Annotated in this window: 48 protein-coding genes, 2 tRNA genes and 3 pseudogenes (1 of these 53 cut by a window edge); 29 read left to right on the forward strand and 24 right to left on the reverse strand. The window is 63.9% G+C overall.

Going from position 1 to position 57,541, the window contains the following annotated elements; genetic code table 11:
- Together KPG66_RS02395 and KPG66_RS17850 are read left to right on the forward strand one after the other, a co-directional pair.
- The coding region (locus tag KPG66_RS02395; protein WP_237069912.1) for an ABC transporter ATP-binding protein at positions 1-741 on the forward strand (741 nt) is incomplete at its 5' end.
- A complete protein-coding gene (locus tag KPG66_RS17850; protein ID WP_157864324.1) occupies positions 722-862 on the forward strand; it encodes a hypothetical protein in 141 nt (46 codons plus the stop codon). The genes KPG66_RS02395 and KPG66_RS17850, both read left to right, overlap by 20 nt.
- Positions 863-963: 101 nt before the next feature.
- On the opposite strand, the gene KPG66_RS02405 is transcribed toward KPG66_RS17850, so the two are convergent.
- The 3 genes and pseudogenes from KPG66_RS02405 to KPG66_RS02415 all read right to left on the reverse strand — a co-directional run.
- Positions 964-1,977, reverse strand: coding sequence for a cobalamin-binding protein (locus KPG66_RS02405; RefSeq protein ID WP_013434363.1), 1,014 nt, complete (start codon positions 1,975-1,977; stop codon positions 964-966).
- Positions 1,974-2,078: pseudogene (locus tag KPG66_RS02410) on the reverse strand (bifunctional adenosylcobinamide kinase/adenosylcobinamide-phosphate guanylyltransferase); the annotation flags it as partial. The pseudogene KPG66_RS02410 and the gene KPG66_RS02405, both read right to left, overlap by 4 nt.
- 11 nt (positions 2,079-2,089) lie before the next feature.
- Positions 2,090-2,341 (reverse strand): annotated as a pseudogene (locus KPG66_RS02415) (PaaI family thioesterase); the annotation flags it as partial.
- 114 nt (positions 2,342-2,455) lie between these two features.
- Here KPG66_RS02415 and KPG66_RS02420 point away from each other — a divergent pair.
- A complete protein-coding gene (locus tag KPG66_RS02420; protein WP_041754058.1) occupies positions 2,456-3,079 on the forward strand; it encodes a ParA family protein in 624 nt (207 codons plus the stop codon).
- A 36-nt stretch (positions 3,080-3,115) separates the two neighbouring features.
- On the opposite strand, the gene panD is transcribed toward KPG66_RS02420, so the two are convergent.
- From panD to KPG66_RS02440, 4 genes are all read right to left on the reverse strand, one after another.
- Entirely contained in the window at positions 3,116-3,508 is a 393-nt protein-coding gene (panD, locus tag KPG66_RS02425) for an aspartate 1-decarboxylase (RefSeq protein WP_041753098.1), read from the reverse strand.
- 108 nt (positions 3,509-3,616) lie between these two features.
- A complete protein-coding gene (gene panC / locus KPG66_RS02430; protein ID WP_013434367.1) occupies positions 3,617-4,450 on the reverse strand; it encodes a pantoate--beta-alanine ligase in 834 nt (277 codons plus the stop codon).
- Positions 4,451-4,479: 29 nt separating this feature from the next.
- Positions 4,480-5,355 carry a segregation and condensation protein A gene (locus tag KPG66_RS02435; RefSeq protein ID WP_013434368.1) on the reverse strand — a complete coding sequence of 292 codons (876 nt, stop codon included), beginning with the start codon at positions 5,353-5,355 and terminating at the stop codon, positions 4,480-4,482.
- 1 nt (position 5,356) lies between these two features.
- On the reverse strand, positions 5,357-5,542 hold the full coding sequence (locus KPG66_RS02440; protein ID WP_013434369.1) for a DUF3460 family protein: 186 nt from the start codon (positions 5,540-5,542) through the stop codon (positions 5,357-5,359).
- A gap of 331 nt (positions 5,543-5,873) precedes the next feature.
- On the opposite strand from KPG66_RS02440, the gene KPG66_RS02445 reads away from it, so the two are divergent.
- Both KPG66_RS02445 and KPG66_RS02450 read left to right on the forward strand, forming a co-directional pair.
- The gene (locus KPG66_RS02445) at positions 5,874-7,580 is read left to right on the forward strand and encodes an autotransporter assembly complex protein TamA (RefSeq protein WP_237069913.1); all 1,707 of its coding nucleotides are present in this window, start codon (positions 5,874-5,876) and stop codon (positions 7,578-7,580) included.
- A 32-nt stretch (positions 7,581-7,612) separates the two neighbouring features.
- Positions 7,613-11,758: a translocation/assembly module TamB domain-containing protein gene (locus KPG66_RS02450; RefSeq protein WP_237069914.1), complete on the forward strand. Its 4,146-nt coding sequence runs from the start codon at positions 7,613-7,615 to the stop codon at positions 11,756-11,758.
- Positions 11,759-11,782: 24 nt separating this feature from the next.
- Here KPG66_RS02450 and metG read toward each other — a convergent pair whose 3' ends face one another.
- Together metG and KPG66_RS02460 are read right to left on the reverse strand one after the other, a co-directional pair.
- A complete protein-coding gene (metG, locus tag KPG66_RS02455; protein ID WP_237069915.1) occupies positions 11,783-13,897 on the reverse strand; it encodes a methionine--tRNA ligase in 2,115 nt (704 codons plus the stop codon).
- A gap of 295 nt (positions 13,898-14,192) precedes the next feature.
- Positions 14,193-14,855 (reverse strand): OmpA family protein, encoded by a 663-nt coding sequence (locus KPG66_RS02460; protein WP_041753102.1) that lies wholly within the window; start codon positions 14,853-14,855, stop codon positions 14,193-14,195.
- 333 nt (positions 14,856-15,188) lie between these two features.
- On the opposite strand from KPG66_RS02460, the gene apbC reads away from it, so the two are divergent.
- From apbC to KPG66_RS02480, 4 genes are all read left to right on the forward strand, one after another.
- On the forward strand, positions 15,189-16,277 hold the full coding sequence (gene apbC, locus KPG66_RS02465; protein WP_237069916.1) for an iron-sulfur cluster carrier protein ApbC: 1,089 nt from the start codon (positions 15,189-15,191) through the stop codon (positions 16,275-16,277).
- An 89-nt stretch (positions 16,278-16,366) separates the two neighbouring features.
- Positions 16,367-16,894 (forward strand): superoxide dismutase family protein, encoded by a 528-nt coding sequence (locus KPG66_RS02470; protein ID WP_013434377.1) that lies wholly within the window; start codon positions 16,367-16,369, stop codon positions 16,892-16,894.
- A gap of 102 nt (positions 16,895-16,996) precedes the next feature.
- A complete protein-coding gene (gene dcd, locus KPG66_RS02475) occupies positions 16,997-17,566 on the forward strand; it encodes a dCTP deaminase (RefSeq protein WP_013434378.1) in 570 nt (189 codons plus the stop codon).
- A gap of 105 nt (positions 17,567-17,671) precedes the next feature.
- Positions 17,672-19,957: an arginine/lysine/ornithine decarboxylase gene (locus tag KPG66_RS02480; protein WP_237069917.1), complete on the forward strand. Its 2,286-nt coding sequence runs from the start codon at positions 17,672-17,674 to the stop codon at positions 19,955-19,957.
- Between the two features lie 73 nt (positions 19,958-20,030).
- Here the strand turns inward: KPG66_RS02480 and argH are convergent, their stop codons facing one another.
- From argH to ppc, 3 genes are all read right to left on the reverse strand, one after another.
- Entirely contained in the window at positions 20,031-21,440 is a 1,410-nt protein-coding gene (gene argH, locus KPG66_RS02485; protein WP_237069918.1) for an argininosuccinate lyase, read from the reverse strand.
- A 64-nt stretch (positions 21,441-21,504) separates the two neighbouring features.
- Positions 21,505-22,464 (reverse strand): helix-turn-helix transcriptional regulator, encoded by a 960-nt coding sequence (locus tag KPG66_RS02490; protein WP_370645061.1) that lies wholly within the window; start codon positions 22,462-22,464, stop codon positions 21,505-21,507.
- Between the two features lie 154 nt (positions 22,465-22,618).
- The gene (ppc, locus tag KPG66_RS02495) at positions 22,619-25,594 is read right to left on the reverse strand and encodes a phosphoenolpyruvate carboxylase (protein ID WP_237069919.1); all 2,976 of its coding nucleotides are present in this window, start codon (positions 25,592-25,594) and stop codon (positions 22,619-22,621) included.
- A 131-nt stretch (positions 25,595-25,725) separates the two neighbouring features.
- On the opposite strand from ppc, the gene hemC reads away from it, so the two are divergent.
- From hemC to ppa, 4 genes are all read left to right on the forward strand, one after another.
- The gene (gene hemC / locus KPG66_RS02500; RefSeq protein ID WP_237069949.1) at positions 25,726-26,694 is read left to right on the forward strand and encodes a hydroxymethylbilane synthase; all 969 of its coding nucleotides are present in this window, start codon (positions 25,726-25,728) and stop codon (positions 26,692-26,694) included.
- Between the two features lie 16 nt (positions 26,695-26,710).
- A complete protein-coding gene (hemDX, locus tag KPG66_RS02505) occupies positions 26,711-29,053 on the forward strand; it encodes a fused uroporphyrinogen-III synthase HemD/membrane protein HemX (RefSeq protein WP_336886343.1) in 2,343 nt (780 codons plus the stop codon).
- Between the two features lie 3 nt (positions 29,054-29,056).
- Complete coding sequence (locus KPG66_RS02510) at positions 29,057-30,250, forward strand: heme biosynthesis protein HemY (RefSeq protein ID WP_237069920.1); 1,194 nt, start codon at positions 29,057-29,059, stop codon at positions 30,248-30,250.
- 517 nt (positions 30,251-30,767) lie between these two features.
- A complete protein-coding gene (ppa, locus tag KPG66_RS02520) occupies positions 30,768-31,298 on the forward strand; it encodes an inorganic diphosphatase (protein WP_013434386.1) in 531 nt (176 codons plus the stop codon).
- 158 nt (positions 31,299-31,456) lie between these two features.
- On the opposite strand, the gene KPG66_RS02525 is transcribed toward ppa, so the two are convergent.
- From KPG66_RS02525 to KPG66_RS02535, 3 genes are all read right to left on the reverse strand, one after another.
- Positions 31,457-31,912: a DUF3331 domain-containing protein gene (locus tag KPG66_RS02525; RefSeq protein ID WP_041753107.1), complete on the reverse strand. Its 456-nt coding sequence runs from the start codon at positions 31,910-31,912 to the stop codon at positions 31,457-31,459.
- 152 nt (positions 31,913-32,064) lie between these two features.
- On the reverse strand, positions 32,065-32,328 hold the full coding sequence (locus KPG66_RS02530) for a GIY-YIG nuclease family protein (protein ID WP_049786340.1): 264 nt from the start codon (positions 32,326-32,328) through the stop codon (positions 32,065-32,067).
- A gap of 1 nt (position 32,329) precedes the next feature.
- Complete coding sequence (locus tag KPG66_RS02535; RefSeq protein WP_013434389.1) at positions 32,330-33,556, reverse strand: GNAT family N-acetyltransferase; 1,227 nt, start codon at positions 33,554-33,556, stop codon at positions 32,330-32,332.
- A 9-nt stretch (positions 33,557-33,565) separates the two neighbouring features.
- Here KPG66_RS02535 and KPG66_RS02540 point away from each other — a divergent pair, with 9 nt between their 5' ends.
- Both KPG66_RS02540 and KPG66_RS02545 read left to right on the forward strand, forming a co-directional pair.
- Positions 33,566-35,245, forward strand: coding sequence for an NAD+ synthase (locus KPG66_RS02540; RefSeq protein WP_237069921.1), 1,680 nt, complete (start codon positions 33,566-33,568; stop codon positions 35,243-35,245).
- Positions 35,246-35,385: 140 nt separating this feature from the next.
- Positions 35,386-35,724 carry a P-II family nitrogen regulator gene (locus KPG66_RS02545; RefSeq protein ID WP_013434392.1) on the forward strand — a complete coding sequence of 113 codons (339 nt, stop codon included), beginning with the start codon at positions 35,386-35,388 and terminating at the stop codon, positions 35,722-35,724.
- A 45-nt stretch (positions 35,725-35,769) separates the two neighbouring features.
- On the opposite strand, the gene KPG66_RS02550 is transcribed toward KPG66_RS02545, so the two are convergent.
- Together KPG66_RS02550 and trxB are read right to left on the reverse strand one after the other, a co-directional pair.
- Entirely contained in the window at positions 35,770-36,549 is a 780-nt protein-coding gene (locus KPG66_RS02550; RefSeq protein WP_013434393.1) for a Smr/MutS family protein, read from the reverse strand.
- Between the two features lie 49 nt (positions 36,550-36,598).
- A complete protein-coding gene (trxB, locus tag KPG66_RS02555) occupies positions 36,599-37,594 on the reverse strand; it encodes a thioredoxin-disulfide reductase (RefSeq protein WP_237069922.1) in 996 nt (331 codons plus the stop codon).
- A 470-nt stretch (positions 37,595-38,064) separates the two neighbouring features.
- Between trxB and KPG66_RS02560 the strand changes: the two genes are divergently transcribed.
- From KPG66_RS02560 to KPG66_RS02580, 5 genes are all read left to right on the forward strand, one after another.
- Positions 38,065-40,380, forward strand: a complete 2,316-nt coding sequence (locus tag KPG66_RS02560; protein ID WP_237069923.1) for a DNA translocase FtsK — start codon at positions 38,065-38,067, stop codon at positions 40,378-40,380.
- A 107-nt stretch (positions 40,381-40,487) separates the two neighbouring features.
- Entirely contained in the window at positions 40,488-41,162 is a 675-nt protein-coding gene (gene lolA, locus KPG66_RS02565; protein WP_237069924.1) for an outer membrane lipoprotein chaperone LolA, read from the forward strand.
- 106 nt (positions 41,163-41,268) lie between these two features.
- A complete protein-coding gene (locus KPG66_RS02570) occupies positions 41,269-42,585 on the forward strand; it encodes a replication-associated recombination protein A (protein ID WP_237069925.1) in 1,317 nt (438 codons plus the stop codon).
- Between the two features lie 172 nt (positions 42,586-42,757).
- The gene (serS, locus tag KPG66_RS02575) at positions 42,758-44,050 is read left to right on the forward strand and encodes a serine--tRNA ligase (RefSeq protein ID WP_013434399.1); all 1,293 of its coding nucleotides are present in this window, start codon (positions 42,758-42,760) and stop codon (positions 44,048-44,050) included.
- 120 nt (positions 44,051-44,170) lie between these two features.
- Positions 44,171-44,261, forward strand: a tRNA-Ser gene (locus KPG66_RS02580).
- A gap of 329 nt (positions 44,262-44,590) precedes the next feature.
- Here the strand turns inward: KPG66_RS02580 and KPG66_RS02585 are convergent.
- Together KPG66_RS02585 and KPG66_RS02590 are read right to left on the reverse strand one after the other, a co-directional pair.
- Complete coding sequence (locus tag KPG66_RS02585; protein ID WP_237069926.1) at positions 44,591-44,767, reverse strand: CsbD family protein; 177 nt, start codon at positions 44,765-44,767, stop codon at positions 44,591-44,593.
- 89 nt (positions 44,768-44,856) lie between these two features.
- On the reverse strand, positions 44,857-45,486 hold the full coding sequence (locus tag KPG66_RS02590; RefSeq protein ID WP_237069927.1) for a DUF3005 domain-containing protein: 630 nt from the start codon (positions 45,484-45,486) through the stop codon (positions 44,857-44,859).
- 166 nt (positions 45,487-45,652) lie between these two features.
- Here KPG66_RS02590 and minC point away from each other — a divergent pair, with 166 nt between their 5' ends.
- The 3 genes from minC to minE all read left to right on the forward strand — a co-directional run bounded on the left by minC (position 45,653) and on the right by minE (position 47,592).
- The gene (minC, locus tag KPG66_RS02595; protein ID WP_041753109.1) at positions 45,653-46,435 is read left to right on the forward strand and encodes a septum site-determining protein MinC; all 783 of its coding nucleotides are present in this window, start codon (positions 45,653-45,655) and stop codon (positions 46,433-46,435) included.
- Between the two features lie 77 nt (positions 46,436-46,512).
- Positions 46,513-47,328 carry a septum site-determining protein MinD gene (gene minD / locus KPG66_RS02600; RefSeq protein ID WP_237069928.1) on the forward strand — a complete coding sequence of 272 codons (816 nt, stop codon included), beginning with the start codon at positions 46,513-46,515 and terminating at the stop codon, positions 47,326-47,328.
- 9 nt (positions 47,329-47,337) lie between these two features.
- Positions 47,338-47,592, forward strand: coding sequence for a cell division topological specificity factor MinE (gene minE, locus KPG66_RS02605; RefSeq protein WP_013434404.1), 255 nt, complete (start codon positions 47,338-47,340; stop codon positions 47,590-47,592).
- A 63-nt stretch (positions 47,593-47,655) separates the two neighbouring features.
- Here the strand turns inward: minE and KPG66_RS02610 are convergent.
- Positions 47,656-48,081: pseudogene (locus tag KPG66_RS02610) on the reverse strand (chloride channel protein); the annotation flags it as partial.
- Between the two features lie 351 nt (positions 48,082-48,432).
- Between KPG66_RS02610 and KPG66_RS02615 the strand changes: the two are divergent.
- Both KPG66_RS02615 and KPG66_RS02620 read left to right on the forward strand, forming a co-directional pair.
- Positions 48,433-49,650: an OpgC domain-containing protein gene (locus KPG66_RS02615; RefSeq protein WP_237069929.1), complete on the forward strand. Its 1,218-nt coding sequence runs from the start codon at positions 48,433-48,435 to the stop codon at positions 49,648-49,650.
- A 535-nt stretch (positions 49,651-50,185) separates the two neighbouring features.
- The gene (locus KPG66_RS02620; RefSeq protein ID WP_173362418.1) at positions 50,186-50,344 is read left to right on the forward strand and encodes a hypothetical protein; all 159 of its coding nucleotides are present in this window, start codon (positions 50,186-50,188) and stop codon (positions 50,342-50,344) included.
- A gap of 216 nt (positions 50,345-50,560) precedes the next feature.
- Here KPG66_RS02620 and KPG66_RS02625 read toward each other — a convergent pair.
- The 4 genes from KPG66_RS02625 to rph all read right to left on the reverse strand — a co-directional run bounded on the left by KPG66_RS02625 (position 50,561) and on the right by rph (position 53,451).
- Positions 50,561-50,648 (reverse strand) — tRNA-Ser (locus KPG66_RS02625).
- A 180-nt stretch (positions 50,649-50,828) separates the two neighbouring features.
- Positions 50,829-52,109 carry a radical SAM family heme chaperone HemW gene (gene hemW / locus KPG66_RS02630; RefSeq protein ID WP_237069930.1) on the reverse strand — a complete coding sequence of 427 codons (1,281 nt, stop codon included), beginning with the start codon at positions 52,107-52,109 and terminating at the stop codon, positions 50,829-50,831.
- Positions 52,103-52,723: an RdgB/HAM1 family non-canonical purine NTP pyrophosphatase gene (gene rdgB, locus KPG66_RS02635; protein WP_013434412.1), complete on the reverse strand. Its 621-nt coding sequence runs from the start codon at positions 52,721-52,723 to the stop codon at positions 52,103-52,105. Before rdgB ends, hemW begins: the two co-directional genes overlap by 7 nt.
- Positions 52,720-53,451 (reverse strand): ribonuclease PH, encoded by a 732-nt coding sequence (rph, locus tag KPG66_RS02640; RefSeq protein WP_237069931.1) that lies wholly within the window; start codon positions 53,449-53,451, stop codon positions 52,720-52,722. Before rph ends, rdgB begins: the two co-directional genes overlap by 4 nt.
- Before the next feature lie 191 nt (positions 53,452-53,642).
- Between rph and KPG66_RS02645 the strand changes: the two genes are divergently transcribed.
- The 4 genes in view from KPG66_RS02645 to KPG66_RS02660 are tightly spaced (at most 50 nt apart) and all read left to right on the forward strand, a layout consistent with a single transcriptional unit that may run on beyond the window.
- Positions 53,643-54,584 carry a YicC/YloC family endoribonuclease gene (locus KPG66_RS02645; protein ID WP_237069932.1) on the forward strand — a complete coding sequence of 314 codons (942 nt, stop codon included), beginning with the start codon at positions 53,643-53,645 and terminating at the stop codon, positions 54,582-54,584.
- A 9-nt stretch (positions 54,585-54,593) separates the two neighbouring features.
- Positions 54,594-55,277 carry a guanylate kinase gene (gene gmk, locus KPG66_RS02650; RefSeq protein WP_237069933.1) on the forward strand — a complete coding sequence of 228 codons (684 nt, stop codon included), beginning with the start codon at positions 54,594-54,596 and terminating at the stop codon, positions 55,275-55,277.
- Between the two features lie 25 nt (positions 55,278-55,302).
- Entirely contained in the window at positions 55,303-55,506 is a 204-nt protein-coding gene (gene rpoZ, locus KPG66_RS02655; RefSeq protein ID WP_013434417.1) for a DNA-directed RNA polymerase subunit omega, read from the forward strand.
- Positions 55,507-55,556: 50 nt separating this feature from the next.
- On the forward strand, positions 55,557-57,541 hold the 5' portion of the coding sequence (locus KPG66_RS02660; protein ID WP_237069934.1) for a RelA/SpoT family protein. 484 nt of this gene lie beyond the right edge of the window; only the first 1,985 of its 2,469 coding nucleotides appear in the window; its start codon is at positions 55,557-55,559; its stop codon lies beyond the right edge, outside the window.

Below are 57,541 nucleotides of genomic sequence, written 5' to 3' on the forward strand. Positions count from 1 at the left end.
GAGCTGTGGTGCATTGCCGGACCGAACGGCGCCGGCAAGTCAACCTTGTTGATGACCCTCGCCGGATTGCGTACCCCCACGCGCGGCAGCGTCGCATTCGATGGCGTGCCGCTCGCTCAGTGGCCGGTCCATCGGCTCGCGCGGCATCGGGCGTGGATGACCCAGCAGCTTCACGATGCGTTCAGCGCAACGGCCCTCGATACGGTACTGCTGGCACGCTATCCCCACCTGTCGGGCTGGGGCTGGGAGCGCGACGTGGATCGCGCCGCGGCCTATGAGGCACTGGCGGCGGTCGGCCTAGCCGGGTTTGCCGCGCGCGACGTGCTGTCGCTGTCCGGCGGCGAGCGGCAACGTGTGGCCCTTGCCGCCGCCCTCTGCCAGGACGTGCCACTGCTGTTGCTGGACGAGCCGCTGGCGCATCTGGATTTGCACCATCAGATCGATGCGGTGACATTGCTGGCGAAATGGGTGGGCGCAGCGCCCCGCACAGTGGTGTTCTCGTGCCACGATCTTACGCTGGCACGGCGGTTTGCAACGCACGCGTTGTTGATCGACGGGCGGGGGCGCGCGTGGGCTGGGCCCGTGCGTGACGTGCTGACACCCGCCCTTGTCAGTCACGCGTTTGGCTATCCGCTGGTGCTGTTGCGCGACGGCGCGCACGAGGCGCTGATACCTGCGCTGGCGCCGGCGCGGGGCGATGCACCTGTTTTGAGTGGGCGAGATGGCAATGATCTCTGGTGAGGCGCCCGCGGCGATCGAGCCGCTCGACCCATCTGGCACTGCGCTGCATACGTCGCTGCAACGCGCATCGGCGGCGATACCGGCGATTGCCTGCGCCTTGCGCGGCAGTTGTTCGAGTTGACGATCTACGTGATGGCTGCCGCATGGACGTCGTCCTGATGCATCATCCCGCGGTCGTGGTGCCGGCCCCGCTTCCGCGTTGGAGCTGGGCTGCTGGAACCGTTAGGGGTGGCGTGAGCCGGCGGGGCTTCGCGACGGGGCGCGCTGGCGGACTTGTTCTAACTGCTGGCATAGCAACGCTGTGGCGTCGGCTAACCGTGGGCCGGGACGGCTGATCAGGTCCGCCTCGACGGTGAACAGGCTGCCGCGCGCGACCGCGCGCATGCCCGGCCAGCGCTGCCATCCGCGCAGCGCTGGGTCGTCGCCGCTTGGATTCGTGGGCTGCGCAACCCGGTGCGCGCGTGCAGGTTCCGGCCGTGTGGCAATGATTGCGTCAGGATCGACTGCAATTACCGCTTCGGTTGACACCGTCGGCACCTGTTCGCTCAGCGAGCCGAACAGATTACGCCCGCCGCAGACGCAGAGCACGTCGCTGATGATATGCGTGCCGTTCAGCGTCATCAGCGGGTCATCCCATATTTGGAAAAAAACCGAGACGGGTGGCCGGCTCGCGTAGCGCTGTCGCAGCGCGGCGATACGCGTGTCAAATGCCCGGGCGGCCTCGCGCGCCTGCGGCTCGGTGCCAAGCAGCGTGCCCAAGCGGATCAGCGTCGAGCTAATGTCGGCCAGCCGATGCGGTTCACTGTAGAACAGCGGTACGTGCAGCGCCTTCAACCGTTCGACCTGGCGCTGTGGATTGCCGTGCCACCAGACGACGATCAAATCCGGGTGCGTCGCCGCAATCCGTTCGAGGTCCAGTGCCGTGTTGCTGCCGATGACCGGCACGTCGCGAGCGGCGCTCGGGTAATCGCTGAAGCTGACCGTGCCGACCAGCCGGCTGCCGCCGCCGGCTGCGTAGATCAGTTCCGTGACGCTGGGCGCCAGGCTCACGACGCGCCGTGCCGGCGCATTCAATGTTACGCGCGCACCGCTGTCGTCTAACACTTGCACTGGTGCGGCCGCGCAAGCCACGGGTGTGCCGGCGCCTAACAGCGCGAGCAGTAGACTCACCAACACGCCGCTTGCGCGCCGTGTGCGGCGCCGGGGCCACACGACAGGGGACCGACGGGCGATCATGCCTTCACCATGACTGGAATGCTGGCGACCATTAGCGTGACCCGCGTGGCCAGTGCGGCGACGCGCGGGTTCAACCGGCTCAGCTCGTCAACATACTGGCGCATGCTGGCCTCGTCGTGAACCCGCGCGCGTTCTCCGGCAGTTGCGCAACGCACGCATAGCCGCATGCGGTGTCCGCCAGCCCAACGACCGTGGCAGCATGCCAGTACCCGTTCGGCGCGAGCAGTTCCGCGCGCACCGCCAACTCGGCGACCAAGCGGTCCTGCTGCAACTCGCGCACGCGCAGGCCGAGCAGTTCGGGAAGCCGGCCTTGCTGGCGCGCCGCCAGCGATTCGATAAAAACGTCCGGGCACAATGAACTCATTAAAGATCCTGAAAGAAGTGCCGAATGGGTCAAGTTCTTTGATAATAGCTGGATTCGGCTGAGTAATTGGATGGGCCTAACGGCTATGTCAAGCCATTGATCCTGGGGGAATTCATGACGGTCATCGTTGTCGCTAATCCCAAAGGCGGTGTGGGTAAGAGCACGCTGTCGACGAATCTAGCAGGCTATTTCGCGTGGCGCGGCGAGTGGGTGGCGCTTGCCGATCTGGACAAGCAGCAATCATCGCGATTATGGCTGGATCTGCGGCCCGACACGCTGCCCAGGATCGAGCCGTGGGACATGAGCGGGGAGCGCAGTACCCGGCCGCCAAAGGGATTCGAGCATGCGGTCGTCGATACGCCGGCCGGCTTGCACGGCCCACGCCTGAACCTGGCGCTGTCCGTCGCCGACAAGGTGTTGGTGCCGCTGCAACCGTCGATGTTTGACATTCTCGCCACACAGCACTTCCTGCAGCGACTGGCGCATGAGAAGGGCGGGCGTAAGGGCGGCATCCAGATCGGCGTGGTCGGCATGCGCGTGGACGCCCGCACCCGTTCGGCGGAGCAGTTGCATCGATTCGTCGACGGGCTCGGCCTGCCGGTGCTTGGCTACCTGCGCGATACGCAAAACTATGTGCAGCTGGCTGCGCATGGCCTGACGTTATGGGATGTGGCGTCGAGCCGGGTCGACAAGGACCTGGAGCAGTGGCAGTCGGTCGTCGCGTGGGCCGAGCAATGAGCCGCAGGGATGGCGCGGGACGCCCGGCCGCATCGCTCAGCGCGCGTCCCAGTTCTGCGTCGGTACGTGGTCCCGGGTGTCCTTGATCGTATTGCGTTCGTCGCAGAACACCAGGTTCGGCTTGAAGCCATGACGCACGTCGGCGTCGTCGACCAGCGCGAAAGCGGCGATGATGATGAGGTCGCCCACCTGCGCGCGGCGCGCGGCGGACCCGTTCAGTGAGATCATGCCGCTGCCCCGTTCGCCGCGGATCGCGTAGGTGGTCAAGCGTTCGCCGTTATTGATGTTCCAGATGTCGATCTGCTCGTTTTCCGCGATGTTGGCGGCCTCGAGCAGATTTTCGTCGATCGCACAGGAACCTTCATAGTGCAATTCACAGTGCGTGACGGTGGCGCGGTGAATCTTCGATTTGAGCATCGTACGTTGCATGAGGGTCTCCGGTAAGGGGGGGCTCCGGTACTGCGGTGTGCCCCGTGCCGTGCGTTTCGGATAGGGCACGGCGCGCGAGCAAAGGGGCCAGCGGATCGGCGTGGGCGGTCAAATCTCCAGGTTATCAATGAGCCGGGTCGCACCAAGCTGTGCCGCGGCGAGCACGACCAGCGGTTCATGCCCTTCGTGCGGTTGCGGCGAGCGCAGATTGGCGCGCTTGCGAATCGCAATGTAGTCGGGCTTCCAGCCGCGCTTGATCAACGTCTCGAACGCGGCTAGCTCGATCTGAGCAAAATCGCGGTGACCCGCGAGCACACTGTCGCGCACGTGCTGCAGTGTGCGATACAGGGTTGGTGCCTCGGCACGCTCCGATGGCGTCAGATACACATTGCGTGACGACAGCGCGAGCCCGTCCGTGTCGCGCACCGTCTCGGCGGCGACCACTTCGACGGGCAGCGCGAATTGCTCACACATCTGCCGCACGATCATCAACTGCTGGTAGTCCTTCTTGCCGAACACCGCGACGCGCGGCTGCACGCACGACATCAGTTTCATTACAACTGTGCAGACGCCGTGAAAAAACCCCGGTCGGAACTCGCCCTCGAGAATGTCGCCCAGATCATGCGGCGGATGCACGCGATATTCCTGCGCACGCGGGTACATGTCCTGCTCGGTCGGCGCGAACAGCACGTAGACGTTTTCCCGCTGCAGCTTGTCGATGTCGGTCTCGAGCGTGCGCGGATACTTGTCGAAATCCTCGTTCAGCCCGAATTGCAGCCGGTTCACGAAGATGCTGGCGACCACGGGGTCGCCGTGCTGGCGCGCCACGCGCATCAGCGACAGGTGCCCTTCGTGCAAGTTGCCCATCGTGGGCACGAACGCGACGCGGTTCTGCCCGCGCAGCTGGTCGCGCAATTCGTTGATCGAGCTAATGACTTTCATGTAGCGAAAAAGGATCGCTGAGCGGATCCTTAGGTCGGTGAGTACGCCAGCCGGACGTAGATCGGTGCGAATGGCTCGGCCTGCGTGATTTCGAGCAACGATTCGCGGGAAAGCTCCAGCATCGCAATGAAGTTGACGACCACCACGGGCACGCCACGCGATACATCGAACAGTTCGGTGAATTCCATGAAACGCGCGTGCTGCAGCTTGCGCAGGATTTGGCTCATGTGCTCGCGCACCGACAGTTCCTCGCGGGTGATCTTGTGATGCTGCACAAGCTTGGCGCGCTTGAGCACGTCGGCCCACGCGCCGCGCAAGTCATCCGCGTTGACGTCCGGCCAGCGTGGCGTCAGATTTTGCTCGATATACACTTGCGCGCGCAGGAAGTCACGCCCATGCTGCGGCAGGCGGTTCAACTGCTGCGCGGCAAGCTTCATTTGCTCATACTCGAGCAGCCGGCGTACCAACTCGGCGCGCGGGTCCTCGGCATCCTCGCCGGTACCGGCCTTTTTCACCGGCAGCAACATCCGTGACTTGATCTCGATCAGCATGGCCGCCATTAGCAAGTATTCGGCCGCCAGCTCCAGGTTCGTCGCGCGGATTTGGTCGATGTAGCCCAAGTACTGCGCGGTAACGTCCGCCATCGGAATGTCGAGCACATTGAAATTTTGCTTGCGAATCAGGTAGAGCAGCAGATCGAGCGGACCCTCAAATGCTTCTAGAAAGACTTCGAGCGCGTCCGGCGGGATGTACAGGTCCTGCGGCACCTTGAACAGCGGCTCGCCGTATAGGCGCGCGAACGCGACGCCGTCGACCGTGCCCGGCGTCGAGTCAGTGGCCGGCGCGCACAGCACGACCTCGGATGCCTGCTGGCCCGCCTCGTCCGGTGCCGGAACGGCGCTCACGTTAGAAATTCTGGTAGTACACGTAGGGCGTCTGCGGCACGCGTGCCTGTTGCTGGCGCGTGCGCTCGTCCAGATCGATCGGCGCCTTATCCCACAGCAGTGCGCGGCCGTTGCGTTGCTGTTCCTCGAGCTCCGGATGTTGCTGTTTGAGCTGGGTCAGGAATTGGGTGATGTCCGACTGATACATGACAATACTCCGCGAACCAAAAAATCCGATCCCAGATTTTACCGCAAGCTTCCAGGCCCGGAACAAAGGGGGCGGGCTGCTGCTCCAATGGCGCAACCTGGCACCGGCCAGCGCAGGGCGTCGGTCATGCCTGAGCTCCTGGCGCGTGTGGTATGTTTCAATATAGGTTTGTCCATTCGCGCCACCACCGCTGCCACGCTGACCGCCATGCTCAACGATGGAGTTCGATTTGCCACGTAGTTCTCCCGGGCTGCCTTGCGGTGTCACGCGGTGCGTGCGAGCAATACGCACGCGAACGCACGCGGCGTGCCGAGCGCTGCAATGTGCTGCAATGGTCGTGCCACTGATGGCGCCTGGCGCCGCCTTGGCCAAGTACGACGTGGATATCGACGCGCCGTCCCATTCGCTGCGCAAGCTGCTGCGCGCTCACCTGGATGTGTCGCGTTTCGCTAAGCGAAATGACATCTCGGATGAGCAATTCGAATTTCTCGTGACGGCGGTGCCGCAGCAAGTGCGCGATCTACTGTCCACTGAAGGGTATTTCGAGCCGGTGGTGCGCACTGATGTGCGCGCTGGCAAGCGTCGCGCGGTGACCGTGTATGTGGAGCCGGGCCCGCGCACGCATGTGTCGGCGATCGAATTGTCGTTCACTGGACCGATGCTGACCGAGGCGCCCGAACAGGAAAAGGCGGTACGCAGCGCATTCGGGTTGACCCGTGGCGAGCCGTTCACGCAGGCGGCGTGGGACGAGGCCAAGAAAGCCTCGCTCAAGACGCTGCAGTCGTACCGTTACCTGGGCGCGACGATCGCACATTCGCAAGCGCGGATCGACCCTCGTACCCACGAGGCGCGATTGAGCATCATGTATGAGAGCGGGCCGACGTTTACCCTCGGGCCGCTTGACGTGTCCGGCACGCGGCGCTATCCGCAATCGATTATCACGAACGTCAACCCGCTGGGTCCCGGCGAAATCTACAGCGCCGAGCGTATCGCCGAGCTGCAGCGGCAAGTGCAGAACACGCCATACTATGCCAGCGTCGGCATCTCGGTCGATGACGACGTCAGCAAGCCGCAGCACACGCCCGTGCACGTCAAGGTCAGCGAATACCAATACAACGCGGTGCGTACCGGCATCGGCTATTCGTCCGATACCGGCGGACACATCCAGGGGGCATACTCGTACCTCGATATGTTCGGTGCTGCCTGGCCTTTCAGCTTCTCGGGCCGGTTGGACCAAACGCAGCAATATGGGCAGGTTCAGTTGTCGATGCCACCGGGACCGCGCGCGTGGACCAACACGCTGCTCGGCTCGTACACGCGCACCGACGTGTCGGACACCGATATCCATAGCGCGCGGGTCGGCGCACAGCGCACGCGCACGTCGCAGAATATCGACTACAACTACCAGGTGCTGTTCTACCTGGATCGCCTGGACCAGAACAGCGCCGGACCCACCGTGAGCCGCGCGCTCGTGCCGTCGTGGTTGTGGACCCGACGGAACGTCGACGATCCGGTGTTCCCGCGAGCGGGTAGCCTGCTGCGCCTGGAGGCCGGTTTAGCGATTAAGGGCGTGATGACGGATCAGACGTTTGGGCGGGCCTACGCGAACGCACGGCAGTACGTGCCGATCGGCCGGCGCGACATCGTGCTGCTGCGGCTGCAAGCCGGTGGCGTATTCACGGCTGGCGGCTCGCGCGGCGTGCCGGCATCGCTGCTATTTCGCGCCGGCGGCGCGGAGACGATACGCGGCTATGGCTATGACAGCATTGGCAACAACGTGGGCGGCTCGGTGTTGCCGACCAAATACCTGCTCAGTGCCGGCACCGAGTACCAGCACTGGATCAACCACGACTGGGGCGCGGCGGCCTTCTGGGATATCGGCACGGCGACCGATAACTGGGCCGAGAAGATTTTTTACCAGGGCGTGGGCGTTGGCGCACGCTGGCGCAGCCCCGTCGGGCCGATCAATCTCGACCTGACGTATGGCCTGCGCAATCATAGCTGGCGCCCCTATTTGACGCTGGGCATCGCGTTCTGATTCACCTTATGGCACTCCCCAATTCTTGACGCATGAGCGACGACGAGCACAAGTCTGCCGACCGTGATCCCTCCCGCCCCGGCGGCGCGCCGCGCGCGGGTGGCGCTGCCGGGCAACACGGCGATTGCGCGCCAGGACGACGTGGCCGCGGCCGGCGCGCGCTGCGCTGGGCCAGCTGCCTGGGGCTCGGTCTCGTGCTGGCGGTGCTCGTGCTGCTGGTGGCCGTGCATACCGAGTTGGGCACGCGCGTGCTGTGGCAGACCGCGAGTCGGGCCACGGCGGGTGCGTTCTCCGGGACACTCGACGGGGGCACGCTTGCGCACGGGCTGCGGGCGCGCGACGTCAGGTGGCAGCGCGCGGGCACGCATATCCGGCTCGATCGAATCGACGGACAGTGGGGGGTGACGCACTTACCGTGGCGCTTGTCCGTCCAATCGCTACGGATCGGCACTGTCGATGCTCGGCTCGCCCCGGCTGCCAAACCCGCCACACGTCCGACGCTGCCGCAGCGGTTGACCGTGCCGCTGCCACTGCAGATCCATTCGCTGGACGTGGCCGCGATCCGCCTCCACGAGCCGGGATCGACGATCGAGCTATCGGCGTTGCACGCGCACGGCAGCAGCGACGGGCGGCGTCATCATCTTGTGCTCGACAGGCTGCGGACACCGTATGGCTCGCTTCATGCGGACGTGGCGCTGGACGGCGTACGGCCGTTCGCCGTGCGTGGCGATGCAGGGCTGTCAGGCCAGTTCGACGGGCAGGAGATGCGGCTTGGCGTGCAGCTGTCCGGTTCGCTGCAGGCGCTTGTCGCCGACATGCAGGCGAGCGGCATGCAATCGAACGGCACGCAGTTGAACGGGGTCGCGCACGTGGAGGCGACCCCATTTGCTGACGTGCCGCTGAAGGTCGTCACGCTCGACGCCGACCATCTCGATCCACGGGTTTTTAATCCGGGCGCGCCGCATGCGGACCTGTCGGTACGCGCCCGCTTGCGCCCGGTTGAGCCCGCGCCGAGCGCGCAGGCGCGCGGCGGCGCTGCTCCCGGCATGCCGCTGGTCGTCGCCGGTGAAGTATCCGTCGTCAATGCGGTGCCCGGGCTGCTTGCACAGCAACGCCTGCCGCTGATCGACGTGCGTACCAACGTGCGCCTGGACGCGAGTCGGCAAGCCCTCTGCGCGCTGAAGGTCCGTCTGCTCGGCGGCGCGACGGTGAGCGGAGCAGGCACGCTGGAGCATGGCCGCGGCCGTGTTGCGCTGCGCACCGCTGACCTGGATCTGAGCGTGTTCAGCGCCACGTTGCGCGCGACCCGGCTTGCCGGACCCATCGGCGTCGAGCTCGATGCCGGTCGCCAGCAGGTGCAAGTTGATTTGGCGGACGCCGACGCCAAGCTGCGCGTGCAGGGGGCCGTTGCGATCGATCCCAGGCAGATCGCGCTAGAGCGCGTGAGGCTGACGGCGGGCGACGGGCACGCGGAGCTTGCCGGTGTGGTGCGTCGAGATGAGCACTCCAGCTATGAATGGAAGGCCACGCTGGCGGCGCTCGATCCGTTCGCGCTGCTGGCGCGTGACAGCATGCAGATAGGCCGCATGGGCCGGTCGGTCCAGCACAACGGCAGCCGTATGGCGCCCAAGACGGCCGGCAGCGGTTCGGGCAAGGGCGTTGGTAAGGATGCCGGCGAAGGTATCGGCAAGGGCGCCGTCCAGCGGCTCGATGCGCGTGTGACCGGCACGCTCAACGCAAAAGGCGCGTTGACGCCGACGCTGACCGTGCGGGCTGACTTTGCATTGCACGATAGCGTCTACAACGGCTTGCCGCTGAGCGGCGGCGGGACGTTGGCGCTGGCCGGTACGCGGATCATGCCCAGTGACGTGCGCGTAAGCGTGGCCGGCAACGACATCCAATTACGCGGTAGCTTCGGCGCGGCCGGCGACCGGTTGTTGTTCCACGTCGATGCGCCCGCGCTGGAGCGGCTTGGCTTTGGCATGGCGGGCGCGGCGCACGCCAATGGCGATGTGACCGGCTCTCTCGCGCATCCGAATGTGGTCGCTAGCTACCAGGCAAATGGCGTGGTCATGGGGGACAAGCGGATTGGCCATGCCGCGGGCCGTGTCGAGTTGCGCGATGGGGCGCAGGGCACGATGATCGCCACCCTTGACGCGCGAGCGGTAACCACGCCGCAGGTGCGATTCAATGCGCTGTCGCTACGGCTGGACGGGGTGCGTGCGCACCACACGCTGGTTGCCAGCGGTAGCGGCAGTGTCGGTGGACAGCCGGTCGATTTCAACGTGGCAGCGAGCGGCAAGTTGACCGACGCGCGGGGCGGCATCGGCTGGAGTGGCACGATCAGCCAACTGGAAAACCGCGGTCTGCCCGAGATCAAGCTGGCCGCGCCGGCGACCGTGAACGCCAGCGCCGGGCATTGGGTGATCGGCGCCACGCGCTTGAGCGTGGAGCGCGCACTGCTGGACTTGAAGTCGTTCCAGTATGCGGGCGGGCGCTTGCAATCGAGCGGCTCGCTGACGCATATCGACGTGGCGCGACTGTTGCAGCTTCGCGAGCAACTCACGCACCAACCGGCGTCGTTCAGGACCGATCTGGTGTTCGATGCGCAGTGGGACGTGTCGTTCGGGCAGCGCGCCGCGGGCTATGCGCAGATCAAGCGGCGCTCAGGGGACGTCACGATCGATGCGGGACGCGGCATTGCGTCGCTGGGCGTCAGCGACGCAATGGTGCGTATCGACTTCGCAGCGCACCGCCGCCTGAATGCGATGGTCCATGCGGAGGCCGAGCGCCTTGGCACGCTGGACGCGACGCTGCGCATGCCGGTTACCGTGCAGGATGGCCTGCCGGCGGTGGCCGGCGACGCACCGTTGGACGGCACGGTTGTGTTCGAGCTGCCGTCGTTGCGTACCACCGGCGGGCTGCTCGGACCAAGCTACCGACTCGATGGGCAGATGTTGCTGAAGCTGGCGATTGCGGGTCAGGCATCGCACCCGAAGCTCTCCGGCACGCTGACCGGCGACGGCTTGTCGGCGACCGTCGTCGACCAAGGCATCACGCTCAAGGACGGTATCGTGCGCGTGGTGCTGACCGAGAACCGGGTCGAATTCCGACAGGTCCAGTTCCATGGCGCTCAAGGCACGCTGCGTGCCACCGGCAACGTGATGCTCGACCAACAAAACCCTGATTTAAGCGCGCATATCGTGGCCGATAAGCTTGAGTTGTTCGCGTCGCCGTATCGCCAACTGTCGTTGTCCGGTGACGCGACGGTGGCCAATGCCGGCGCGCAGGGCGGGATGGCGATCAATGGCCGGTTTTTCGTCAACAAGGCGCTGTTCGATTTGCCGGAGCAATCGGCGCCAAGCTTGTCCGATGACGTCGTGATTGTGCGCTCGGACGGCACGGTCGAGGGCGAGCACGCCGCGTTGTCCGCCGCCGGCGAGCCGGCGGGCCCGTTCGCGCCGCGCGCCAACATCGACGTCGACCTCGGTCGGGACTTTCGCTTTCGCGGCGCGGGCGCCGATTTGGGGCTGCGTGGCGTGATCAACGTCGCCAGCGCGCCGAACCAGCCGTTGCGCGCCGTGGGCAACGTGCGGGTCGTGGAGGGCTCCGCCTATACCGCGTTTGGCCGCAAGCTGGGTATCGAGAACGGCTATTTCACGTTCAATGGGCCAGTCAGTGACCCGGGCATCAATATCCTCGCGATGCGGCGCAACCAGGAGGTCGAAGCCGGTGTACAGGTGACCGGCACTGTGCAGTCGTCTAAGGTCAAGCTGGTGTCGGAGCCCAATGTGAACGATAACGAGAAGCTGTCATGGCTGCTGCTCGGGCATGGTACCGATACCGGTGCGAACCTTGGGCAGCAGAGCACGATGAATGCGGCGATCGCGCTGCTTGGCAGCGCGACTGGCAAGCGGATCGCGCAGACCTTCGGGCTGGACGAAGTCTCGGTCGGCCAAAGCGAGGTCGGCCTGACGGACCCGCAAGTGGTGACGCTCTCGAAGGCCATCACCGAGCGGCTCGTGCTCGGCTACGAGCAAGGCATTGAGACGTCGAACAACGCGTTCAAGGTGACGGTGAACCTGTCTCGGTTCTGGGCCATCATGTCCTACGCCGGCACCTATAACGGCGTGGACCTGCAGTTCACCCGCCGCTTCGACGGCTTTTGGAAAAAGTAGCGGCGCGCCGCGCGCGCCAGCGCACTATTTGACTCGCATGCCGGGCTTTGCACCGCTGTGCGGCTCGAGCACGTAGATGCCGGGCTCCTTTTTCTCATCCGCCGCCGACGCGGCCAATACCATGCCTTCGGACACGCCGAACTTCATCTTGCGCGGTGCGAGGTTCGCAACCATCACGGTCAGCTTGCCGATCAACTCCTCGGGGCGGTAGGCCGCCTTAATTCCGGAGAATACATTGCGCGTGCTCGCCTCGCCCACGTCCAGGGTCAGGTGCAACAGTTTGTCGGACCCTTCCACCGCCTTGCAGTCGACGATGCGCGCAATGCGTAGGTCGATCTTTGCAAAATCGTCGATCGTGATGAAGCCCTCGCCGTTTGCTGACGTGTCGTGGGCGCCGCACGACTTGACCGTGCCCGCCGTGGTGGCGGCCGTGGCCGTGTCCGTGGCCGGCTGCAATGACTGGCGGTTGGCGGCAAGCAGCGCGTCGATCTGCTTGGGGTCCACGCGCCGCATGAGGTGCTGGTACGGTCGGATCGGCCGCGCCGACGATAGCGGCACTGAGACGTCGGCCCATTTGAGCGGCTCGATTGAGAGGAACGTCTCGACCGATTCGGCGAGTTTCGGCAATACGGGCTTAAGTGCCAGCGTGAGCAACCGGAATGCCTCGAGACTGACGCTGCACGTCTCGTGCAACGCCACCGCATTGGCGGGATCCTTGGCCTGTTCCCAAGGCTTGGCGGCATCCACGTACGCGTTGACGGCGTCCGCTAACTCCATCGTCTGGCGCAGTGCGCGGCTGTATTCGCGGCTTTCGTAGTGCGCCGCGATCGTCGGGATTGCGGCGCGCAGCCGGACCAGCAGCGGATGGTTCATCGCGCTGTCCTGCACGCGTGCATCAAACCGCTTAACCAGGAAACCGGCGGCGCGGCTCGCGATGTTTACGTATTTGCCGACCAGGTCGCTGTTCACGCGCGCCTGGAAGTCGTCGAGGTTTAGGTCGATGTCCTCCATCGTGCTGTTAAGCTTCGCGGCGAGGTAGTATCGCAGCCATTGCGGATCCAAACCGGTCGTGATGTAGCTATTCGCGTTGATGAAGGTACCGCGCGACTTGGACATCTTCGTGCCGTCCACGGTCAGGAAGCCATGCGCGAACACGTTGGTCGGCGTGCGGTGGCCGGAGAATTGCAGCATGGCAGGCCAGAACAGCGTGTGGAAATACAGGATGTCCTTGCCGATGAAGTGGTATTGTTCGGTGGTCGAGCCCGGACGGACCCATTCTTCAAAGTTCAAGCCACGCCGCTCGCACAGGTTCTTGAAGCTGGCATAGTAGCCGACCGGTGCATCGAGCCACACGTAGAAGTACTTGCCGGGCGCGCCCGGGATCTCGAAGCCGAAGTACGGTGCATCGCGTGAGATGTCCCAGTCGGCGAGCGTCGCGTCGCCGTCCTCGCCGAGCCACTCGCGCAGCTTGTTGGTCGCCTCCTGCTGCGCGAGCTGGCTGACCCAGCCGCGCAAGAAGGTCTCGCAGCGCGGATCGGACAGCTTGAAGAAATAGTGCGTCGACGTTTTTTTCACCGGCGTCGCGCCGGACAACACTGAATACGGCTTGACCAGTTCGGTTGGCTGGTATGTCGACCCACACACCTCGCAACTGTCGCCATATTGATCCTTCGCACTGCATTTCGGGCATTCGCCCTTGATGAAGCGGTCTGGCAGGAACATCTCCTTGACCGGGTCATACGCTTGTTCGATATCGCGCGCCGCGATCAATCCGACATCGTGAAGTGCGGTGAAAATGGTCTCGGACAACACCCGGTTCTCGTCCGAGTCCGTCGAGTAGTAATTGTCGAACGAGATACCGAAATGGTCGAAATCGCGCTTATGTTCCTGCCAGACGCGCTCGATCAACTGCCGTGGCGTGATGCCCTCGGACTGCGCGCGCAGCATGATCGGCGTGCCATGAGTATCGTCCGCGCCGACGTAGTACACCTCGTGACCGTGCATTCGCATCGCGCGCACCCAGATGTCGGTCTGGATATATTCAACAAGATGGCCGATATGGATTGGGCCGTTCGCGTACGGCAGCGCGGAGGTGACGAGCATGCGGCGCGGCGCGCCGGCGGAGACGGGAGCTGACATGGCGGATAGAGCGTTTGATTCGACGAAAACGGGATGGAGCGCCGATTTTAGCAGGCGTGACTGCGATGACACGGTCGCAAGAGCGGCTGTGCGATGCTAAAAAAAACCGGGGCTTCGAGCCCCGGAGCAACAACGACAAGAGGAGAATGGTGACGTAACGGTATCGCCGCCACGCACCATATGAACAGACATTGAATCGGCTGCGGAGTTCGAAAAAATTTAAAATTAACAACGGCCGGTTTGCCGCCGCGTGTCGCGGCGGCTGACATTGCGGAGACAAAAAATTAGGGTTTTATCACCCGCGCGGTTGTAACGTAGCCCGCAGGTAGATTTCCACGCGCCGGTTCTGCGCGCGGCCAGCCTCCGTGCTGTTGTCCGCAATCGGCTGTGACTGTCCGCGGCCCTCGGCGGCCAGCCGCTGCGCGGCGACGCCGTGCAGCGCCAGGTATTGCGCGACGCTTTGCGCACGTTCCTGCGACAGCATCTGGTTGTAGCGCGGCTGGCCGGTGCTGTCGGTGTGTCCGACCACGTGTGCCACCAACTCGGGATGCTGGGTCAGGGTCTGCGCCACCTGGTCGAGCACGGGTGTAAATGAAGGTTTGATTGCGTAGCTGTTTGTGTCGAAGGAGACCGAGCTTGGGATATTGAGCTTCAGCGAGCCGTCCGGTTGCTCGGACACCTGGGTGCCGGTGCCCGCGGTGGCGCCCGACAGCTTGTTCTTGATCGCTTGCCAGTTGTACCCGGTCATGCCTCCGACCGCGGCGCCGGCCGCAGCGCCGATCGCTGCCCCCTTGCCGCCGCCAAAGATTGCACCGAGTCCGGCGCCAGTGGCCGCGCCGACGCCGGTGCCAACCGCCGCGTTGCCGCCTTGCGGCGTCTGGCAGCCGGCCAGCAGCGCGCCCGCCACCGCGAGGACCGACCATTGCAGCGGAAGGCGGAGGGTGAGTTTCGCGTTCATATGACACCTCATGGGTTAAATGGATGGGACCGATGTGCACAGCACACCGCCGGGAGCGACGCTTGCGTGTGGCATTGAAGCGCGATTTCCCGACGGGCGCGCCCCAAGCCTCGCAGGCAGGCTTCATGCCACTACAATGTCAGAACAGCTGCTGATCCATGTCGGAACAGCCGCTGGTTGCGCAGCGTGCCGCGTGAAGCGCCGTTTGGCAACGCCACGCAACAATTTTTTGCAATTTCCGGCGTAAGGTTCGACGCGACCCCGCGCGCAAGGTTCGATGCACACGGCAGGTGTTGGACGAGCGGATGGAACACTTTAAGTAACGGAGCAACGATGACAATCGACAGGGCCCAGATCGACGCTGTGCTGCACGGCGTGATCGACCCGAACACCGCAGAGCCGATAACGGCGGGCAAAGGCGTGCGCAACGTCGCGATTGACGGCGACACGGTATCACTCGAGGTCGTGCTGGGCTACCCGGCCAAGAGCCAGTATGCGCTGATCCAAGCGCGTGTTGAACAGGCGCTGCGCGCCGTGCAGGGCGTGGCGCATCTGCACGTGGCGGTATCCCATCAGATCGTGGCGCATGCGGTACAACGTGGTGTGCAGTTGCTGCCGAACGTGCGCAATATCGTCGCGGTCGCCTCCGGCAAGGGTGGGGTCGGCAAGAGCACCACGGCCGCGAACCTCGCGCTTGCGCTGGCCGCCGAGGGCGCGTCGGTCGGCGTGCTGGACGCGGACATCTACGGCCCGTCGCAGCCGACGATGCTCGGCATCGACGGCCGTCCGGCATCCGAGGACGGCAAGACAATGATTCCGCTCGAAGGCCATGGTGTACAGGCTAATTCGATCGGCTTCTTGGTCGAGCAGGACAACCCGATGGTGTGGCGCGGGCCCATGGTCACGTCCGCGCTCGAGCAGTTGTTGCGGCAGACGAATTGGCGCGACCTGGACTATCTAATCGTCGACATGCCGCCCGGCACTGGCGATATCCAACTCACGCTCGCGCAGCGGGTGCCGGTGACCGGTGCGGTGATCGTCACGACGCCGCAGGACATTGCGCTGCTGGACGCGCGAAAAGGCCTGAAAATGTTTGAGAAGGTCGGCGTGCCGATTTTAGGCGTCGTCGAGAACATGAGCATCCATATCTGCTCGCACTGCGGCCACGCCGAGCCGATCTTCGGCGCCGGTGGCGGCGAGCGCCTCTGCGCACAGTATGGCGTGCCGTTCCTAGGCAGTTTGCCACTGGATATCGGCATCCGCGAGCAGGCCGATGCGGGGCGTCCGACGGTGGTCGCCGACCCGCACGGACGCATCGCCGGTCTGTATCACGACATGGCCCGCCAGGTCGCAATCCGGATTGCGAAGCTGTCGCGTGACATGAGTTCGAAGTTCCCGACCATCGTCGTCCAGAACACCTGACGCGGTTCTGTGACCTCCTCTAGTGTGGACGCCTCGCCAGATGTGCCAGACGCGGTATCATTGCGGCTTGTTCAGTACCCTGAGGCTTAATGGAACCGCGATTGGGATGGCGTCTTGCCGGCACGATCATCACGCTGCTCGCGACCAGCGTGATGCTGGCCGGGTGTGCGTTGCTCTTCGGCAGTCACGACAAGCGTGCCGACGTCCAGATCGTGCCGGCGGCCGGCCATGCCGCACGCGGCACGGTCACGTTGATCGAGCATGCTGACGGCGTGCAGGTGACCTACAACCTGAGCGGGCTGCCGCCGGACAGCGATCATGCGCTGCAGATCCATGAGCGCGGCGACTGCCATTCGCCGGGCGCCGCAGGTGGGGTGTTCAGCCCCGGGGCTGAGCGCCTGAAGCAGGGGATCCGGCTCGAAGGTGACCTGGTGAACTTGCATGCGGACGCGAATGGCGTGGCGGCCGGGTTCATCGTGTCGCCGGACGTGTCACTGGACGGCGTGCGCTCGGTGGTCGGCCGCGCGCTGATCGTGCACCGCGACGCGCAGGACTATTATGCGTTTCCGCCTCGCGACGCCGGTCCCGCGCTGGGCTGCGGCATCATTCGCAAATAATGGTCACGCTGCGATGAGATGGCCACGCTGCGATGAGGCGGCGGCGCCAACCCCCGTTCGCTCGTTTTCAACCCGCGGCCCTGCCGCTTTTCGATTGCACGTATGACGATCAAATCCGATAAATGGATCCGGCGCATGGCCGAGCAGTACAGCATGATCGAGCCATTCGCGCCGGATCAGGTGCGCGTCGCGCCGGATGGCCATAAGATCGTCAGCTACGGCACGTCGAGCTACGGCTACGACATCCGCTGTGCGGACGAATTCAAAATCTTCACTAACATCAACTCGACGATCGTCGATCCGAAGAACTTCGACGAGAAGTCTTTTGTCGACTTCAAGGGCGACGTGTGCATCATCCCGCCGAACTCGTTCGCGCTGGCACGCACCGTCGAGTACTTCCGCATTCCGCGCAACGTGCTGACCGTGTGCCTGGGCAAATCAACGTATGCGCGCTGCGGGATCATTGTCAACGTCACGCCGTTCGAGCCCGAATGGGAAGGGCACGTGACGCTGGAGTTTTCTAACACGACACCACTGCCGGCGAAGATTTACGCGAACGAGGGCGTGGCGCAGGTGCTGTTCTTCGAGAGCGACGAAGTCTGCGAGACATCCTATGCGGACCGTCGCGGTAAGTACCAGGGCCAGCATGGCGTCACGCTGCCCAAGACCTGAGTTTTCGCGCGCCGCCGCGCTACGCGGCGTGGCGCATTCCGGCATGTTGCGGCCGCTGCTTACTCGAACGATAGAGTGCAGCGGTTTGTTTTTGGAGAGTCACCGATGAAGTTTCGCTACCCTGTCGTCATCATCGACGAGGATTTTCGCTCGGAGAACATCTCCGGCTCGGGTATCCGCGCGCTGGCCGAGGCGATCGAGCGCGAGGGGGTCGAGGTGCTTGGCCTGACGAGCTACGGTGATCTGACCTCGTTCGCGCAGCAATCCAGCCGCGCGTCTTGCTTCATCCTGTCGATCGACGACGACGAGATTGCGCTGGTCGACGAGGTCGCCGCGACGCACGACCAGGTGCCCGAGCTTGCCAACGCGATCCTGGCGCTGCGCTCGTTCGTCGCCGAGGTGCGGCGTCGCAACGCCGACATCCCAATTTTCCTGTACGGCGAGACGCGCACGTCGCGTCACATTCCGAACGACATCCTGCGCGAGTTGCACGGCTTCATTCATATGTTTGAGGATACGCCTGAGTTCGTTGCGCGGCATATTATCCGCGAGGCGAAGGTGTACCTGGATTCGTTAGCGCCGCCCTTCTTTAAGGAGCTGGTCAAGTACGCGGACGAAGGCTCGTATTCGTGGCATTGCCCGGGTCACTCCGGAGGCGTCGCGTTCCTGAAGAGTCCGCTCGGCCAGATGTTTCACCAGTTCTTTGGCGAGAACATGCTGCGCGCGGATGTGTGCAACGCCGTAGACGAGCTTGGGCAACTACTGGACCATACTGGGCCGGTGGCCGCGTCCGAGCGCAATGCGGCGCGCATCTTCAGCGCCGATCACCTGTTTTTTGTGACTAACGGCACGTCCACGTCGAACAAGATCGTTTGGCACGCCACCGTCGCGCCGGGCGACATCGTCGTGGTGGACCGCAACTGCCATAAGTCGATCCTGCACGCGATCACGATGACTGGCGCGATCCCGGTTTTCCTGACGCCCACCCGCAACCATTTTGGCATCATTGGGCCGATCCCGCGCGATGAGTTCCAACCGGAGAACATCCGCCGCAAGATCGACGCGAATCCGTTTGCGCGCGAGGCGCTCGCGAAAAACCCGAAGCTCAAGCCGCGGATTCTGACGATCACGCAAAGCACCTACGATGGCGTCCTCTACAACGTCGAGATGATCAAGGACCTGCTTGGCGACACGATCGACACACTGCACTTTGACGAGGCCTGGCTGCCGCACGCCGAGTTCCACCCGTTCTATCAGGACATGCATGCGATCGGGCAGAGCGCCCGCCGGACCGACGCGCTGGTGTTCGCGACCCATTCGACGCACAAGCTGCTGGCTGGCATCTCGCAGGCGTCGCAGATCCTGGTGCAGGATTCGCAGTTGCCGCGCTTTGATCGGCATCGCTTCAACGAGGCGTACCTGATGCACACCTCGACCAGCCCGCAATACGCGATCATTGCGTCGTGCGATGTGGCTGCGGCGATGATGGAGCCGCCCGGCGGCACCGCGCTTGTCGAGGAGTCGATTGCCGAGGCGCTTGATTTCCGTCGCGCGATGCGCAAGGTCGCTGCCGAATATGGCGACGATTGGTTCTTCAAGGTGTGGGGGCCTGACCAGCTCGTCACCGAGGGCATTGGCTCGCGCGAGGACTGGATATTGCGGCCGAACGACCGCTGGCATGGTTTCGGCAACCTGGCCGAAGGCTTCAACATGCTGGACCCGATCAAGGCGACGATCATCACGCCGGGGCTGGACGTGGACGGCGAGTTCGGCGAAACGGGCATTCCGGCGGCGATCGTCACCCGCTATCTGGCCGAGCACGGCATCATCGTCGAGAAGACCGGACTGTACTCGTTCTTCATCATGTTCACGATCGGCATCACCAAGGGTCGCTGGAACTCGATGGTCACCGAATTGCAGCAGTTCAAGGACGACTACGATCGAAACCAGCCGCTATGGCGCGTGCTGCCGGAGTTCGTCGCGCAGTATCCCATGTACGAGCGCGTCGGGCTGCGTGACCTGTGTGAGCAGATTCACAGCGTGTATCGTGACAATGACATCGCGCGGCTGACGACCGAGATGTACCTGTCCGACATGGAGCCAGCGATGCGCCCGACCGACGCGTTCTCGAAGATCGCGCACCGCGAGATCGATCGCGTGCCGATCGACGACCTCGAGGGCCGCGTCACCAGCATCTTGCTCACGCCGTATCCGCCGGGCATTCCGCTGTTGATTCCAGGTGAGCGGTTCAACGAGACCATCGTGCGCTACCTGAAGTTCGCGCGCGACTTCAATGCGCGATTCCCCGGCTTTCATACCGATATCCACGGGCTGGTCACCGAAGTGGTCGGCGGCAACGTCAAGTACTTTGTGGATTGTGTGCGGCCCTGAGCGGGGCGCCGGCCCTCGGGCCGGCGGGCGGTGCCGATGGCGCTAGCCAGCCAATAGCCGCCGCGCGCCGCCGTTACTGAGACAGCGCGGCGCGTGCTGTTGCGATCGCGGCCCGCACCTGCTGCGGCGCTGTGCCACCCACGTGATTGCGGCTGGCGACCGAGCCTTCCAGTGTCAGGTAGTCGAACACGTCGTCACCTAGCAGCGCCGCGACTTTGGGCAACTCGACGCGCAACTGATCGAGCGTCAGGTCCGCCAGGTCACAGCGCCGGTCCACGCAGACTCGTACCGCATGCGCCACCGCCTCGTGTGCGTCGCGAAACGGCAAGCCACGCTTGACGAGGTAATCAGCCAGATCAGTCGCCGTCGAAAAGCCCTGCAGCGCCGCGGCCCGCATCGTATCCGGCTTGACGGTGATGCCGGCGACCATTTCGGTGAAGATGCGCAGTGTGTCGGCCACCGTGTCAACGGTATCGAACAGCGGCTCTTTGTCTTCTTGATTGTCCTTGTTGTACGCGAGCGGCTGGCCCTTCATGAGCGTGAGCAGCGCGATCAGGTGGCCGTTCACGCGGCCGGTTTTGCCGCGTGCTAGCTCCGGCACGTCGGGGTTTTTCTTCTGCGGCATGATCGACGAGCCGGTGCAGAAACGGTCGGCCAGATCGATGAAGCCGACTCGCGGGCTCATCCACAGCACCAACTCCTCGGACAGCCGCGACACGTGCGTCATGATGAGCGCCGCGGCTGCCGTGAATTCGATCGCGAAGTCCCGGTCCGACACCGCATCGAGCGAATTGGCGCAGACGCCGTCAAAGCCGAGCGTCCTGGCGACTTGCTCGCGCTCGATCGGATAGCTGGTGCCCGCGAGCGCCGCGGCGCCCAACGGCAGCCGGTTGACCCGCTTACGGCAGTCGAGCATCCGCTCGGTGTCGCGCGCAAACATCTCCACGTACGCCAGCAGATGGTGGCCGAAGGTCACCGGTTGCGCGACCTGCAGGTGCGTGAAGCCCGGCAGGATCGTGTCGGCATACCGTTCCGCGAGCTCGAGCAGCGCGCCTCGCAAACCCTTGAGCAGCGCGCTGATCCGGTCAATCTCGCCGCGCAGCCAAAGCCGGATGTCGGTGGCGACCTGGTCGTTGCGCGAGCGCCCAGTGTGCAGCCGCTTGCCCGCGTCGCCAATTAGCGCGGTCAGCCGGGCCTCGATGTTCAGGTGGACGTCTTCGAGGTCCAGTTGCCATTCGAATTCGCCGCGCTCGATCTCGCCGCGGATCTGTTCCATGCCTTTGCGGATCGCCGCGACGTCGTCGTCGCTGATGATCCGTTGCGCGCCGAGCATCGCCGCGTGCGCGAGCGAGCCCTCGATGTCGACGAGCGCGAGCCGCTTATCGAAGAACACGGACGACGTATAGCGCTTGACGAGTTCTGACATCGGCTCGGAAAAACGCGCCGACCAGGCTTCGCCCTTTTTGTGCAATTGGGAAGTCATGACAGGATGCCGCAATAGTGGAGGGTGCCGCTCGCCGCACCGCCGTGCGGCAAAGACAGGCATTTTAGCATCGCGGCAGCGTGGCACCGGCGTCGTGCGCGACGGCCGCGGTGGTGGCTTCGCGGCGCGGTTCATGTTGCGCGATCAGCACCACGAGTTTCATGTCGTCGCGCTGGGCCGGCACGAAGGTGATCTGATCGTAGGCGATGCGCCCGCGCACCGGATGATCGAATTCGCGCCGGCCGCCTTCGCGCTCAAACACGTCCTGCGATGCCCAGAAGCGCGCGAACGGGTCGCATTGCGCAACCAACGTGTCGAGTAGCGTGCGCGTGGGTGCATCGTTCAAATGTCGGATTGAGTCGGCGCGGAATTCGGCGACGAGCCGGCGTGCACGAGTTTCCCAGTCGACGATTAGCGTGCGCGCGGCCGGCGAGGTGAAGGTATAGCGCAGCAGGTTGGTGCCGCTGCCTTGCGCGTCCCGGGGAACCAGCACGCCGGCGGTCGCGGCCGGCTTGGCCGCGTCGAGCCAGCCGATGAACAATTCCGCCGCCGCCGCGTTCCAGGCGAGCGCGTTCCACTGCGGGTCCAGCACGTAGGCGGGGGCGGCGATCAGTCCGACGCTGGCCAGCAGTGCCGCGGGCACGTCGGTTGCGCCCGCGTCCGGCTCGGCGGGATCGCGCTGCGCGGCAAGCTCGAACAGATAGGCTCGTTCCGCGCGCGACAGCCGCAATGCGACGGCGATCCGCGCCAGCGCGTCGGCGGATGCCGATACGGGGCGGCCCTGCTCGATCCACGTGTACCAGGTGGCGCTGACGTCGCACAACTGCGCCACTTCCTCGCGCCGCAGGCCCGGCGTGCGGCGCCGCGTCCCGCGCGGCAGGCCGACGTCGGCCGGCGTGAGCCGTTCACGATGCGAGCGGATGAAGTCGCCGAGCGCGCGCGCGGCTGACGCGTCGGCGCGAGAAGTGGATTCGCGGGCGCCGCGACGCGCGGCACCCGATGCAGCAGGCAAAGCGGTCGCCATGATCCGGGAAGTCATCGATACGGAATAGTAAGCGATCTTGTATCGGTACAACGCAGAGGCGTATTGTATAGGCTCACGTCGTATGTACAGGCTCATGCCCTATGCGGGTTCACGTCATACGCAGGTTCACGCCGTATCGGCCAGCATGCCGGCGTCAGCCCGTATTACGCAACCCTGCGGCGATCCCATTGATCGTCAAGTGAATGCCGCGGCGCAGTCGTGCGTTCGTGGTGCCCGCGCGGTGCCGGCGCAGCAGTTCGACCTGCAAGTGGTTCAGCGGATCGAGGTACGGGAAGCGGTTCTTGATCGAGCGGGCGAGCAGCGGATTGTCCGCCAGCCGCGACGAATGGCCGGTGATCTGCGCGAGCGCGTCCGTGGTGCGATGCCATTCGGCGACGATCTGGCCGAATACCTGCTTGCGAAGCTTCTTGTCCGGCACGAGTTGCGCATAGCGCGACGCGACCGCCAGATCTGACTTAGCGAGCACCATGTCCATGTTGGACAGCAGGTTCGAGAAGAACGGCCACGTCTTGACCATTTTGCGCAGCAGCGCCACGCGCTTTTCCCGGTCCAGCGCATCCGGCGCAGCATCCAGGTACGCGCTAATCGCGCTGCCAAAGCCGTACCAGCCGGTAAGCAGCAGCCGGCATTGACCCCACGAGAAGCCCCATGGAATCGCGCGCAAGTCCTCGATGCGGCGATGCTTGGGATCGTGCAGCTTGCGCGAGGCGGGGCGGCTGCCGATATTGAGTTCTGCAATCTCGGCAATCGGCGTGGACTCGAAGAAATAGTCGGTGAAGCCCGGGGTCTTGTACACGAGCGTGCGGTATGCTGACATCGCCGCGTCTGACAGCGTCTGCATCAGGGCCTCGAACTGCGGCAGCGCGCGCGGTGACTGGGCATGTGGCTGCAACGTCGCCTCCAGCGTCGCGGCTACCACGGTCTCAAGATTGCGGCGGCCGATTTCCGGATTGCCGAACTTGCTGGCAATCACCTCGCCTTGCTCGGTCAACCGGATCTGCCCATCCACTGTGCCCGGTGGCTGCGACAGGATCGCCTGATAGGTCGGGCCGCCGCCGCGCCCAACTGTGCCGCCCCGGCCGTGAAACAGTCGTAGCCTCACGCCGCGCTCGCGGAACAGCGCGACCAGCGCCAGTTCGGCCCGATACAGTTCCCAGTTCGACGTGAGGAAGCCACCGTCCTTGTTGCTGTCCGAGTAGCCGAGCATCACTTCCTGTTCGCCGCCCTGGTGGCGCACGATCGAGTCCATGCCCGGCAGCGCCAGCAGCGCTTGCATGATGCGCGGCGCGTGACGCAGGTCGGCGATTGTCTCGAACAGGGGAATCACCATTAAACTGACGCGCGGCGCACCCTGCCCAGCATGGGTCGCGTGCTGGCCGTTGCCCGCCTGTGGGGTTGCGGCGGGCATGCTGCCGTGCATCAGGCCGGTTTCCTTTTGCAGCAGCATCACTTCGACCAGATCCGATACGGTCTCGGTATGGGAGATGATGTAGTTGCGCACGGCCCGCTCGCCAAAGCGCTGCCGTATCGCACGCGTGGCCTCCAGCACGGCAAGCTCGCTGGGCACCAGCGGCGAGTACTCCGCGTACGGCAGGCGCAAAGCGCGCGGCTGCGCCAGTTCAGCCAGCAGCAGCGTCAGCTTGTCGTCCTCGGACAACGCGGCATAGTCGTCGACCACGCCGGCACGGGCAAACAGCTCGGTCAGCACAGCTTCGTGGACATCCGAACTTTGCCGCAGGTCGATGCTCGCAAGATGAAAGCCGAATACTTCGACCGCGCGGGCGAGCGGTGACAGCCGCGGGGCGGCAAGCGACGCGCCATGGCGCGCCTGCAGTGAGTCGATCAACACCTGCAGGTCGGTGCGGAATGCGTCGGGCGACGCGTAGGGCACCGCGTCGCGGTGCTCGCCACGGATCGAGACGGCTGCGTCGCCGAGCAGCGCGCGCGCAGTCGCGGCCAGCCGCGCGTAGACGCCGATCAGCGCGCGCCGATACGGCTCGTCCACGCGGTGCGGCGAGGTATCGGGCGAGGTATCCGCCAGTTGCTTCAGCGCGTCGCTGGAGCCTGCGAGCAACTCGGAGACGGACAGTTCCGCGCCGAGCCGGTGCACCTGTTCCAAATAGTGTTGGAAGAGCACCGCCGCCTGGCGCGTGATCGCCCGCTCGAGCGTGGCCGCTGTTACGTTCGGATTGCCGTCGCGGTCGCCGCCGATCCAACTACCCATCTGGAAGAACGGGGGCAGTCGAGTGGGCAGGCCGTGCTCGGCCAGTGCCTGTTCGATGTCCGCGTACAGTGCCGGGATCTCGTCCAGGAAGGTCGTGCGATAGTACGACAGCGCGTTTTCGATCTCGTCGGCGACCGTGAGCCGTGAACCACGCAGCATGCGGGTTTGCCACAGCGATGTGACGCGGGCGCGCAGCAGCGCTTCATTGGCCGCGCGCTCGCGCGCGGTGAGCGGCTGGTCATGCTCGGCCAGCAAGCGTGCGATGTCGTGCTGCGCGTCCAGGATGCTCTTGCGCTGCACCTCGGTGGGATGTGCGGTGAGCACCGGCACGATCAGCCCGGTGTCGAAGAATGTCTTCAACGCGGACAGCGATTCGCCACCACTTTTGGCCAGCCGCGCAAGCGCGTAGGCGACGGTGCCTGCCTGCGGCGTGGAGCCGGCCAGCGCATGGATGCGCCGGCGGCGATTATGGTGGCGATCCTCGGCGATGTTTGCTAGATGTGAAAAGTAGCTGAATGCGCGCACCACGCTGACCGTTTGCTCCGGCGTGAGGGCCTTGAGCATCTTGTCTAGCTTCTTGGCCGCGTCGATGTCGTCCTCGCGGCGAAATTTCACCGCCGACTGGCGGATCGTCTCGACCACGTCGAATACGGCGTCACCCTCTTGCTCGCGGACCACGTCACCAAGCAGTCGGCCAAGGAAGCGGATGTCCTCGAACAGCGGCTTGTCCTTGTCTTCGCGGGTGCGGCTGCGTGTGGGCGATGCCGTGGCGTGCGCCGTCGGCGTCCCCACGGTCGGGGTCGGCCGTGCGGGCGCGGTGCGGGAGGCCGTAGCGGCGGTCTTGGCGTTGCGGCGCGCGGCAGCGGCCGATCCGGAAGTAGTCACAAGCCATTCCCCAAACTGGCGATTGAAGGGTTCCGGCATCCGCGCGCAGCATCGGGATGCCGAAGGGTGCGTGCTACCATTTGATTCGTTATCACATCCCGATTGGGTACGAGGTCAACTTGAGTCTCGAGATGCAATGCGCGATACCGCCCGCGACGCTGGTGATCGCCTCGCGTGAGAGCCGGCTTGCGCTGTGGCAAGCCGAGCATGTGGGCCGTGCGCTGCACAAATTATATCCGTCTTGCAACGTAAAGATCCTCGGTATGACCACTCGCGGCGATCAAATTCTGGATCGCACGCTGTCCAAGGTGGGCGGCAAGGGGTTGTTCGTCAAGGAATTGGAGAATGCATTGGCGGATGGTCGCGCGGACCTGGCGGTTCACTCGCTCAAGGACGTACCGATGAGGCTGCCCGATGGCTTCGCGCTGCCGGTTGTCCTCACGCGGGAAGACCCGCGTGATGCGTTCGTGTCGTCGCAATTTACCTCGTTGGCGCAATTGCCAGCGGGCGCCGTGGTGGGGACATCGAGCCTGCGCCGCGAGGCGATGTTGCGTAGCCGCTATCCGCATCTGGTGATCAAGCCGCTGCGCGGCAATCTGGATACCCGGCTGGCCAAGCTCGACCGGGGCGACTACGCGGCGATCATCCTCGCGGCCGCTGGGCTCAAGCGGCTTGGCCTCGCAGCGCGGATCCGCACGCTGCTGGATCCCGCCGACAGCCTGCCGGCGCCCGGTCAGGGGGCGCTCGGCATTGAGATCTGCGCCTCGCGCGCCGATCTGCACCCGTGGCTGGCGCCGTTGTGCGACATGCGCACGGCGCTGGCCGTGGAAGCCGAGCGGGCCGTGTCGCGCGCACTCGGTGGCAGCTGCGAGGTGCCGCTCGCCGCGTATGCGCAGTGGCAGGGTGATGTGCTGCAACTGCGGGCGTCGGTTGCCACGCCCGACGGCAGCCGCGTACTGGCCGCGCAGGGCAGCGCGGCGCCGACGGATACGGCCGGTGCGCTGGCGCTTGGCTTGCACGTGGTACAGCAGTTGCAGGCGCAGGGTGCGATGCAAATCGTGCAGCAACTGCTTGACGCGTCGCGCGACGGAGCCGCGTGATGGGGGGCGGCCAATCGTGACGCAGGCGTCGCTTCCTCCCACGTCGCAGTCGGCGGCCGCGGGCGACGCCGGCGCTCCTGTCGCGGCACGTCCGACTGTGGTGATTACGCGCCCGGCAGGACAGAGTGCTGAACTGCTGACCGCGCTTGCCGCAACTGGGCTTGATGGCTTCGAGTTTCCGCTGATCGACATTACTGACGCAACGGACAATGCGCCGCTGGTCGATGGGTTGCTCGACCTCGAGCGTTATGCGCTGGCGGTATTCGTCTCGCCAAACGCGGTGGATCGCGCATTCGCGGCGCTTGCCGCCGCGCGGCCGAAGGCATCGCCGGAAAGCGCATCCCCAGTGGACGTACCGCCCGCGGATGCATTGTCGGCGGACGCCTCGTCAGCCGATACGCCGTCGGCGCATGCGTCGGCCGCCACCGTGCCGCCGCTCGCTTTCTCGTGGCCGACCACGGTACCGGTCGCTGGCGTGGGTCCGGGCACGGTGCGGGCGTTGGCGCGCCACGGCGTGCAGCCGCACACGCATCGAATCATCGCACCCGGCGATGCGGTGCGCGTCGCGCTGCAGGCGCCGGTGTACGACGGCGGCAAGGACGGTGGCGCGGGTGTTTCCTATGCTGGCGAGCCGCCGCGGCGCGACGATACCCCTGCGGTGCAGGTCTCGTCCGACTCGTATGCGAGCGGCGATGCGCCGCGCTACGATTCCGAGGCGTTGATCGACGCGCTTGCCACCGCCTTTGCGCCGCACGGGCTCACCGCGTTGCAAGGGCAGCACGTGTTGCTGGTGCGCGGCGACGGCGGCCGCGAGTTGCTCGCCGAGACGCTGCGTGCGCATGGCGCCATCGTTCAGGCGCTCGGTGCGTACCAGCGACGGCTGCCCGAACCGAGCTTTGACGCGTGGCAGCGCGTGCACGCGCTGCTCGCCGGCCAGCCGCACGCCTGGGTATTGACCAGTTCGGAAGGCGTGCGCAACCTGGAGGAGCTGGCGCGCGAGCATCTGAATCGCGACGAGATTGTCGCGCTCAAGCGCGCCCCGATTGTCACACCCCATCCGCGCATCGGCGATACGGCGCGCAAAGCGGGTTTTGATACGATTACGGTGTCCGGTGCCGGCGATCAAGCGATCGTCGGCGCGCTGCGCGCGGTGTTTTCACCGATCACTCAAGCCGCTTCCTTCTCGAAGACTCAATCGCAATCGGCTCAATTAAGCATGACAGATTCTAAAGATTCCCAGCCAGCGCCAGGTGGGGCGCCGCAAGCAGCGCAACCGGCGCGCCCTGCCGCGGCCAACGTCCCACCGGCTGCACCCTTTCCCCCGTACGAATCGAAGCGCCGCCGCCGCTCAGTCAGCACGGCGCTCGCCTGGATCGGTGCGGTGTTGGTGCTGGCGGGCGCAGGCGCAGGCGGCTACGTGCTCGAACGCAAGGTCGAGCGGCTGCAGCAGCAACTTATCGTGCGCCAGCAGGCCAGCGACGCGCAAAGCCGCGACACCCGGCTCAAGGCCGACGAGGCTGCGAGCGCGGTACGCCAACTCGATTCGCAGCTGGCCCAACTCGCCGGCCGGGTCGGCGACGTGCAGACGCAGCATCAGGCCCTGCAGGCGTCGTTGCAGGACTTGGCAAAGGACCGCGACGATTGGACGCTGGCCGAAGTCGAGCAGACAATTTCGTCTGCTAGCCAGCAACTGCAATTAACCGGCAATGTCGGCTTGGCGTTGTTGGCGTTGCAAAGTGCGGACACGCGGCTCGCGGCATCAACGGGCGCGCAGGTCATCGCGGTGCGCAAGGCGATCGCGCAGGATATTGACAAGCTGAAGGCTGCGCCAAGCGTCGACCTGGCGGGACTTGCGATCAAGCTCGACGATGTGATCGCGCAGGTGGACGCCTTGCCGTTGGCCGGCGAGGCGCCGGCTGTGCCGCTCAAGTCGCGTGCCGGCACGCCGGCGGACGTGGCGCAGGTGGCCGCTGCCAATGGCGAGCCGCGCTGGAAGGCATGGTGGCATACATTCGCGGCCGACGTCATGGCGCAACTCACCGGTCTCGTACAGGTGCGCCGCATCGACAACGCGGACGCGATGCTGGTCGCGCCAGACCAGGGCTATCTGTTGCGTGAGAATGTGAAGCTGCGGCTGCTGTGCGCGCGCGTCGCGCTGCTCTCGCGCGACGAGAAGCTGATGAAGGCGGACTTGCAGGCCGCGCAGCAGGCGCTCGCGCGGTACTTTGATCCGTCGGCACAGGCCACGCATAACGCGCGTGAGCGGCTCGATCAGGTTCAAAAAGGTGCGGCGCACATCGAGTTGCCGAACCTGGAGGCGAGTTTGAATGCCATCCATCAGAACAAGGGCCGAGGCTGAACGATGGCAATTCGAGCAATCTTGTGGTTGATGGCACTGTTCGCGACCGCTGTGCTGCTGGCGCTTGTCGGCGCACACGACGCGGGGCAGGTGCTGATCATTTGGGCGCCTTATCGGATCGATATCTCGCTGAACTTGTTCGTGGCGGCGCTGGTCGTGTCGTTCGTCGTGCTCTATATCGTCGTGCGCTCGATTCGCGCGGTGCTGAAAATGCCCGAACGAGTCGCGGCGTACCGGGCACGCGTGCGGCTTGCCAACGCGCACCAGGCGCTGCGTGAGGCGATTGGTAACTTGTACGCGGGGCGTTTTTCTCGCGCGGAGAACGCCGCGCGCGAGGCCAGTGCATTTGACGCAAATAAGGCGCCAGCCGGCCTGATCGGTGCAGCCGCCGCACATCGCATGCGCGAATTCGCGCGTCGCGATGAATGGCTGGCGCAGGTGACCGACAACGATTGGCAAGAGGCGAGGTTGATGGCCAGCGCCGAATTGCGCGCGGATGCGCGTGATGCCGACGGGGCGTTGGCGGCATTGACCGAGATGCGTGCGCAGGGTGGGCGGCGCATCCATGCGTTGCAAATCGCGTTGCGTGCGCAGCAGCAGCTGAAGAACTGGGCGGAAGTGCTCAAGCTGGTGAAGATGCTGGAAAAGCGCGAGGCGATCCACCCGGCGGTGTCGGTGCACCTGAAGCAACTCGCCGCCGAGCATCTGCTGCGCGATCGGCGTCATAACCCCGACGCGCTGCTGCAACTATGGCAATCGCTGAGTGCGGCCGAGCGCCAGTCGCCCCGTATCGCGGACTTGGCCGCGGAATTGTTGATCGCGCTGAACCGCCCGGCCGATGCGCGCAAGATCGTCGAGGAGGCGCTCGCGCATCATTGGGATCCTAGGCTGCTGCGCCGCTACGCCGACTGCGCGGACGACGATCCATTGCCGTTGATTCAGCGCGCGGAAGCCTGGCAGAAGGAGCGTCAGGACGATCCCGACCTGTCCTTTACGCTGGGACGCCTGTGCCTGCAGCAAAAGCTGTGGGGTAAGGCACAAGCCTTCCTCGAGCAGGCGCTTAAGCTCGCCGCGGACAATGAGCCGCTGCAGATTCGTGCGCACCGGGCGCTCGCACGCCTGCATGAGCAGTTGGGCAACGCGCAGCAGGCCGCCGAGCACTACCGTGCCAGCGCCACGGCGATGAATGTTGTTTAGCTGGCGCCGCGGCGATGGCCGTATTGGACCGCTGGCGGATCGTATGCACGGGTTGCCAGTGGCGTGCGTGCTCGCTTGCTGACGGCGGCCGTATTCAGTGGCTGGCGCCCCCGCCATGCTGACCCGTGGGCGATGGCAGTCTGCGCGTGCCGGCGACGGCTGTCCTGTACCGCCGCGCCCGCTAGCGCGATACGAGGCGCTTGGGCACGCTGAGCGTCACCAGCGAGCCGAGCACTATGGAACCCGCCACCCAGTCCATGCCGGAATCCGTGCTGCTGGTCAGGTCTTTGAGTCAGCCGATGAGGGACGGGCTTACGAAACCGGCTGACTGCCTAACGAGTTGATCATCGCGAGGGCTGCGGTGTGCTGACCATTATCGCGCCGAGTTCGCGATGATCGGACGAAAGCCAAGCCGTGCAGCCGGATCGGACACCTCGTTACCCGATCGCAGCAGGTCGGTTGATATAATCGGGCTTTCGCCTCCATCGTTCGTTCTATCGTTAACAGGAAATTCGACATGAGCTTCGATCACGTCCCACCCGGCAAGGACCTGCCGCACGATTTCAACGTCATCATTGAAATTCCGGCGCAAAGCGACCCAGTCAAATACGAGGCGGACAAGGATCTGGGCCTGCTCGTCGTAGACCGTTTCATCGGCACGGGAATGCGCTATCCGGCCAACTACGGGTTCATCCCGCGAACGCTCGCCGGCGATGGTGATCCGGTCGATGTGCTGGTGATCACGCCCTTTCCGTTGCTGGCGGGCTCAGTCGTGCGCTGCCGCGCATTGGGCATGCTGAATATGACGGACGAATCCGGCCAGGATGCGAAGCTGATTGCTGTGCCGGCCGACAAGATCTGTCCGATGACCGCGCACCTGAAATCGGCTGACGACGTACCGGCTTATCTGAAGGACCAGATCAAGCATTTCTTCGAGCAGTACAAGGCGCTCGAAAAAGGCAAGTGGGTCAAGGTCGAAGGCTGGGAAGATATCGCCGCCGCACACAAGGAGATTACCGACGGCATCGCGAACTTCAACGAGCAATAAACGACGCGCCGTGCCGGCGGCGTTGGCCGACACGCCTGTCGATGACAACCCGCCGGGGTCGGACCGACTCGGCGGGTTTTTTGCGGGTGCGGCGAGTTCGTGTGGGATCGCGGCGGCGCGCGCCGCCCGGTCGTTCAGACGAGACCGGCCGCAGCCGCCTAAGCGGCTTCGGCTTCGACCGTCTGCGGCATCGCGCTAGCGAGGATCATGGCGTCGACGTTGCGGGGCCTGGGCTCGCGTTGTGCCGGCCGGTACACGAGATCACCGCGCCGCACCGGCTGGCCGCTCAGCGCGCATTGGCCATCCTGTTCCGCGGTGGCGACACGCCAGCCCTGGTAACCATAGTGGCAGGTCGCCGCATCGGACCAATACACGATGGCGGTGACGCTGCTAGGCCGGTCGATGATGCGGATGATCGGCTTGCCGGCCGCGACCTGCCGCCCAAGCGGCACCACGGCGGTATGCTTGCCGCGCTGTGCCGGGCGTGTGCGGCGGGTGGTCTGGAGCGGGGGGACGGCGACAGCGGGGCGGTCGGCAGCGCTCTCGCGCGCACGGGCGCCGAGGCAGCGGACGGTCTGCTGCCAAGGATCCGCGTGTTTTGCAATAGCAGTCATGGCGATGGTTCCGAGCATTCTCTAGCACGGACGTTACGCCGCAGGCCCGCTCGGATAAAGATCATTATTGTGAATTCTCTGTCTTGCCAGCGCAAACAATCGGCGTGAGCGCCGCGCGGTGGGCGTTGCGGCGAGGCCAGGCGCGGCCCTTGCTACGCGTGCGGCAACGGACGGCGGCCCTGCGCAAGTGCCCGCTTCTCGCTGGCGGATAACCGTTTGACGTGATATTCGACGCGTGACGCGCTGGAGCGGTCAGCCATTGCGAAGGTAGCGAGCAGTCGCACGGGTTTGTGCGAGCGTGTATAGCGGGCGCCGGTGCCGTCCTGATGCTTGGCGAAGCGAGCCTGCACGTCGACGGCGATGCCCGTGTAGATGCTGCCGTCCGCGCATTCGATCAAATATAGGTGCCAGGTCATGTCAGTATGCCGTGTCGGCGCCGCGCCGGAACGGATCGTGTTCGCGCAACTCATCCACATAGCGGTGTATGCCGCCCGCCTCGCTGTTCAGGAACTGGGCGACAGCGTCCGCGAATGCGGGATGCGCGAGCCAGTGCGTCGAATGGGTGACGGTGGGCAGGAAGCCGCGCGCCATCTTGTGCTCGCCTTGGGCGCCGCCCTCAAATGTGGCGATGCCGGCCTCGATGCAAAATTCTAGCGGTTGGTAGTACGCGGTCTCGAAGTGCAAACATGGGATGTGCTCGAGCGCACCCCAGTAGCGTCCGTACAACGTGCCCCGGCCTTGCCCTCGCGACGCGGATGTATCGCGGTCATAGACCAGTAGCGCGCTGGCGATCGGCGCGCCAGCGCGCTCGGCGATCACCAGCAGCAGGTTGTCAGGCATCGTTGCGCCGATCATCCGGAAAAAATCTAGATTCAGGTAGGGGCTCGAATGATGCTCGCGATAGGTCTGCCGATAGCACCGCGAGAAAAATGCCCATTGTGTGGCGGTGATGGCCTCGCCGGGCACGCGGCGCAGCGTGACGCCGGCGTCACGCACCTGGCGGCGCTCGGCACGGATGTTTTTGCGCTTCTTTTGCTCCAACGTGGACAGGAAGTCGTCAAAATTCCGATAGCCTTGGTTGAGCCAGTGGAACTGGACGCCCTCGCGCAGCAGCATGCCCATCTCGACCAGCAGTTCGGCCTCGCGCGGCGAGGGGTACAGCACGTGCAGCGACGACACGTGGGCCTGCTCGGCCGCGGCCAGCAGCGTGGCCGCCAGATGGCGGCGCGCATCGTCGTTGTCCGCGAGCAGCCGCGTGCCCTGCACCGGCGTGAACGGCACTGCGCACAGCAGTTTCGGGTAGTAATGCAGTCCGTGCCGCTGGTAGGCATCGGCCCACGCCCAGTCGAACACATACTCGCCGTAGCTATGCTGCTTCACGTAGAGCGGCGCGGCTGCCGCAAGCACCTCGCGCGACTCCGGGCCCTCGTTGCGCCACAGCGTGACGAATTGGGCCTGCCAACCGGTGTCGGCCACCGCGCATTGCGTTGCATCCAGCGCATGGAGGAATTCATGTCGCAAGAACGGCGTGGGCTGTGCCTGCCGCGCGAGCAGCGCATTCCATTGGCATGCGTTGACCTCGTCCAGTGACGCGAGAATCCGCGTGCGATAATCGCCCATGCGCTGTGAAGCCAACTCGCTCATCGTTCGTCCATGAAAATCGCTCTTGCCCAGATCAACGTGACCGTCGGCGACTTTGCCGGCAATATCGCGAAAATCGTCGCCGCCGCGCAAACCGCCCATGATGCCGGCGCGTCGCTGATGATCGCACCGGAACTGGCGCTGTCCGGCTATCCGCCCGAAGACCTGTTGCTGCGTCCGGCGTTTTACACGGCAAGCCATGCGGCGCTCAGCGAGTTGGCCGCTCAGCTCTCGCGCTTTGCCGGACTGCGCGTGTTGGTCGGCCATCCGTATCGCAGTGCACCGACAGGCGATGTTAATCCAAATAGGCCGCTCGAGCGCGGCGTGCCGCCGGTGGACACGTTTAACGCAGCATCGCTGCTGGCCGAGGGTCGAATTGTGGGCACCTACCGGAAGCAGGAACTGCCCAATACCGAGGTGTTCGACGAAAAGCGGTATTTCGCGTCGAATCCGCAACCGTTCGTGTTCGAGCTGGAGGGCGTGAAGTTTGGCGTCATCATCTGCGAGGATGCGTGGCATCCATCGGCCGCGTTGCTGGCGAAGGCGGCGGGCGCCCAGGTGCTGCTTGTGCCCAATGGCTCACCGTATCACGTGAACAAGGAGGATGTGCGCATCGATATTCTGCGCGAGCGCATTCGCGAGACCGGCATGCCGGCCGTCTACTTAAATCTGGTCGGCGCGCAGGACGAGCTTGTGTTTGACGGGGGCTCGTTCGTGCTCGATGCGCATGGCGAGCTAATGGCACGCCTGCCGCAATTCGTCGAGCAGACGGCGATTGTCGAGTTTGACGGCGCACAGGCGCAACGTGGCGAGATTGCGCCGCGCGAATGCGTCGAGGCGCAGGTTTATGCTGCGCTGGTGCTCGGCGTGCGTGATTACTTGAACAAAAACGGATTTCCAGGAGCGATCATCGGGCTGTCCGGCGGCGTGGACTCGGCGCTGGTACTGGCCGTCGCGTGCGACGCATTGGGTGCCGAGCGCGTGCGCGCGGTCATGATGCCGTCCCGCTATACCGCGGATATGTCCATGTCCGATGCAGCGGAGATGGCGCGGCGCGTTGGCGTGCGCTACGACGAAATTGCGATCGGTCCGATGTTCGACGCGTTCCGCGCATCGCTGGCTGCGCAATTTGCTGGCTTGCCCGAAGACGCCACCGAGGAGAACATTCAGGCCCGCATTCGCGGTACGCTGCTAATGGCGCTGTCGAACAAATTCGGCTCGATCGTGCTGACCACCGGCAACAAGAGTGAGATGGCCGTGGGCTATTGCACGTTGTATGGGGATATGGCGGGTGGTTTTGCGGTGATCAAGGATATCGCCAAGACACTGGTGTATCGGCTGTGCCGCTATCGGAACGCGGCGACCACGTTTGCCACGCGCGACATTATCCCGGAACGGATCCTGACCCGGGCGCCATCGGCCGAGCTGCGCGAGAACCAGACCGATCAGGACAGCCTGCCGCCGTATGAAGTGCTGGATGCGATCATGCGAATGTACATGGAGGAGGATCGGTCGCTGGAGGGCATCGTTGCGGCCGGCTATGCTCGCGACGATGTCCAGCGGGTCACGCGGCTGATCAAGATCAATGAATACAAGCGGCGCCAGGCGCCAATCGGGATTCGCGTCACGCACCGCGCATTTGGTCGGGATTGGCGCTATCCGATTACATCACATTTCAGCGAGGCATCCTGAGCATGCGCGGCAACGGCGCGGCACCGCCACGGTGCGCGATGCGGTGCTGCGGGCGGTGGGGTCGTGCATGCGCTCGCGCGCCCCGCGCGCGCTGGTTAGAATAACTTCATTCCATTTCAAGCGGACAGGCGAGGCACACCATGAAGCGTATCACTGCAATCATCAAGCCGTTTAAGCTCGACGAGGTGCGCGAAGCGCTCGCACAGGTGGGCCTGACCGGACTGACCGTGACCGAAGTCAAAGGCTTTGGTCGGCAAAAAGGGCATACCGAACTCTATCGCGGTGCGGAGTACGTGGTCGACTTCCTGCCGAAGGTAAAGATCGAGGTCGTGGTCGCAAACGACCAGGTCGATCAGACGCTCGATGCGATCATCGGTGCCGCGCGTACCGGCAAGATCGGCGACGGAAAAATCTTCGTCGCTGACATTGAACGGGTGATTCGGATACGCACCGGCGAAGAGAACGAGGCGGCGGTCTGATTGACATCACCTGCGCTGCGTGGCATGCAGGCGACATGGCCCCCCTCAGCCACGCGGCTCCGGCTGCAGCAGCACGAGTACGGCACCGGCTCCGCCATCGTGCGCCCGGGCCTGGCAAAAGGCAATCACCTCGGCCTTTTGCGCCAGCCAACTGCGTACTTTGCCCTTGAGCACCGGCTCCTTGCCGATCGAGCCCAAACCCTTGCCGTGGATCACGCGCACGCAGCGCAGCCCCCGCTTGATCGACGCACGCAGAAAATCCGCCAGGGCTTCGCGGGCCTCATCGCGGCGCAGTCCGTGCAGGTCGATCTGCGCCTGCACGACCCACGTGCCACTGCGCAGTTTGCGTACGACGTCGGTCGCCACGCCCGGCCGGCAATAAGACAACGATTCATCGACGTCGAGTAGCGCTTCCGGATCGAATTCGTCGGACAGTGCCTCATCGAGCACGGCTTGTTCGTCGCGCTGCGTTTGCAGCGGCACGGGGGGCGGCTGCACGCGGTGCAGCGGCGCGCGACCGGAGGGCTTGAGCGGCGTGATGTCGCCAATCTCGCAGCGGAATTCGGTGGCGGCCGCTTGCGCGGCGCGCTGCTCGCGCTCGGCGTGGCGACGCGCCTGCTCGCGGGCCGTGGCGTCACTTTTGAGCATGTCGCGCAGCACGCCGAGCGATGCTAGGCTGGACAGGCGGCGCATGCCGGCGGCAGGGCCGGCAGAGATCGGCGCGGGTACCACCGCGCCAAGCGCGGCTCCCGCGATGGCGGATGGGGCAGCGGGCGTTGGCCGCGCCCGCACGCGGTCATTCGGATGGGTTTTTTCCTTTGGCATGGGTCGCCCTCGACTTTAATGCTGTCGCTGCGACGGTATCGCGCGACGCTCAGCGGTTGGCTTCGTGGCTCATCACGTGTGGCGCGGTCGTCTCATGGATGCTTTCCAGATAACGCTGTGCGTCCAGCGCGGCCATGCATCCGGTGCCCGCGCTAGTGATCGCCTGCCGATAGATGTGGTCCTGTACATCGCCTGCGGCGAACACGCCGGCGATCGACGTGGCGGTCGCATTGCCGTTCAGGCCGGCGTTCGTGACGATATAGCCGTTACGCATCTCCAATTGGCCCTCGAAGATGTCGGTATTCGGCTTATGGCCGATCGCCACGAACAGGCCGTGCACCGACAGGTCGGTGCTCTCGCCAGTCTTCGTATGCTTGATGCGCAGACCGGTCACGCCCGAATCGTCGCCGAGGACTTCATCGAGCACGTGGTTCCACTTGATTTGAACGATGCCTTCCTGCTCCTTCGCGAGCAGTCGATCGATCAGAATCGGCTCGGCGCGGAACTTGTCGCGACGGTGGATCACCGTGACCTTCTTCGCGATGCCCGACAGGTACAGCGCTTCCTCGACGGCGGTGTTGCCGCCGCCGATCACCGCGACATCTTGATTCCGGTAGAAGAAACCATCGCAGGTCGCGCATGCGGACACGCCCTTGCCCATGAACTGCTGCTCTGACGGCAGGCCCAGGTATTGGGCCGACGCGCCAGTCGCGATGATTAGCGCATCGCACGTGTACTCGCCGGAGTCGCCGATCAGCCGCAGCGGCCGCTCATCGAGCTTCGCGGTGTGAATGTGATCGAACACGATTTCGGTATTGAAGCGCTGCGCGTGCTCGAGCAGCCGCTGCATCAGTTCCGGACCCTGTACGCCGTTCGGGTCGCCGGGCCAGTTCTCGACGTCGGTGGTCGTCATCAACTGCCCGCCTTGTGCGAGGCCGGTAATCAGCATCGGCGATAGATTGGCCCGCGCCGCGTAGACGGCGGCGCTGTAGCCGGCCGGGCCGGAGCCGAGAATCAGGACTTTCGCGTGCTTGCGTTCGGACATGGCGGTCGATCCTTGTAGGACGGCGGTGCGCAAAGCCGCACCGCACGGCAATGCGTGGGTGATGTCGGACCCACCATTATAAAGGGGCTGGCCGGTATTGGCCTGATTGCTCTTTTGCATCGGTGTGGTAACTCCGGCGCCCATCGGCGCGATGTTTTGCCACCTATCAGCGTGATAGCCCCGACGCCCATCGGCGTGATGTTCCGCCACCTATCAGTGTAATACTCCGCCACTCATCGGCGCGATACCCCGCCACTCATCGGCGTGATACCCCGCCACTCATCGGCGCGATATCCTGTCACCCTTGGCGCGATGCTCCGATGTTCGGCGGTGCTTGGGCGGCTCGCGCGGCACGCTGGTGCGCGCTTGCAACACCGGCCTTACAACTTGTTGCGCGGCGCGCCGGTCCGACCGTTTACAATGAAGGCGCTCGAACTCCGGCGGCTGTATGTCGCTCTCTTGTCGATTCAATGGCGAAATCCACGTATTCTCCCGGGACACAAGCTTTACCGCATCGTCTGTCGCGTTTGCTGAGCGAGATCCGCTGGCTGCTGCAGGTCGCGCTCGGCCTGTTCCTGTTAATGGCGCTGGTCAGCTACAGCCGGCGCGACCCAAGCTGGACGCATGCCGTGCAGGTGGACCGGATCGCGAATTGGGGTGGCCGTGTCGGTGCGTGGACATCCGACATTCTGCTGCTACTGTTCGGCTTGTCCGCCTATTGGTGGATCGTGCTGCTGGGACGGCGCATCGCCGACAATTACCGGCGCATCACGCGTCACGACGCGCTGGACGAGCCGGCCGCGCCGCGCGAAGGCGGCTGGTTGGCCGAGATGTTGTCGTTCGCGCTCGTGCTCGTGGCCAGCAACGGCCTCGAGGCATTGCGGATGTGGTCGCTCCAGGCCCAATTGCCCCGGGCACCCGGCGGCATCATCGGCGACGCGGTGGCCCGCGGCGTGCAGCACGCGCTTGGGTTCACCGGCGGCACGCTGGCGTTGCTGCTCGCGTTGGCGATTGGCCTGTCGCTGTTTTTCCGCTTTTCGTGGCTGTCGGTGGCCGAGCGCGTCGGCGAGGCGATTATCAACGCGGTCATGCTCGCGCAGTTGCGGCGCGACGAGAAGCGCGACCGCAAGGCTGGCCAGCAAGCGGCGGTCAAGCGCGAGGGCAAGGTCGAGCGCAGTCGGGTGCGGCTCGAGGAGCAGGAGCCGGTGACGATCGTGCCGGCCGTGGTGACGCCGACCAAGTCCGAGCGCCTCGAAAAGGAAAAGCAGGTGCCGCTGTTCCAGGACCTGCCGGGCGACGGCACGTTGCCGCCGCTTGCACTGCTCGACGCGCCACCGGCCACGCGGGAAACCGTATCGGCCGACACGCTCGAGTTTACGTCACGGCTGATCGAAAAGAAGCTGAAGGACTTCGGCGTCGAGGTCAGCGTGGTGGCCGCCTATCCCGGCCCGGTGGTCACTCGCTACGAAATCGAGCCGGCGACCGGGGTCAAAGGCAGCCAGGTGGTCAACCTCGCGAAGGACCTCGCGCGCTCGCTGTCACTCGTGTCGATCCGCGTGGTCGAGACGATTCCCGGCAAGAACTACATGGGCCTGGAGTTGCCGAACCAGCGCCGCCAAACCGTGCGGCTGACGGAAATCCTGGGCTCCGAGGTCTATGCGAGTGCGCCATCGCTGCTGACGATGGGGCTGGGCAAAGACATCGGGGGCAATCCAGTGTGTGCGGACTTGGCCAAGATGCCGCACCTGCTGGTGGCTGGCACGACCGGCTCGGGTAAGTCGGTCGGCATCAACGCGATGATTTTGTCGCTGCTGTACAAGGCCAGCGCGGAGCAGGTCCGCCTCATCATGATCGACCCGAAGATGCTCGAGTTGTCGGTCTACGAGGGTATCCCGCATCTGCTGTGTCCGGTCGTCACCGACATGCGGCAGGCCGGCCACGCGCTGAACTGGGCGGTCGGCGAGATGGAGCGGCGCTACAAGTTGATGAGCAAGCTCGGTGTGCGCAACCTGGCCGGCTACAACAGCAAGATCGACGACGCCGCCAAGCGCGACGAGAAGATTCCGAATCCGTTCAGCCTGACGCCCGATGCACCGGAGCCGCTCGAGAAGCTGCCGTTCATCGTGGTGATTATCGACGAGTTGGCCGACTTGATGATGGTCGTCGGCAAAAAGGTGGAGGAGCTAATCGCGCGTATCGCACAGAAGGCGCGGGCGGCCGGCATCCACCTCGTGCTCGCGACGCAGCGGCCATCGGTCGATGTGATCACCGGGTTGATCAAGGCGAACGTGCCCACGCGCATTGCGTTTCAGGTATCGTCCAAGATCGATTCCCGCACGATCCTTGACCAGATGGGTGCTGAGTCGCTGCTCGGCCAAGGCGACATGTTGTATCTGCCGCCGGGCACCGGCCTGCCGATCCGCGTCCATGGCGCGTTCGTCTCCGACGAAGAGGTTCACCGTGTCGTCGAGAAGCTCAAGGAGCAGGGCGAGCCGAATTACATTGACGGCATTCTGGAAGGGGGCTTGGCTGGCGAAGGTGACGAAGCAGGCGGCGCGGGAACCGGCAACGCGGATGGCGAGTCCGATCCGTTATATGACCAGGCTGTCGAAGTCGTGCTCAAGCAGCGCCGTGCGTCGATCTCGCTGGTGCAGCGTCACTTGCGTATTGGCTACAACCGCGCCGCGCGGCTGCTCGAACAGATGGAGCAGTCGGGGCTGGTCTCGGCAATGGCGTCCAATGGCAATCGTGAAATACGGGTGCCGGCGCGCGGCGACGACGACTAAGTGCCTCGAGCGGTGCGAGGGCAAAAGTCGGCATGGTTGCCGCCGGGTGGAGCCACGGACTGTGCCGGATGCGCTACGTGCATGAAATCAACACAGGAAACGCTTTGATGATGGGATCGCTTTTTCGCACCATGCGGGCCGCGGCGACAGGCGCATTGATTGCCTTGGCCGCCGTGCCGTGTGCGCATGCCAGCGGCACGGCGCAATTGAAGGCGTTCGTGGCACAGGTGCGTTCGGCCGATGGCGAGTTCGTCCAGCGCCAGGTCAAGGCAGCCGGCGGCAGCGCGTCGCAGGCGCAGGGCCAGGCGGCACGCACGTCGATGGCCACGTCGAGCGGCACATTCCGCTTTGCGCGGCCGGGCAGGTTCGTGTGGGCGTACCAGAAACCGTATGAACAACTGCTGCAGTCCGACGGCGACAAGCTGTACGTCTGGGACAAGGATTTAAATCAGGTGACCGTGCGGGCGCTCAGTGGCGCGCTGGGCGCCAGTCCGGCCGCCATTCTGTTCGGCAGCAACGACCTGGAAAAGAACTTCACGCTGCGCGATGCGGGCGTCAAACAAGGCATCGACTGGCTTGAGCTGGTCCCGAAATCAAGGGATACGCAGTTCGAGCGCGTCGGCATTGGTTTTCGCGACGGCAATCTCGAGGCGATGGAGTTGCATGACGTGTTCGGCAATGTGACACTGCTCACGTTCTCGAACATTCACAAGAATCCGGTGCTGCCCGCCAATACATTTAAGTTCACGGTGCCGAAGGGCGCCGACGTCATCAATGGTTGACCGGTGCCGGGCGAATTCGCGGCGGCGCGCGGCGGGCGTGCCCACACGGGCGCATCGGCGGCTGCCATAATGCCTGCACGTCGTTGCGAAGTGATCCGGTAAGTCCATGTTCGAAGATACCCGCACCGCCGTCCCGCTGGCGGAACGGCTACGTCCGAAGACGATCGACGAGGTCATCGGCCAGCGCCACCTGCTTGGCGAAAACAAGCCGTTGCGGGTGGCGTTTGAGTCCGGCGAGCCGCATTCGATGATACTGTGGGGGCCGCCTGGCGTGGGCAAGACGACGTTGGCGCGCTTGATGGCCGCCGCATTCCACGCCGAATTCATTGCGCTGTCCGCTGTGCTCTCCGGCGTCAAGGATATCCGCGAGGCGGTCGATCTGGCGCAGGCCCATCGCGCGCGTGGGCGGCAGACATTGGTATTTGTCGACGAAGTCCACCGCTTCAACAAGAGCCAGCAGGATGCCTTCCTGCCGCACGTGGAGTCCGGCTTGTTCGTGTTCGTCGGCGCCACGACCGAGAATCCCTCGTTCGAGGTCAACAGCGCCTTGTTGTCCCGCGCGGCGGTCTATGTCCTCAAGAGCCTGGACGATCATGAGCAGCGCGCATTGCTCGAGCGTGCGTTCGCCGAATTGGGCGGCGGGTTGACCATCACGGACAGCGCGCGCGACGCGCTGATCGGCTCTGCCGACGGTGACGGACGCAAGTTGCTCAACAACGTCGAAATCGTCGCACGCGCCGCACACCGTGCGAAGACTACGTCGATCGACGATACACTGCTCGGCGCGGCGTTGGCCGACAATCTGCGCCGCTTCGACAAGGGCGGTGATGCGTTCTACGACCAAATCAGCGCATTGCACAAATCGGTGCGGGGCAGCCACCCCGACGGTGCGTTGTATTGGCTGTGCCGGATGCTCGACGGGGGCGCCGATCCGCGGTACCTTGCGCGCCGCATCGTGCGTATGGCCTGGGAGGACATCGGGCTGGCCGATCCCCGCGCCGCGCGCATTGCGCTGGATGCGTCGGAAACGTACGAGCGGCTGGGCACCCCCGAAGGGGAGCTTGCCCTCGCGCAAGCGGTGCTGTATTTGGCCGTCGCGCCCAAGTCGAATGCCGGCTACAACGCATACAACGCGGCGCGGCGGTTCGTCTCGCAGGACAGGTCGCGGGCGGTGCCGGTGCATCTGCGCAACGCGCCGACCAAGCTGATGAAGGAACTCGGCTATGGCCATGCATACCGCTACGCGCATGACGAGCCCGACGCTTATGCAGCGGGCGAGACATACTTGCCGGACGGCATGCGCGAGCCCGGCTGGTATGCACCTGTGCCGCGCGGACTGGAGCAGAAGATTGGTGAAAAGCTAGAGCGCCTGCGCGGGCTGGATCAGGCGTGGCACCGCGAGCACAAGCACGGGGAAGGTTGAACATAGGCTTGGTGCGCAGGCGCCGCACGTTGCGGCGTGATGGCAGTGCAGCACGCCGACACGTCGATACGTCGGCGCGGGGGCGTGACGGCACCCGGCCTCTGGGCTGCCGCGCTTCGTGCCGTCGGTAAGGTAAAATCTGCAGTTCATCCAACGTATTGCAAAGCTCCCCATGCTCGACATCACGCTGCTCCGCAAGGACATCGACGCGGTTGCCCAACGGTTGGCCGATCGCGGCTACACGCTGGACGTCGCCGCGTTCCAGGCGCTCGAATCCGAACGCCGTCGGCTCCAAACGCACACCGAGGACCTGCAGTCGCGCCGCAACAGCCTGTCCAAGCAGATCGGTGCGATGAAGGGACGCGGCGAGGATACTTCCGCAGTGATGGCGCAAGTCACGGGTATCGGCGACGAGATGAAGGCGTCGGCGCTGCAACTGGAGGAGGTCCAGGCGAAGTTGTCTGAGCTGATGCTTGGCATCCCGAATCTGCCACACGAGTCCGTGCCGGTCGGCGCGGACGAGGCGAGCAACGTCGAGGTGCGGCGCTGGGGCACGCCGCGCACGTTTGATTTTGCGGTAAAGGATCACGTGGACATCGGTGTGCCGCTGGGCGTTGATTTCGAGGCAGGCGCAAAGCTGGCCGGTGCGCGTTTCACGGTGCTGCGCGGCCAGGCGGCGCGCCTGCATCGTGCGCTCGCGCAGTTCATGCTCGATACGCACACGCAGACGCATGGCTATACCGAGTGTTATACCCCCTACATCGTGAACCCGGAGAGCTTGTACGGCACCGGCCAATTGCCCAAGTTCGCCGACGACATGTTCCGTGTCGAGAAGGGGGGCGGCGACAACAAGGTCACGCAATACTTGATCTCGACGTCGGAGATCTCGCTGACCAACACGGTGCGCGACAGCATCGTCGATGCGGATCGATTGCCGATCCGGCTGACCGCGCATTCGCCGTGCTTTCGGTCCGAAGCCGGCGCGTACGGGCGCGATACGCGCGGCATGATCCGGCAGCATCAGTTCGACAAGGTCGAGATGGTGCAGATCACGTCGCCGGACAGCTCATACCAGGCGCTGGAGGAAATGGTGGGGCATGCCGAAACGATCTTGCAGCGGCTGGAGTTGCCGTACCGCGTGATTACGCTGTGTACCGGCGACATGGGGTTCTCAGCGGCAAAGACGTACGATCTTGAGGTGTGGCTGCCGGCGCAGCGCGCCTATCGCGAGATTTCGTCGTGCTCGAATACCGAGGCGTTCCAGGCGCGCCGCATGCAGGCGCGGTTTCGCAACGCACAAGGCAAGCCCGAATTGGTCCACACGTTGAACGGTTCCGGGCTGGCAGTCGGTCGCACGCTGGTGGCGATTCTGGAGAACGGCCAGAACGCCGACGGGTCGGTCACGATTCCAACGGCATTGCGCCCCTACATGGGCGGCATCGCGCGGCTGGAGCCCGGCGCATGAGCAGATAGAGATAGGTGTAAAAGCCTGGCGCGTAAAAAATCTGCTTGGAATTGCTCGACGGATTGTCTATAATCTTTGACTTCGCTGAGTAGCGACCCGATCGGCGAAGATCCAAATCTAGGAAAGGTGGCAGAGTGGTCGAATGCGCCGGACTCGAAATCCGGTATACGGTTCTCCCGTATCGAGGGTTCGAATCCCTCCCTTTCCGCCACAGACAAGGCCTTCAGCCGAATAAAGCCGCCCCCGTAGGCGGCTTTTCTATGCGTTGTGTCAAGCGCGCATCACAATGACCGAACACGGCGCCACTGTGTATGGATCAATTCCAACATTGATCATTTTGCTGGCAGCACTGTGTCGTACATTGAGTCAATGCTTTTCAAGGAAACCACACGTCGTATGCTTTTCAGCGCTACGTAACGGCCCGGCATGCGTTGCCGGACCGCCTCGATTCTGAATATTAAATGAATACGCCGCGCCTTGAACACGCGCCCCTTAGTAAGCAGCGGACAATGCCCACCGGCGCGGCTGTGCAGGGGCAACTCACGAACCTTTCTTTACCTGTTCCTTCGCATCGCCCCACGTTTTCTGGGTCTTGCCGGCGGCCTGCTGAACATCGCCTTTAATCTCGTGGGCCTTGTTTCCGGTCACTTTCCCGACAACTTCGTTGGCTTTCCCCTTGACTTGCTCGGTGACGCCTTTGATTTGGTCCTTGTTCATAGATTTCTCCTGTTTGATTGCCCGGCCTAATCGCAGGCCGGTATGTTGGTGGTGTTGCAAGCACCGTTCCTGCCCGGTTTGAACTACCGTCAGTGCCTTGCGCCGCTGCGCAGGCGGATTTCAATCAGGCGCTCGGGCCGAAGCCGATGGGCGGCGTACGATTCGCCGCGCGCTGCGGCCGCGGTGGCAAGCGACTCCCGGTCGGTCATCGTCGACTCGAGCGCTGGGTGTGGCGATTCGACTGGTGTGACAACGCCATGGTCCACCAGCTCGTAGTTATCGCGCAGCGCAATAAGCGGCAATTCGCCCCCGATGCGGCTGTCGAAGCCGCCAAGTCCACGGGCCGACGTGGGGACAGCGTTGTCCAGCGTGGCCTGCGACACAATGGCCTGGATGTTTTGGCCTGTCTTCTTCGCCTCCGCGTTCTTGCCGTCGGTGTCCACCGTGTTATCGGTGGCATCGTTGTTGCGCAGGTCGGTGCCGCGTGGATGAGCCAACTGCACGGGGTCTGCGCGACCGTCGATGCCTGCACGAGGCTCGTATGACGTCACACCGGGCGACGATGTGGATTGGCCCAAGCCGACTTCTTTTCCGCTCGACGCGCGCTCGATGTCGTTCACTTGCGCGTGCGCCGTTTCAGTCTCGGGCTTTTTCAACGGGCTTTCGGCTGCCTGGCGTCGTTGCTCGGGCTGGGGCGGGTTTTTGTCTGTTGAGTCCATTGGATCGCTCCCATCGAATAATCACCCTCCTCGTGTAGCAAGCCTCGTTCCACTACAGTAAGCGAAGCCACGAGCTGTCACGCCATCTTTTGGGGCAAATGCGGCCAATCTTTCACGGCGTAGCCTCGTAGGCCTGTAAAATAGGGCAAATTTTTTGCAATCTTCTATGTCGGCCAAGAAATCGCCCTTTTTCGAACTGCGCAGCGGTACGCTGGACACGCTTCTGTTCGTCGTGAAGACGACCGATCTGGCCGAGATGCGTGCTGAACTGAGTCGACGCTTTGACGCGACACCGGAGTTTTTCGCCAACGACGTGGTGGCGATCGACCTGCGGCGCCTGCCGGTGGACCAACGCGTACCGGTCGCAGAAGTGGCCGAGATGCTGAAGGCATTCCGAATGCATCCGGCCGGCATCGTCGCGAACGACGCACAACGGTCGTGGGCACAACTCGATGCACTGCCGTTCGTCGAGTCATCTGAACGGCGTGCGGTCCGCAGCGACGAGCCCGCGGCCGGGGCGTCGCCACAGGCCGCCTCGACGGTGCCGCAGGCCGCCTCCTGCGACATGATGGCCCAGGGCGACGCCGCAGCCGACACCGAGCGGGGCGGCGGCAATGTGACACGGGTGATCGACAAGCCGCTGCGTTCGGGGCAGCAGGTCTATGCAAAGGGCGACCTCGTCGTGCTGGGCCTGGTCAGCTACGGCGCGGAAGTGATTGCCGAGGGCAACATCCACATCTATGCGCCGCTGCGCGGACGCGCACTGGCGGGCGTGCATGGCAACCACGGCGCGCGGATATTTTGCACGTGCCTGGAGCCGGAACTGATCTCAATCGCCGGTATCTACCGAACCACCGAGACGCCACTCGGGCCCGATGTGCTTGGCAAGTCGGTACAGATCCGGTTGGCGGACGAGAAGTTGATCATCGAGCCGCTGCGGTTGACGTAGCGGCAATCCGTATTAGAAGACAGGAAGACATCCGCCCCGACATTGGCGGAGCACATTGACGAATACAAGGTAACGGTATGGCAAAAATCATTGTGGTGACTTCGGGCAAGGGCGGGGTCGGCAAGACGACGACGAGCGCAAGCTTTGCGTCCGGACTCGCGCTGCGCGGGCACAAGACGGCCGTCATCGATTTCGATGTGGGCTTGCGCAATCTCGATCTCATCATGGGCTGTGAGCGTCGTGTCGTGTACGACCTGATCAACGTGATCCAGGGTGAAGCGAACTTGCACCAGGGGCTGATCAAGGACAAGAAATGCGAGCAGTTGTACATCCTGCCCGCATCGCAGACGCGCGACAAGGATGCGTTGACGCTGGAGGGCGTCGAGAAGGTCATCAATGATTTGATCGAAATGGGCTTTGAGTACATCGTTTGCGACTCGCCGGCCGGCATCGAGTCCGGTGCGTTGATGGCGATGCACTTCGCGGATGAAGCGCTGATCGTCACGAACCCCGAAGTATCGTCGGTTCGGGACTCGGACCGCATCCTCGGGATCCTGGCATCCAAGACGCGCCGCGCGATCGAGGGTCAGGAACCGGTCAAGGAGCATTTGCTGATTACGCGCTATAACCCAAAGCGGGTCAGCGAAGGCGAGATGCTGTCGCTGGACGACATCCAAGAGATTCTGCGGATCCCGTTAATCGGCGTGATCCCGGAATCCGAATCGGTGCTGCATGCGTCGAACCAGGGCGTGCCGGCAGTGCATTTAGATGGGACCGACGTGGCCGAGTCGTACAAGGACGTGATCGCGCGTTTCCTTGGGGAGCAAAAGCCGCTGCGGTACATTGATTACCAAAAGCCGGGCTTGTTGCAACGCCTGTTCGGCAGCAAGTAAGGGGGGGAAATGTCGATTCTTTCTTTTCTGCTTGGCGAGAAACGCAAGTCTGCGTCGGTTGCGAAGGAGCGCTTGCAACTGATCATCGCACATGAGCGTGCGGCCGGACGGGCGCCGGCCGACTATTTGCCGGCGCTGCAACGCGAGCTTGTCGCGGTGATCTCAAAATACGTGAAGATCTCGAACGACGACATCAGGGTTCATCTCGAGCGGCAGGACGATCTCGAGGTGCTTGAGGTCAAGATCGAGATTCCGCAGCCTTGATCGTACAGGTCGTGCGTCGCGACGCACGCGGTCCGCGCATGGCGGGTGCGTATGCGCCGTCGCGCGGTGCAGGCTGAACATCAGCGCGGCACCAACCTGAACGGTCGGTCCTTCGCGTTTGATCGTGAAGCCTCCCAACATTGCAACGAACGACACGAGCACCTTGCCAGCCAGTAGCCGGACTGTGAGCAGGCGCGCCCCCAGCGCAGCGGTATCGCCGTGCAGTGTGGCGACCACTTGCGCAATGCCGCTGCCTTGCGCGCCGCGCAAGAAACGCCGCGTCAATGCCACGCACAGCGCGCCTACCGCGGGCGTGACGATCAGCGCGAGCCATGGATGACGATCGAAGCCGGCGCGAAACAGGCTGTAGCCAAAATCGATCAGCCACGCATACAGCACCGCGAGCAGACCGACCGCGATCGCGCCTGACCAGAACACACCATAGTGCAGCCACAATCTGCGCGCGTGGCGCGCGGTTTTCTGATCCATCGGTCCGGTAGCGCGCAATGTACGTGCAGCGGCCCAATGTAGGTGTAGCGGCCAAGCCGCTGAGTATACCGCGACGCGTCGGCCAGGTATTGAGAGTGCATGCGATAGGGGGCCGCGTTGCTCGCCGTGCCCGGCCGTTGGCCCATCAAACCGTGCTCCTTCGGTGCGGCCCGGCTGGAGCCGGCGAATAATGTTGCCGTATCGGCGTCCCACCCGCACGATTGCGTCATTAAGCGCAGCGTTCCTATGTGATCTAAAACTTTCCTGGAATCTTTTCGAGCCGATCCGACTCCACGACGTGAACCGGGCAATGGGGCACAGCGGTTGATGATGGCAATGCGGGAGCGGTGAATGACGACGCCTATACGACGCTCAATCGAGGTTGATTTTCTTCGGGGCGTGGTACTGATTGTGATCGCGATCGATCACATCTGCGGCAGCTCGCTTACCAAGTTCATGCTGCATAACTTCGCGTTTTGTGATGCCGCGGAAGTGTTCGTGTTTCTGGGTGGCTATGCGTCAGCGGCTGCCTATGTGACGATCGAAGCGAACCGCGGCGGGCGGGCCGCGTCCCTGCGCTTTCTATCGCGCAGCGTGCAAATCTATCGTGCCTATTGGCTGACCGCGGCATTGATGCTTGTTTCGGGAGCGATGATCGCCGCGCTGCGCTTGCGCACACCGATGCTCGCCGAGAGCGAATGGCCGTTGTTCGCGGCGCAGCCGTGGTCGATGATCCGTGACATCGCGTTGTTTCGGCACCAGCCATATTTGGCCGCCGTGCTGCCAATGTACGCGTTCTTTGCACTCGGCGCCAGCGTTGCGGTGCCCTACGCACGCCGTGCACCCGTTGCCACGTTATTTGCTAGCCTCGTGGTATGGCTGTCCGCGCCGGTGCTAGGGCCGCTACTGCCCAGCGCCAGGGCGGGCGGCTGGGGATTCAATCCGTTCGCGTGGCAATTCATGTTCGTTTGCGGGATGCTGGCACGGCTGCATCCCGTGCCCCCAGCGTTCCATGCGTCGTACACGGCTCGCGGATTGACGCGGCTCGCCCTCGGCATCGCGCTCGGCTTTGCGTTCTCTAAGCTGGTGCTGCAAACCCAGCCGATGCCGGGCATCATGAAACAAAACCTTGCGCCGCTGCGGATCGTCAGCTTTGCCGCGTTGGCGTGGCCCGTGGCCGTCGCGGTCCAGCGCGGCTGGCTCCGTGCGCTGGCCAGCCGGATGCGGGACGTCGTCAACGTGGGACAGCAAGGGATGCCGTGCTTCGTGGCTGGCGCGTTCATATCGATCGTCATCGATACGGCGCTGCGGGTCAGCGGCCCGCACCGGATGCCGTTCGTCGCGGGACTATGCGGCGACGCGCTGGCGATCAGCGCGGTAATCGCCACGGCGCGGCTGGCCCGGGCGCTGAAGCGGCGCGCGGTGGCCACGCGCGGCGGGCCCGCCGTGTCGCGGTCTGGACAGACGGCGACGATGCCGCCCGGTATCCGACCCACTCAAGCCCGGCAGGGGAGCGAAGCCGGCGCGGGCGGACCATGGCCACGCCGGCAGCCGGACGCATCGCGCTGAACCGGCGTATGCCAGCGTCTGCTTCAAGGGCTGCCTTGCTGGGACGATAGCGTGCCGAGTTGAAAATGAGCGTTGGCAATGACCGTTGTCGTTGAACAGCCACGGCTCCATCAGCGTGCGCTGCCCGTTGACATCCGGCAGCGACGGCGGCGAAGCGGGAAGTGGCACGGCGCGGCGCACAGTGGCCAAGGCGGTGCGCTTTGCGTCGTCCTCACCGTTGGTGCAATACACCGCCGAATTCAACTCATGCTTGTTGCGATACACCGCCAGTGCAAACCATGCTTGCGTACGTCCACCGCGAAGGACACCACTACTGAGCGCAGCGTCCGCTGCAGATCGATTGTCTCGACTAGGCTTGCATTGGCTGGGTCGATGTGTCGGACGAGCCTCATCTTGCATGCCGACACCGTCGAGGCGGTGGGCCGGGAATGCGCGCGCATGCATAGTGGCGCGCATTCGTGTCGGCGGGAGCGGCGCTTGCTAAAGATTCGCTACACGATGGACGGTGCGCGCCGTTCCGCAATCGGGAGAAGCCATGATGGAAAACGATGCGCCGACGAAACATCCCACACCCGCGCGTCATAGCGACAACGAAAAGAGCAGGATGCCAGAGCGTCACGACAGCGGCCGCAAGCAGGCGCCGCATGACCAGCCCGGCAAGGCGCCGGGCGAAGGGGAATTGCCGGTCGGCTGACGATCGGCGCCGGTGGCTGTGCATCAAGCCGGCTTGTATCGAGCCGCAGCCCCGGTGCAGGCCGGCCTTGTGCAGTCTATCGCACGGCCGAATCATGGAGTCGAACGTCGCTAGGCTGATTTGGGTTGGAGAGGCCGTTTTGCTTGCACAAACTAAGTTACAAGCATTCGACTTTTTCTTTGAAATCCTTTTAAATCAAGGACTTGAGAATGAGGTTGGCGGAAGCGGTGAGATTCGAACTCACGGACGGTTGCCCGTCGCTGGTTTTCAAGACCAGTGCCTTAAACCACTCGGCCACGCTTCCCGGAACGCGCTATTGTAGCCGATTTGCTGCGCGTGCAGAAAATCGGCCGGCAGGCTGCTGCACATCGCTCATCCTGGCCAGCTGCCACGAGGTCATGAGCCTGAGGCCATGAGGCCGCGCGCACGTCGTTTCATGCCGCCAAGATGGGCGATGCGTGCCAGTTCACGTCATCCTTCAGAATCACGCGTCATCCTTCAAAAATAATGCCTGCAAGTCGTTCAGGAAACGTTGTCCGAGCGGCGTCGGCGCGATACTCGCATGATCGCGGCGGATCAAGCCACGGCGTTCAGCTTGCGCAAGGGCGGGCTCGATCGATGTCATCGTCAGCCCGGTCCGCTCAATGAAACGGTGCACTGGGAAGCCCTGCGTCAGCCGCAGCGCATTGAGCATGAATTCGAACGGCAGATCTCGCACCCCAACTTCGTGCTGTTCCTGGATCGGTGCGCCCGCGGCGGTCTGCGCCAGATAGGTGGCGGGGTGTTTGTAGCGCATCTGTCGCACAATCCGTTCCGGGAAGGACAGTTTCGAATGCGCGCCTGCGCCGATACCCAGATAGTCGCCGAATTGCCAGTAATTCAGGTTGTGCCGGCTTTGCCGGTGCGCTCTGGCGTACGCTGACACTTCGTAGCGGTTGTAGCCGGCTTCATGCGTGCGTGCATGGATCCACTCCTGCATGTCGGCCGACGTGTCGTCGTCGGGCAGCGCAGGGGGGTACTTGTGGAAATAGGTGTTCGGCTCTAGCGTGAGGTGGTACAGCGACAAATGAGGCGGCGCGAATGACAGCGCGGTCTCCACGTCTGCCTGGCATTGCGCCAGCCTCTGACCCGGCAGTGCAAACATCAAGTCCAAATTGAAGTTGTCAAAGCTAGAGTGCGCGATTTCTACCGCGCGGCGGGCTTGCGCCGCGTCGTGAATGCGGCCCAGTGCCTGCAAGTGAGCGTCGTTAAAACTTTGGATGCCGATCGAGAGCCGGTTGATGCCGCTGCTGCGAAAGCTCGCGAACTTGGCAGCTTCGAACGTGCCGGGATTGGCCTCGAGCGTGATTTCTGCATCTGCGTCCAGTGGCAGCAACGCGCGTAGGTCTGACAACAGCCGGTCAATCGCCTGTGCCGACAGCAGGCTTGGCGTTCCACCGCCGATGAACACGGTATGGACCGGCCGTCCCCAGATCAACGGCAACGCCGCTTCTAGGTCGGCACGTAGCGCGTCCAGATACTCGGTTTCAGGAAACTGTGCGTCGTTTGGGCCGCGTGTGAATGCGTGCGAATTGAAGTCGCAATACGGACACTTGTGCACGCACCATGGAAAATGCACATACAGGGATAGCGGCGGCAGTGCGGTGAGCCGGATGCGTCCCGGCGCAATGAACGCGGTCACCGTGCCGCCCGATCCCGGCGCGTCGGCGTGCGCGAGCGGTAAGAAACGTGCGGATGCACGTCCCGCTATGGGATGATTCACCATGTGTCCTTCAATCGACGGATCAACTCTGCCAACGCCAGCGCGCGATGGCTATGGGCGTTCTTCACTTCCGGCTGCAACTGGGCGGCGCTTGCTTGCAGCGCGGGGACATAGAACAGCGGGTCGTAGCCGAAACCGTGCCCGCCGCGGGCCTCGGTGAGGATTTCGCCGTGCCAGCGACCGTCGGCGATCAGCGGCTCGGGATCGTCGACATGGCGCACCAGCACCAACACGCAATAGTAGTAGGCGCGCCGGTCGGCATGCGCGCGCAACACGTCGAGCAGGCGCGCGTTGTTGGCCGCATCGGATTTTTCGCCACCGGCCAATTGCGCATAGCGGGCTGAATAGACGCCCGGGGCGCCGCCCAGCGCATGCACGCATAGTCCCGAATCGTCGGCGAGCGCGGGCAAGCCGGTGACGCGTGACGCGTGACGCGCTTTTTCCAGTGCGTTCTCGATGAACGTCGGATGGGGCTCGGGCGCCTCGCCCACGCGCAATGCGTGCTGCGGCACGAGATCGATGCCAAACGCGTTCAGCGCAGAAAATTCGCGCAGCTTGCCAGCGTTGTTCGACGCCAGCACGATGCGCGACAGCGCAGGTCCGAGGTGGCCGCTCATGGCTGCAGCGCCTTTTTCTGCAACTCGATCAGTCGCGTGATGCCGGATTCGGCCAGATCGAGCAGTGCGTTCAGCTCGTCGCGGCTGAACGGTTCGCCTTCGGCTGTGCCCTGCACCTCGACGAAGCGGCCGGCCCCGGTCATCACCACATTCATGTCGGTGTCGCAGTGCGAGTCTTCCGCGTAGTCTAAATCGAGCACCGGTGTTGCGCCGTAGATGCCAACCGACACCGCCGCGACGTGGTCGAGGATTGGCGTCGCGGTGAGCTTGCCGTGCGCCAGTAGCGTGTCCACCGCATCGTGTGCGGCGATGAATGCGCCAGTGATGCTCGCACAACGTGTGCCGCCGTCGGCCTGGATCACGTCGCAGTCGATATGCAGCGTGCGCGGGCCTAATTTTTCCAAGTCGAACACCGCGCGCAGTGCACGACCGATGAGTCGCTGGATTTCTTGCGTGCGGCCGCTCTGTTTGCCACGCGCCGCCTCGCGATCGCTGCGCGTGTGCGTCGCGCGCGGCAGCATGCCGTACTCGGCGGTGAGCCAGCCGCGCCCGCGATCGCGCAGGAATTCGGGCACTTTTTCCAGCACGCTAGCGGTGCAAATCACTTTCGTGTCGCCGCATTCGATCAACACGGAACCTTCGGCATGCTTCGTATAGTGGCGTGTGATGCACACGTCGCGCAGTGCGTCGGCGGCGCGGCCGCTGGGCCGCGAAGTCGAAACTTTCATAGTGGAACAGTCGGAAAGTGGATGCGGTTGAAGGTCAGCTGTGCCGACCCGAAACCCGCATCTTAGCGCTAAACGCGGATTGTCCTCGGTGAGCTGGATGCGCGCGCTCCATGCCGACCGCCGTTGCCGGGGGCAGGTAGGCGTTCAGTGCGATAATTGTCGTTTTACCGGAACTTTTCGCGAGACGCACAATGATCTACAGCATGACGGGCTATGCGAGCGTGACGCGGGAACTGGTCGCCGACGGCGCATCCGAGGTCGGCAGCAGTACCCATACTGCCAGCGTATCGGTCGAGTTGCGCACCGTGAATTCACGGTTTCTCGACCTCAATTTCCGCATGCCTGAAGAGGTGCGCGCGTGCGAGCCGACGTTGCGTGAAATGCTGATGAACCGCCTCTCGCGCGGCAAGGTCGATATCCGTATCAACGTGCAACGCAGCGAGCAGGTGGCGCTGGCCGGGTCGCTCAATCGCGACGCGCTGCTGCAACTGGCGGCACTGGAGCGCTCCGTGCTCGATGTGTTTCCTGGCGCGGGTGGCCTGCGCACGGGTGAAATCCTGCGTTGGCCCGGCGTGATCGCCGATAGCGGCCTGTCGGCCGCATTGCTGCGCGACGCAGTGCTGGCATGCGGTAAGCAGGCCGTGGACGAGCTGGTCAACGTGCGCGGCCGCGAAGGGGCGCAATTGGCCACGATGCTGTTGGCCAACGTGACCGAGATGGAGGCGATTGTCACCCGTATTACGCCGTTGGTGCCCGAACTGGTCGCGCGTCACCAGCAAAAAATTGTCGAGCGGCTGCAAGCAGCACTCGGCGTGGCGGCGCCGGACGGCTCGCCACAACTCGTCTCACGTGAGGAAATCGCTGAACGGATCCGCCAAGAAGTGACGATGTACGGCATCCGAATCGACATCGCCGAGGAGCTGTCGCGGCTGGGTGCGCATTTGGCTGAGACTCGCCACGTGATTGAAAAGGGTGGCCGGGTAGGTAAGCGGCTCGATTTCATGATGCAGGAACTGAACCGGGAAGCGAACACGCTGGGGTCCAAGGCCGCGGCGAAAGAACTGGCCGACGCGTCGATGACGCTGAAGCTGCTGATTGAGCAGATGCGCGAGCAGGTTCAGAATTTGGAATAGTCCAACACGATGACGAACAATCGCAATCCCTATGCCGGAGAATATCCCGGTAACCTGTTCATGGTGGTCGCGCCGTCCGGCGCAGGCAAGTCCACGTTGGTCAACGCGCTATTGGCGCGCGACCCGTCGATCCGGCTATCGGTGTCGTACACCACCCGGCCGCCGCGGCCGAACGAGACGAACGGCGTTCAGTATCATTTCATCCCGGCGTCCGACTTCCTCGAGCGTCATGCCCAGGGTGAATTTCTCGAGAGTGCCGAAGTCCATGGCAATTACTATGGTACGTCGCGCGTGTGGATCGAAGAGCAGATGAGGTGTGGCGTAGACGTGCTGCTCGAAATCGATTGGCAGGGCGCGCAGCAGGTGCGTAAGCAGTTCCGAAACGCGGTCGGCATCTTTATTTTGCCGCCGTCGCTTGACGCGCTCGAGGAGCGTCTGCGCAAGCGTGGGCAGGACGAGCCGAACGTGATTGTGCGCCGGCTGCTGGCCGCCGGCAGCGAGATCGCGCATGCGCCCGAATTTGAATATGTATTAATCAACGAGCATTTCGATCGTGCGTTGACCGAAATACAGACCGTGGTCGCCGCGACGCGGCTGCGTTTCGCATCGCAGCGCGCACGCCACGAGAAGCTGTTCGTCGAGCTGGGCATCCACTCATCGCAGGCGGATGGATCGCGCGGTGAGTTAAAATAGATTTATAGCAACAAGGAATTCCAATATGGCTCGCATTACCGTCGAAGACTGCCTGGAACATATCCCGAACCGCTTCGAGCTTGCGCTTGCGGCGACGTATCGTGCGCGCCAACTCGCGCAGGGCCACACACCGAAGATCGAAAGCAAGGATAAGCCGACGGTACTCGCGCTGCGCGAGATTGCCGAAGGAAAGGTCGGCATCGAGATGTTGAAGAAAGTGCCGGTCTGACCGGCACATCCACCATGTGACGACACAACGCAACAGACCTGGAGGCGCAAATGAGTTCCAATCCATCGCACGCCTCCACGTTGTCGTGTGCCGCGCGCGCGGCTGACGAGGCCGCGGCACGGCGCCCGCAGGCCGGGGCGAAACGCCCGTGCGCGTCGCCGGCCGGCGCGGACGCTGCGGGCGGCGCTGGCGTGGCGACCAAAACGTCGTCTGCACGCGCGTACATCGATGCGGTGCTCGAACAATCGTTTCGGCACCTGTTCGGTCCGACTGCGACGCCCGAGCAGCCACGCAAGCACGAAGTCGTATCGATCGCCAAGCTGACCGAAGAGTTAGGCTCGTACATGACACCGGCCGAGATCAAGGAGATCAAGGCCGCGTTTCACTTCAGCGACGAGGCCCACCTGGGCCAATACCGGCAAAGCGGCGAGCCGTATATCACGCACCCGGTGGCGGTGGCCGAGATCTGCGCCGGCTGGAAGCTGGACGCGCAGTCGATCATGGCCGCGCTGCTGCACGACGTGATGGAGGACCAGGGCGTCACGAAGGCGGAACTGGCTGAGCGTTTCGGGCCGAAGGTAGCCGAACTGGTCGACGGGCTGTCCAAGTTGGACAAGATGGAGTTCCGCAACCGCGAGGACGCGCAGGCGGAGAATTTCCGTAAGATGTTGCTTGCGATGGCGCGGGACGTGCGCGTCATCCTGATCAAGCTTGCCGACCGGCGGCACAATATGCGCACGCTTGGCGCAGTGCCAACTGAGAAGCGTCGGCGGGTGGCACGCGAGACGATCGATATTTACGCACCGATTGCGCATCGGCTCGGCCTCAACAATACGTATCGTGAGTTACAGGAACTCAGTTTCGCGAATTTTAATCCGCGCCGGTATGCGACCCTCGAGAAGGCTGTTAAGGCGGCGCGCGGCAACCGGCGGGAGGTGGTTGGCAAAATTCTCGAGGCGGTGCAGCGTTCGCTGGCCGACGCGAAGATCGATGCTGACGTGACCGGGCGTGAAAAAACGATTTACAGCATCTATCGAAAGATGCGCGACAAGCAGTTGTCGTTCTCGCAGGTGCTCGACGTGTACGGTTTTCGTGTGGTCGTCGACACGCCGATGGAATGCTATATGACGGTCGGTGTACTGCATTCGTTGTACAAGCCGGTGCCGGGCAAGTTTAAGGACTACATTGCGATACCGAAGGTCAACGGATACCAGTCACTGCATACCACACTGGTCGGCCCATTCGGCACGCCCATCGAGTTTCAAATCCGCACGCTGAAGATGCATGAGATCGCCGAGGCGGGCGTTGCGGCACATTGGATGTACAAGAACGGCAGCGCGGATCTGAACGACGTACAAAAGCGGGCGCATCAATGGCTCAAATCGTTGCTCGACATCCAGAGCGAGGCAGGCGACTCCAGCGAGTTCCTCGAGCACGTGAAGATCGACCTGTTTCCAGACGCGGTCTACGTGTTCACGCCTAAATCGAAGATCATGGCGCTGCCGCGTGGCGCGACGGCGTTGGATTTCGCGTATTCAGTGCATAGCGATCTGGGTAACCAGTGCGTTGCCGTCAAGATCAACAACGAGTTGTTGCCGTTGCGCACCGAGCTTAAGAGTGGCGATATCGTCGAGGTCATCACGGCGCCGTACTCGAAGCCGAATCCCGCTTGGCTGGCGTTTGTGCGGACCGGCAAGGCGCGTTCGGCAATTCGCCATTACCTGAAGACGATGCGCTTGAACGAGTCGGTGCAGCTCGGTGAGCGGCTCGTCGAACAGGTACTCAAGGCGTATGGGTTGTCACTTGCCGAAGTCACGCCGGAGATCTGGGACAAGATCGCGCACGCGACCGGCAATAAGTCGCAGCAAGAAGTATTCGCCGATATCGGGTTGGGACGTCGCGTTGCAGCGGTGCTCGCCAAGCGGATCGAGTTGTTGCTCAGCGGCCGCGATGGGGACTCCGACGAAAACTCTCGCCCCGATGCGCCGGCGCATGCCAGCGGCGGGCCGCCGGTACTGATCACCGGGACGGAGGG

It is taken from the genome of Mycetohabitans sp. B2 (genome assembly GCF_021733735.1).
GTDB lineage: Bacteria > Pseudomonadota > Gammaproteobacteria > Burkholderiales > Burkholderiaceae > Mycetohabitans > Mycetohabitans rhizoxinica.

Bases quoted from the DNA above. Each gene is read 5' to 3' on its own strand.
- KPG66_RS17850 (WP_157864324.1), top strand. From the start codon at position 722: ATGGCAATGATCTCTGGTGAGGCGCCCGCGGCGATCGAGCCGCTCGAC.
- KPG66_RS02405 (WP_013434363.1), bottom strand. From the start codon at position 1,977: ATGATCGCCCGTCGGTCCCCTGTCGTGTGGCCCCGGCGCCGCACACGG.
- KPG66_RS02420 (WP_041754058.1), top strand. From the start codon at position 2,456: ATGACGGTCATCGTTGTCGCTAATCCCAAAGGCGGTGTGGGTAAGAGC.
- panD (WP_041753098.1), bottom strand. From the start codon at position 3,508: ATGCAACGTACGATGCTCAAATCGAAGATTCACCGCGCCACCGTCACG.
- panC (WP_013434367.1), bottom strand. From the start codon at position 4,450: ATGAAAGTCATTAGCTCGATCAACGAATTGCGCGACCAGCTGCGCGGG.
- KPG66_RS02440 (WP_013434369.1), bottom strand. From the start codon at position 5,542: ATGTATCAGTCGGACATCACCCAATTCCTGACCCAGCTCAAACAGCAA.
- KPG66_RS02445 (WP_237069913.1), top strand. From the start codon at position 5,874: ATGGTCGTGCCACTGATGGCGCCTGGCGCCGCCTTGGCCAAGTACGAC.
- KPG66_RS02450 (WP_237069914.1), top strand. From the start codon at position 7,613: ATGAGCGACGACGAGCACAAGTCTGCCGACCGTGATCCCTCCCGCCCC.
- metG (WP_237069915.1), bottom strand. From the start codon at position 13,897: ATGTCAGCTCCCGTCTCCGCCGGCGCGCCGCGCCGCATGCTCGTCACC.
- KPG66_RS02460 (WP_041753102.1), bottom strand. From the start codon at position 14,855: ATGAACGCGAAACTCACCCTCCGCCTTCCGCTGCAATGGTCGGTCCTC.
- apbC (WP_237069916.1), top strand. From the start codon at position 15,189: ATGACAATCGACAGGGCCCAGATCGACGCTGTGCTGCACGGCGTGATC.
- KPG66_RS02470 (WP_013434377.1), top strand. From the start codon at position 16,367: ATGGAACCGCGATTGGGATGGCGTCTTGCCGGCACGATCATCACGCTG.
- dcd (WP_013434378.1), top strand. From the start codon at position 16,997: ATGACGATCAAATCCGATAAATGGATCCGGCGCATGGCCGAGCAGTAC.
- KPG66_RS02480 (WP_237069917.1), top strand. From the start codon at position 17,672: ATGAAGTTTCGCTACCCTGTCGTCATCATCGACGAGGATTTTCGCTCG.
- argH (WP_237069918.1), bottom strand. From the start codon at position 21,440: ATGACTTCCCAATTGCACAAAAAGGGCGAAGCCTGGTCGGCGCGTTTT.
- KPG66_RS02490 (WP_370645061.1), bottom strand. From the start codon at position 22,464: ATGGCGACCGCTTTGCCTGCTGCATCGGGTGCCGCGCGTCGCGGCGCC.
- hemC (WP_237069949.1), top strand. From the start codon at position 25,726: ATGCAATGCGCGATACCGCCCGCGACGCTGGTGATCGCCTCGCGTGAG.
- KPG66_RS02510 (WP_237069920.1), top strand. From the start codon at position 29,057: ATGGCAATTCGAGCAATCTTGTGGTTGATGGCACTGTTCGCGACCGCT.
- ppa (WP_013434386.1), top strand. From the start codon at position 30,768: ATGAGCTTCGATCACGTCCCACCCGGCAAGGACCTGCCGCACGATTTC.
- KPG66_RS02525 (WP_041753107.1), bottom strand. From the start codon at position 31,912: ATGACTGCTATTGCAAAACACGCGGATCCTTGGCAGCAGACCGTCCGC.
- KPG66_RS02530 (WP_049786340.1), bottom strand. From the start codon at position 32,328: ATGACCTGGCACCTATATTTGATCGAATGCGCGGACGGCAGCATCTAC.
- KPG66_RS02535 (WP_013434389.1), bottom strand. From the start codon at position 33,556: ATGAGCGAGTTGGCTTCACAGCGCATGGGCGATTATCGCACGCGGATT.
- KPG66_RS02540 (WP_237069921.1), top strand. From the start codon at position 33,566: ATGAAAATCGCTCTTGCCCAGATCAACGTGACCGTCGGCGACTTTGCC.
- KPG66_RS02545 (WP_013434392.1), top strand. From the start codon at position 35,386: ATGAAGCGTATCACTGCAATCATCAAGCCGTTTAAGCTCGACGAGGTG.
- KPG66_RS02550 (WP_013434393.1), bottom strand. From the start codon at position 36,549: ATGCCAAAGGAAAAAACCCATCCGAATGACCGCGTGCGGGCGCGGCCA.
- trxB (WP_237069922.1), bottom strand. From the start codon at position 37,594: ATGTCCGAACGCAAGCACGCGAAAGTCCTGATTCTCGGCTCCGGCCCG.
- KPG66_RS02560 (WP_237069923.1), top strand. From the start codon at position 38,065: ATGGCGAAATCCACGTATTCTCCCGGGACACAAGCTTTACCGCATCGT.
- lolA (WP_237069924.1), top strand. From the start codon at position 40,488: ATGATGGGATCGCTTTTTCGCACCATGCGGGCCGCGGCGACAGGCGCA.
- KPG66_RS02570 (WP_237069925.1), top strand. From the start codon at position 41,269: ATGTTCGAAGATACCCGCACCGCCGTCCCGCTGGCGGAACGGCTACGT.
- serS (WP_013434399.1), top strand. From the start codon at position 42,758: ATGCTCGACATCACGCTGCTCCGCAAGGACATCGACGCGGTTGCCCAA.
- KPG66_RS02585 (WP_237069926.1), bottom strand. From the start codon at position 44,767: ATGAACAAGGACCAAATCAAAGGCGTCACCGAGCAAGTCAAGGGGAAA.
- KPG66_RS02590 (WP_237069927.1), bottom strand. From the start codon at position 45,486: ATGGACTCAACAGACAAAAACCCGCCCCAGCCCGAGCAACGACGCCAG.
- minC (WP_041753109.1), top strand. From the start codon at position 45,653: ATGTCGGCCAAGAAATCGCCCTTTTTCGAACTGCGCAGCGGTACGCTG.
- minD (WP_237069928.1), top strand. From the start codon at position 46,513: ATGGCAAAAATCATTGTGGTGACTTCGGGCAAGGGCGGGGTCGGCAAG.
- minE (WP_013434404.1), top strand. From the start codon at position 47,338: ATGTCGATTCTTTCTTTTCTGCTTGGCGAGAAACGCAAGTCTGCGTCG.
- KPG66_RS02615 (WP_237069929.1), top strand. From the start codon at position 48,433: ATGACGACGCCTATACGACGCTCAATCGAGGTTGATTTTCTTCGGGGC.
- KPG66_RS02620 (WP_173362418.1), top strand. From the start codon at position 50,186: ATGATGGAAAACGATGCGCCGACGAAACATCCCACACCCGCGCGTCAT.
- hemW (WP_237069930.1), bottom strand. From the start codon at position 52,109: ATGGTGAATCATCCCATAGCGGGACGTGCATCCGCACGTTTCTTACCG.
- rdgB (WP_013434412.1), bottom strand. From the start codon at position 52,723: ATGAGCGGCCACCTCGGACCTGCGCTGTCGCGCATCGTGCTGGCGTCG.
- rph (WP_237069931.1), bottom strand. From the start codon at position 53,451: ATGAAAGTTTCGACTTCGCGGCCCAGCGGCCGCGCCGCCGACGCACTG.
- KPG66_RS02645 (WP_237069932.1), top strand. From the start codon at position 53,643: ATGATCTACAGCATGACGGGCTATGCGAGCGTGACGCGGGAACTGGTC.
- gmk (WP_237069933.1), top strand. From the start codon at position 54,594: ATGACGAACAATCGCAATCCCTATGCCGGAGAATATCCCGGTAACCTG.
- rpoZ (WP_013434417.1), top strand. From the start codon at position 55,303: ATGGCTCGCATTACCGTCGAAGACTGCCTGGAACATATCCCGAACCGC.